Source organism: Acidipila sp. EB88, assembly GCF_003858395.1.
Classification (GTDB): domain Bacteria; phylum Acidobacteriota; class Terriglobia; order Terriglobales; family Acidobacteriaceae; genus EB88.
Genome location: NZ_QWEV01000005.1, coordinates 3,458,563 through 3,516,233, shown reverse-complemented (window position 1 = coordinate 3,516,233; position 57,671 = coordinate 3,458,563). Strand labels below are relative to the sequence as shown.

Sequence of the window (57,671 nt, the reverse complement as noted above, 5' to 3'; positions counted from 1 at the left end):
TCGCGTCGAAACCTCAGAGAAGATGCTCGCCGCCCTGGCCCAGCCCTGGGACTGCGTGCTTGCCGACTACACCCTGCCGCTGTTTTCCGCTCCGGAAGCCCTGGCCATGCTCAAGATGACCGACCAGGACATCCCCTTCATCATGATGTCCGGGGCGATCAGCGAGGCCACGGCGGTGGCCGCCATGCGGGCCGGTGCGCATGATTACGTCTCCAAGCAGAACCTCACCCGGCTTGGACCGGCCATCGAGCGCGAACTCGCCGAGGCCGCCAGCCGCCAGCACAAGCGCGTCACCGAGCGCGCACTCCGCTCCAGCGAGGAGCGGTTTCACCGCCTCGTTGAAGCCTCTCCGCTCGCACTCCTGATCGCAGATCTCGACGGCCGCATCACCTACTACAACGGTGGCAGTGAACGCCTGCTCGGGCTCTCCCGCAGCAACCCGGATCACGAGGTGTTGCTGCTCGACCGGGTTCTGGAATGTCAGCACAATGGCGATACCTTCAGCCCCGCCACCGAAGGCGTTTCGCCCAATCGCCAAGTCGCCGAGACCCTCTACGCGCGCGTCAGCAAGGAGCCCGGCGTGACCTGGGAGATGCAATGCTCGCATCTCGACGGCACCCCTCTGCCCGTCCTGCTCGGCGGCGCCATCCTGAACCAGGAAGAGACCGCTGACAAGGTGCAGCTTGCCATCTTCCTGATCGACCTCACCAAGCAGAAGCGAAGCGAGGAGCTTCTGCGCCGGACCGAGAAGCTGGCCGCCGCCGGCCGCCTCGCCGCTTCCATTGCGCACGAGATCAACAACCCACTCGAAGCCATCACCAACTGTCTCTACCTGCTGGAGCAGAGCACGCTCGAAAGCCAGCAGCGCACCTTCCTCCAGATGGCCCGGCAGGAGCTCGATCGCGTCACCCACATCACCACCCAGACCCTGCGCTTCTACCGCCAAAGCTCGCGCCCGGCGAAGACCGACATCGGCGACCTCATCGACTCCGTGCTCACTCTCTACGAGGGGCGCATCCGCGACCACAGCATCCAGGTCAACCGCGACTATCGCGACGTTCCATCGATCCTCGCGCTCGACGGCGAGATCCGCCAGGTGCTCGCCAACTTCATCGGCAACGCGGTGGATGCCATGTCGGTCTGCGAAGAGCCGCGCGTCCTGACCCTGCGCGCCCGCCCGCGCCGCCTGCGCGGTATCAAGGCAATCCGTGACGCCCAGCTTGCGCCGCCCGGGGCTTTGCCGGAAGCCTCTCTGCCGCGGAACGGCAACGGCGTGCCGGACGGTTTAGATGGCGTTGTGCTGCTGGTCTCCGACTCCGGCGGCGGCATGAATGCCGAAACGCTGCGGCGACTCTACGAGCCCTTCTTCTCCACCAAGGGCATCACCGGCACCGGCCTCGGCCTCTGGGTCTCGCAGGAGATCATCGCCAAGCATCACGGACGGGTACAGGTCCGCACCCGGCAGGGCCCCACCTCCGGCACCGTGTTCCGCCTCTTCTTCCCACTCGCTGCCGCCATGGATGAATCTGCCAACTCCGGCAATCTCCCGACGCTCAGCTGACCTGCGGGACCGCTGCTTTCTATCTCAGGCAGCAACTCCTACTAACATCTGCTATCTCGCACCTGTGCTGCCCCGTCACCCGCTTACCTGCCCGCGACTCTCCCGGTTTCGCGACCTGCGCCCCACATTCCCTTCATCCCTTAAACCATCGGCTACCCGCCGGCCAGCCCCTCCGACACCCTAGAATTTCCGCCTCACTACGGGCAAGTGCTCCGCTCTCCACAACCCGCCGGCGAGTTTCCGGTGCCAAGTTCCATTTCGGGACACTCGCGACGGACGCGGTTGTTTCCGCCCCGCCAAGTCAACCCCTGCAGAAGTTGCGAAACTCTGTGCACGCGGTACTTTGGTCATCGGCCACTGTATATGTATGCACCATCCTGCATAGATATGTATTTTGAATTTCGCTTCGCACGAAAACCACGCAATTGTCGCTCCAGAATGGCAGCAAAAAACACCCGAAAAGTGCTCAGAGCGCTCCTTAAGCAGCATTGCGCGAGGATCCGAAGGCATTACGCCACTCGTCCTTACCTGCCACTCAGACCCGGCGCCCGACATCTGAGTCGTCTCCACTCATCTTCCCTGCGCATCGTCGTTTTCCTAGCTTGACAGCCGCTCCATGCCCAAGCTACCTTAGCAATCGAAGGCTGACTCTGCTAGCAGCGCTTCACTCGGGCTGCCAGTCGAGACAAAGCCCCTGCTTCAGCATCACCATGTGGCGTTCAGCGCTGCATGTTTCTCAAGGAGAGAAGACCCATGGCAACCAGCACAGTCGCGACCACCTTTACCCCCCTGCATGACCGCATCCTGCTTCGCCGCGTTGAAGAAGGCGAGTCCATCCGTGGCGGCATCATCATCCCCGACACTGCCAAGGAAAAGCCCCAGGAAGGCGAAGTCATCTCCGTCGGCAAGGGTAAGTCCAACGACGAAGGCAAGACCTTCCCCCTCGACGTCAAGGCAGGCGACCGCGTTCTGTTCGGCAAGTACTCCGGCACCGAGATCAAGATCGATGGCGAAGAGTTCCTGATCATGCGTGAAGAAGAAGTTCTGGGCATCCTCAACAAGTAGTTTTTGCGTCGTCAACCGGCGACTGTTTTCTGTCGGCTCAACCGGCAAATGTTTCAAAATAAACCACTTTGATCCACACAGTTTTAGGAGATAAAGCATTATGGCAAAGCAGATTCTGCACGGAGAAGATTCACGCCAGGCGATCCTGCGCGGCGTCAACACCCTGGCTGACGCAGTCAAGGTGACGCTCGGCCCCAAGGGCCGCAACGTTGTGATCGAAAAGAAGTTCGGCTCGCCCACCATCACCAAGGACGGCGTTACCGTCGCCAAGGAAATCGAGCTGTCGAACTCGCTCGAGAACATGGGCGCGCAGATGGTGCGTGAAGTTGCCTCCAAGACCTCGGACGTCGCCGGCGACGGCACCACGACCGCAACCGTCCTGGCCCAGGCCATCTACCGTGAAGGCGTCAAGACCGTTGCCGCCGGCGCGAACCCCATGGCCCTCAAGCGCGGCATCGACAAGGCTGTGGAAGCCATCGTCGGCAAGCGTGACGAGCACGGCGTTGTCACCGGCGGCGCGCTCTCGAAGTTCTCCAAGCCCGTCACCGGCGAGATGATCGCCCAGGTCGGCACGATCTCTGCAAACTCGGATTCGACCATCGGCACGATCATCGCCGAGGCCATGAAGAAGGTTGGCAAGGACGGCGTCATCACCGTGGAAGAGTCCAAGACGCTTGAGACTCAGCTCGAAGTGGTCGAAGGCATGCAGTTCGATCGCGGCTACCTGAGCCCCTACTTCGTCACCGATCCGGACCGTATGGAAGCCGTCGTTGAGGATCCCTACATCCTGATCCACGAGAAGAAGATCTCGTCGATGAAGGACCTCCTGCCGCTGCTCGAGCAGGTCGCCCGCAACTCCAAGCCCCTCCTGATCATCGCGGAAGATGTTGACGGCGAAGCACTTGCGACCCTCGTGGTCAACAAGCTGCGTGGCACGCTCAACGTCGCAGCCGTCAAGGCTCCCGGCTTTGGCGATCGTCGCAAGGCCATGCTCGAGGACATCGCCAAGCTCACCGGCGGTCGCGCCATCACGGAAGATCTCGGCATCAAGCTTGAGAATGTCAAGATCGAAGACCTCGGCCGCGCCAAGCGCGTCACCATCGACAAGGACAACACCACCATCGTCGAAGGCAAGGGCGAAACCTCTGCCATCGAGGGTCGTGTCAAGGAGATTCGCAACCAGATCGAAAAGACCTCCTCTGACTACGATCGCGAGAAGCTTCAGGAGCGTCTGGCGAAGCTGGTTGGCGGCGTCGCCGTCATCAAGGTCGGTGCTGCTACCGAGACCGAGATGAAGGAAAAGAAGGCCCGCGTGGAAGACGCGATGCACGCAACCCGTGCAGCCGTCGAAGAAGGCATCGTCCCGGGCGGTGGTGTTGCCCTGGTTCGCTGCACACCCGACGTCGATGCCCTGATCCAGACCCTGCAGGGTGACGAGAAGATCGGCGCGCAGATCATCCGTCGCGCCATCGAAGAGCCCCTTCGCCAGATCGTCAGCAATGCCGGCGAAGAGGGTGCCGTGGTTGTCGGCAAGATCCACGATTCGAAGGAAGTGCATTTCGGCTACAACGCCGGAACCGGCGCCTTCGAGGACCTGGTTGCTGCCGGCGTCATCGATCCGACCAAGGTGACCCGTACCGCCCTTCAGAACGCTGCCTCGATCGCCGGCCTCATGCTGACGACCGAAGCGATGGTCGCCGACATTCCGGAGCCCAAGGCTGCCCCGGCCGGCGGACACTCGCACGGCGGTGGTATGGAAGGCATGTACTAAGACCCACCCCGCCACCGGGCTCATGGAGCCGCTGGCAACAGAAAGGTCCTGCTTCGGCAGGGCCTTTTCTGTTGTTACGCAATGCCTCTCTTTGGTCCCGCCTGAGCACCCGCTCTCCTCGCCAGATGCCCTATCGGTAACCTTGCATTGACCTGCTAGTTACTAACAATCGAAGTAATTTCGGTATGCTTGGCTTAGGAAATGCGCTGCCTGTGATCTCACTCTTCTCTGCTGCCTCCAGTCCTGTCGCATCCCTGCTCCGTCCAGCAATCGTATCGGCGATGGCGCTGGTAGCGACCTGTTCATACGCAGCAGGCACATCCATACCTGCCGAGCACGAAACATCCGCCCCTGCGACTGCAGTTGCCCCCGGTCAGCCAGTACCGGCCGCCAATCCTGCTACTCCAGCGATCCCGTCCTCGCCTGCCGCTGAGCCCGCGCTCGCCGTTGCCCTGGTTGATCACTCCCTTCCTGTCGATGCTTTGCCTGACGCCCCGCAACCGGTGCAGCAGTCGCAAACGTCACCGGCCCCGGATGCGCAGCCTTTCCACGTGCCGCGCAACTTCCGCATCACGCCCGCTGCCGGCCGCTCCAGGCTCCCCGGCAAGCTCTCGTACTACCTGCACAGCACCTACTCGGTCCGGAACCTGCTCGAAGCGCTCGCAGTCGCCGGGGTGCCGGAGATCCCGGACCCTCCGCTCTATCCTCACCCGGATGGCCTTTCCGGTGGCCAGTACGAGGAGGCGTTGCAGCTGTACAACGATGAAATCACGGACTGGGGCCATGACACCGAGGCGATCCTGCGCTACCGTGGCCGGCGCGCCGCCGTGGGGCTCGGCACTGCTGAAACCCGCGACCTGCTCAGCAACCTGGTGCTACCCGTCGCCCTGCATCAGGAGGCCCGCTACCTGCCTGCGCCGATCAACTCCGATCTCAGCCAGAGGATGTGGAATGCGTTGGAGTCCATTGTGGTCACGCGCAACGACCATGGCGACATGGCGCCCAACTACTCCAAGCTCGGTGGCACAGTCGGCGCCGCCTTTATCGGCAAGAGCGTCTTCGCAGATGCGTTCAGCGCTCCCGAGCTCAACTCCGGCCATTTTGTCATGCATTACGTGGGCTACAGCCTGCTGGGCGATCTCGCCACCAACACCGCGCACGAGTTGATCCGGGCTGCGCGCGAGCCGGATGCGTCCTACTTTGAGCTCCACGGCCGCGCCACCGAGGACTCTTACTACCCGCTCTCGGCCGGCGGCAAGGTTGTCTACTGGGCGCACAGCACCTACGGCCTGCGCAGCATCGTCACGGCCGGGCTGATCGCCGCCATTCCTCCCGTGTACGACCGGCCCAAGGAACCTACCGGCGACCCGTCCACCTGGGGAATCTACCCGACCTACCAAGAGGCCTATGACAACTGGGGCGAGGCCACGCTGCTCTGGAAGGACAACCTCGAAGACACACTCCGCTACCATGGGCGTCGCCTGATCGGCGGCTTCTCCGAGGTGGAAAGTCAGCTCATCCTGCAGAACCTGCTCGTTCCGGAGATCTTCGGCATGGATCCCCGCTACATCCCGCTCGGCTCGGACCACCCGGCGGGTCAGCGGCTGGCGCACGCCTTTACCAGCATCGTGATCGGCCATACCGATGCGGGCACGCGCACGCTCAACCTGCCGGTGCTGGGCGGCACCGTCGGGGCGGCGGTATTGGCGAAAGAGGTCTACTACCCGCAGCTCGGCGCGCCTGCCCTTGCTTCAGGCAGCATGTTCGCCCGCACCCTCAGCCTCAACTTCATCGCGGACGGCATCTACAACCTTGCGAGCGAGTTCCTGAGGCACCACGACTACTGAGGCTCGATAGCTTCAACCAGTGCGGGGGCAAACGGCAGAAGCGGCGCCCGGGCAGCTCCCGCGTCTGGCTGGGAGCCACGCTGAGAGCCGCCCATTGAGGCCGCTTCCCTTCTCAGCCGCTAGTCGCCCTTGACTACACGCCCCAGCGTGATGCGGACGCCGCCACGCGCGGTCATTGGCGTCGACAGGTAGCCAACGGGACTGATGTGCTGCTGGCTTAGCAGGTTATCGAGCTGCGTGTAGATGCCGATGCGCGTGCTCGCCTGGTACGTACCGCTCGCGTTCACGTTGGCATAGCCATAGTCCAGGTCTCGGTTCGGCAGCAGCAGCGAGTTGCCAAAGCTGGCATCCGCGCCACCGAGCGCTGTTGTGTCATCGGCCCGGCTGGCAAAGGTGGTGCTCGCCACGCCGCTCCACTTGCTGCCGCTATAGGTGAGCGACACAAATCCGGTATGCGGCGGCCGCCGGAACGGGCGCGCGCCTACCAGCGGTGAGTAGTTGCCGATTGCGACCGTCGGGAATGCGGGGTTGATCGAGGGCGCCAGCGCATCCGACGAGAACGAATGCTGCACCACTGCATCGAGGTAGGTGTAGCCACCGCGCACAAACAGGTTTTTCTGCGGTGAGTACGAAAGCTCCGACTCCACGCCCTGCGCACGGAACGAGAGCGAGTTCAGGTCGAGGCCATAAGCATTGTTTGCCTCGAGGTATGCCTCGAGTGCGAGCTGCTGGGCCGAGGTGAGGTTCGGGAGCAGCTGCGGCACCGCGGTCGCGCCCACGCTCTCCACCTGGTTGCCAAACTCGTTGTGGAAGTAGGAGACCTTGAGCAGCACCCGCTCGTTGGCCACACTCTGCTCGATGCCACCGTCGTAGGAACGGGTAAGCGCTGCCCCGATCGGCTGCACCTGGTACTGGTTCACCAGCGTGCTGCCGCCATTCTCCTGTAGAAAGGCCAGCAACGAGCCGGTCTGCTGACCCAGCGTCGGCTCCTTGTATCCCTTGCTGAAATTGAAGTTGACCCGCGTGCCATGGAGCAGTCCCGCACCCGGACGCACCAGGTAGTACGAGGCGCCGAGGTGCGGCGCACCCACCGTGCCAAACAGGCCATTTTTCTCCACGCCGCCGCCCAGCGTATAGAAGAGCCGGTTCTTGAAGTCGCCCTGCAGGGCCAGCGTGTAGTCGTAGTTCTGCCGCTCGATCGGCGTCTTCGAGAACGGGTACGCGGAAACATCGTCCGTCATGCCGCGCTCGTCTTCGTAGCGGAAGGCGGCTACACCCGTGAGGTGCGGTGTAAAGGTATAGCTGGTCTGCGCATGGAGGTTGTCGCGGTTCGACGCAAGATCAGTCCGATACTGCTCGGATCCAACGTAGCTGGTGATGGTCTGACCCGCCACCATGTAGCCGTTCGCGCCCGTGACCGAGACATTCTGCCCCAGGTAAATGCCGTCGTCGGCGTCCAGGGTGCCGGTCGCGCTGAACTGCTGAAATCGCTCACGCTTGCGTGCCAGTCCGTACGTGGCCGAGGCCTGCCAGGCGTCGGAGAACGTGTGCGCGAGCGTAGCGCTGATGAACAGGTTCTGGTCGCCCTGCTTCTCATCGGTCGGCGTGCGGGTAAATGCATATTGCCCGGCCGCGCCGGTGTTGGAGTCGCTGTTGCGGACGGTTCCCCGCAGGGTGGTCGCCGTCGTCAGCGCGTAGCCCAGGTTCGTCACCGAGGTGACATCGTGGTACGCGTTGTGCTCGATCGTATTTGCCGTGGCGTAGTCGCTGAATGCCCCGTAGTAGTCGAGCTTGTTGCGCGTGCCGCCGAGCTGCACCTCGTTGCGATACGTGCCGAAGTTGCCGCCATCGCCCTCGTAGAACAGCGACGGAAACGGCGTGGACCCGCGCGGGGTCGTGAACGCAACCACGCCGGCGCCGGCGTCCGTGCCGTAAACAACGCTGTCCGAGCCCCGGTACGCCTCGGCGCTGGCTATGCCGGTCGTCGCGACATTGGCGAAGTCAAACGTGCCGCCCACATCGTTCATCGGGACGCCATCGAGCAGGATCTTGTTGTCGTCGGAGTTGCCGCCGCGGATGAACAGCGAGGTCACGCCGCCCCGTTCTCCGCTGGTCGCTACGCTGAAACCCGGCACCTGCCGCAGGGCATCGGCCACGTTCAGAAAGCTCTGCAGGTCGGTGCGCTTCAGGTCCGTCACCGACGCGCTCAGCTGCGTCTGCGCCACCGGCGTCCCGGTCGCGCTCACCACGACCGACTGGCGCAGGGTGTCCGGCTGCAACGTCACGTTGCGCTCGACGCTCTCAAGGCTCCCGCCGTAAAAGCTCTCGGTCACCAACTGGCGAAAATTGTTCCCCGTCGCCAGCACGTAGAAGCGTCCGGAATTCGAGGTGGACAGCGTATACGTGCCGTCCGTCCGGGTCCGTGCCGAAATCACGATTTTGCCGTTGTCTACCAGCGAGACGACGGCGCCGGCGATAGGCCGGTTCAACAGGTCCACCACCACGCCGTGCACCTGGGCGGCCTGGAGCGGAACACTGCTCAACAAGGCTGTGGAGGCGACAAGCAGTAGGGTTCGACGGGTGCGACGAAGTCCGCACGCACCACCGGGGGCAGCGCGTAGGCTGCGGGTTGAGAGTTCTTCATGCATAGGAGGGCTTTGCTTTCCCTGTTCCCCTCGGAACAGCGGCTGGTGAGGTCATACACGTGCGGGCCGGTCTCCTGACTCGGCGCCTCCGCTTGCAGCCGTCTTCCCGCGATACTGGCTTCGCGGTGACGCAACTGTGCCACAAGGGTGGTGACGCGCCTTACAGTTGCGGGGCAGTGGCGGAGTCGCACCGCCTTCCCTGTTGCTCCCGCACACGCGAGGTGTTCTTCACTTAGTATGCACGCTCCCTGGCGTCAGTTCGTCCGAGGCGCCTCGTCGTGGGCCTGTCGGCGGAAGGCCAGGAACAGGGGCAAACCACACAGGATGACCCCGCTCCCGATCATGGAAGCACGCAGGTTGCTCTTGTACGAGTACACCAGCAACACCGCCGAAGCAGCGATGAACAGCGCTGGCAGCAAGGGATAGCCCCACATGCGAAACGGCCTTGCGCGCCCCGGCTCGCGGCTACGAAACACAAACAGCGTGCTGGTCGTGATCATGTAGAAGAGCCACTCCGAGAAGATCGCCAGCTCGAACAGCTGCTGAAACCGGCCCACCAGGAGGAGCAGCAGGGTGCTGAGCGCAGCCTGCACCACCAGCGAGGTTGCCGGACTCTGAAAACGCGGGTGGATGCGCGCCAGACGCGCCACAAACAGGCCTTCTCGCGCAGCCGCGAACGGCACCCGCGCGCCGGACATGATCGTGCCATTGAGCGTAACCAGGATGCTGAGAGCCATGCCAACTGTGACCAGCACCGCTCCGAGATGCCCGGAGACCCGGGCCATCGCTTCCGCAGCGGGCCGGGGTGCGGAAGCGATGCTCGCGGCAGGCAGCACGTATTGAACCGCGGCATTTACCCCGACATAGAGCACCCCGACGATCACCACCCCAAGCACCAGTGCCACCGGCACGTTGCGGCCAGGCTGCTTTACCTCTTCGGCGACCATGTTCAGGTCGTTCCAGCCGTCGTACGCCCAGAGCGCTGCAATCAACGCCACCATGAAGCCTGCAAACCCACCCTGCGCCCCAGCGAAGATCGTGTGAAAGTTAGCCGCACGGCCAACCGGGCTCACAAAGCATGCCACGACGATCGCCACCACCAGCAGCAACTTCAACCAGGTGAAGAACAGCTGAAAGTCCCCGGCCTTCTTGATGCCGATGTAGTTGAGCCCGGTAATTGCCCAGCACATGGCGATAGCGAACAACTGCGACCAGAGCACGGGCACAGGCGCATGCACAGCATAGCCGTCGAGCCAGCCCATGCTGGGGAAGATGGCGAGAGCGCGGGTAAGCCCGGTCGTGACGCTGGCGATCGACGCCGGCTTGGCCACGGCGAACCAGGTCCACATGTACAGAAAAGCCATTAGGTCGCCGTAGGCCCGGCGCAGGTACACGTACTCGCCGCCGGCAAACGGCATCATGGCTGCCAGCTCGGCATAGCCCATGGCTCCGAACAGGGTAAGCAGCCCGCCCGTGACCCATGCAAGGTAGACCATGGGCGTCGAACCCACCGCGCGCATCATCTCCTCGGGTACCAGGAAGATGCCGCTGCCGATGATGGTGCCGACCACGATGGCAGTGGCATGGGACACGCCCAGCACCCGTGGGAGCCGGTGCGTTTCCGCCGGGCCGACGCCTTCTCCGTGCTCGAGATTGCGCCCCGGAGCGGTGCCGAGGTCCACTCCTCGCTTTGGTTCTAGGCTTTGCGGGTGTTTGCTCAAGGTGCCATGATCTTCGCCCAGAACCCTGCGCGGGGCTACTGCTTTTCACGTGTCTGTTACTGGCAAATGGCAGCGAGGCGCACCTCAGGCTCCCGCTGCATCGGGGCGCTGCGCCCGCAGCACCCGGAGGAGGCGAACCGCGACCGCCACCGTTGCCGCCGCGACCGCCGCCCACACGCCATCCAGCACATGCACCGCCCACATGGGCGCGACCCCCACGTGCCCAAGCAGCGACGGAAGGAAGTTCCAGGTAGTGATGTGCGCAGCGTCCCAGGGGTCCTCAAACATGGCCGGCGTGCGGAGTCCCCACGCCGCTTGCAGGCCCAAGGCCTGCGCGGCGATGTTGCGGATACGCAGCGCGATCACAAACGTGGGGTGGCCGAATTGCTCCATCTGGTAGATCTCGAGCGGCACCCAGAACATCAGCGAAGCGCACTGCACCACGACACTGCCGGCAACAAGCACCGCGCCCAGCGCCCGCACGCCCCGCCCAAGAGAACTCCAGAAACGCACCAGCAGCGGTACGGCAAGCAGCGTGGCGAACTCCACCGCGCTTGCAACATAGCGATCACCCCAGGCAAAATCACCCGCCCACCACCGGTAGCGCGCATAAAACACGATGTACACCACCAGCAGGCTCAACGTTGCCAGCGCACATGCTTTCCAGGCGGCATCGAGCCGCTGCCAGAGCACCGGCAGCAACACCAGGGCAAGCAGCAGCAGTGGATCGAATAGAAACACCGACTTCTCCGGCGCAAACAGCGGACCCAGCAGTCCGGAGCCGAGGCCACCCTGCAGCCAGTGCCCGTCAAACGGGAAGGATGCCGGCAGGGACGAGTCCAGGCGTCGTTGCTCCTGGCCGAACAGCGCAACATAGGTGCTGGTCCATGAGCCGAAGCGCACATACTGGTACAAGCGGTCCAGCAGCGCGAAGACTGCGTAAATTGGCAGAACAGTGCGGAGGTAGACGCGCGCCAGTTCCCTGGGGCGACGCCCGGCCGAGACACGGCCAGAAGCATGCGCCTGCTGGTCTCCTCGCCGGGCCCACACCTCCAGCAGCACCAGGAACCAGGCCGCCGCGCAAAGGTCCAGTATCGTGGTCAGCCGCGTGAGCAGGTTGAGCCCGAGCGCAGCGGCGCCCCAGCCCAGCACACGCTTGTCTCCGCTTTGCCACCAACGAAATTGCAGCGCAAAGCCAGCCAGCGTCAACAGCAGGATGTAGTTATTCTCGGTCATGTTCTGCGCGTAATGCAGGTGGGTTGTCGCGCACAGCAAAGCGATGCTGCCGGCCGCTGCCTCCAATACCGAGAAACCAAGCAGCCCCAGGAACCAGTACGCGACACGCGCCGTCATCACGTTCACAAAAATGTTTGTGGCACACGAAACCAGGATCGAGCGAATGGCCGGGTCAGCCTGCGACGCTACGTAGTCGCGCCACGCCGGCAGGTGGCTCGCGGCCGAGCCAACAAGATCCATTGGCAGCAGCAGCAGAGACTGGCCAATGCCGTACCAGGCGTAGACCTGCCCGCCTCGCCCGTGGAGCCCGAACTCGGGATATTCGGCAGCAGCCACCTGCGGCTCGCCGGTCCATAAGGCATGCGCAACCTGCAGGCGGTGCGTGGTGTCGGATGTTCCGAGTTCCCCCGACTGGATCAGGAACGTGAACAGTGCGGTAAACAGCAGCAGCAGCGGCAGGGGGCGGCGAAGAAAGAAGAGCTTGGGGTGGTCCATTGCTAACCCATGGTGGCACACTGCGGACGCCTGCCGAAGCTGCCGCTCAACGCAGCTTCAGGTAGGTCGGCCGAATGCGCTTCATTGCGGAGCCTGAGTCCGCAATGAACCGCACCACCAGGTTTTCGCCATCCATCGCGACCACCTTGCCGTCTCCAAAGCGCACATGGCGCACCGCAACGCCCGGCTGAAAGGGTGACTCGGTGCGATCAGGCAGCGTCTCCGGCGCGGTCGTCACGATCGCTTCCCCGCTGGAGTCCAGGGTTACAACCTCCGCTACATCCTTGCGGGCGCTCCGCGGCACCTCGCGGACATTCTCCATCTCAGGATTCGCACAGTTGTCGCAGGTGCCGCAGCGCTCACCCTTGGGCTCATCGAAATAGCCGCGCAGATATTGCTTCCGACACTCGGTCGTCTCCGCAAAGTGCATCATGGCATCGAGCCGCTTGCGATCTTCCTGGCCGCACCGCTCGAACTCCGCCAGCACTTCTTCCAGCTTTTCATTGCTCACGACGTCTTTCGCGAGCCGGTAACCGGCTCCCGAGCGCCGCACAAGGCCGGCATCTTTGAGGATGTACAGGATGCCTTGGGTGCGCTTGCGCGACATCTCCACGCGCTCGGCGACCTGCTCGGTGGTGCCCGGCTTACTCAGCACTCCCAGTACTTTGCTCAACTCATCCGGCCGCGGATAGCGCCCCAGCAGGAAGAAGCGCTGAATGCGCCGGTCTTCCAACTGGTAGAGCAGCACCGCCTCGGCAGGCTTACCGTCCCGGCCGGCGCGGCCGGCCTCCTGGTAGTAGCTTTCGACTGAGTCAGGGAATTCGTAGTGGCACACGAAGCGGATATCAGGCTTGTCAATGCCCATCCCGAAGGCCTTGGTAGCGACCAGCACCTTGTACTCGCCCGCCATGAACCGATCCTGCACGGCCTCGCGTTCCCGCGTTGGCATCTTGCCGTGGTAGCGACCCACCGCAACGCCGGCCTCGATCAGCCATTCGCAGAGCGAGACAGCGGTCTTCACGCTCGCGGAATATACGATTCCGGTTCCCTGCGCCTGCTCGATCAGGTTCAGCAGGCGCTGCTGCTTCGCCTCCTGGTTCACCGTCTGGTGCACGGAGAAGTGAAGGTTTTCCCGCTCGATGCCGGTGTTGATCATGACCGGCTTATTCGCCTTGATCTGCTCCAGGATGTCGGCAATGCACTCCTCGCTCGCCGTCGCGGTAAACAGCGCCACCGGCGGGTTTCCCATTTGTTCCCGGGCATAGCCCAGCCCGAGGTAGGCAGGGCGAAAGTCGTGCCCCCATTGCGAGATACAGTGCGCCTCGTCGATCGCGAGCAGGCTCACCCCGACCCGCTTCAGCAGCGCCAGCATGTCGGCATTTTCGAGTCGTTCTGGAGTCAGGTAGAGCAGCCGCGTCTCGCCGGCACCCAGCGCTCTTTCAGCTTCGGCAGTCTCGGCCGCCGTAAGGGTCGAGTCCAGGCGGGCCACTGCTAGGGCGGCAGCCTCGGCCTTCTGCTCCTGGTCCTGCATCAGGGCGATCAAGGGAGAGACAACCACTACCAGCTTCGGCAGAAAGACCGCCGGCAGTTGGTAGCAGAGGCTCTTGCCCGAGCCGGTGGGCATGAGCGCAAGCACGTCCTTGCCCGCGAAGACTGCCTCCAGCACCTCCCGCTGCCCCGGTCGCAGGGCTTCCACGTGGAAGCGCCGGAGCGCTTCCCTGCGGACCCTGTCCCAGGGAATAGCTGCTTCACTGCTGTTCAACGTGGACGCTGCCTTGCGGCGCCTTGCGTGGCTCCCCGCAGCAAGTTTCTCGGCAGCTTCTTCGCTGCTCCCTGACTGGGTCTGCCCGGTCATACCCTCATCACTCTTCTCTGCTTCCTGCAAGCCAGCTCGAACCATTCCGTCTGAGATGCGTGTGTTCTGCAAACTTCGCCCCGAACGGCATGGCGCCCCCCAGCGAATGCTATGACAATGTGAATACATCTTCATCGGATTGCGGATGCCGGGGTGGTCACTTCGAACGCCGCAGCCTTGCGGCACGCAACACGCATCCACCATCACAAGCACGCAGCATAATGCCATGGAGGCCTGCCTCGGATATGCCGGAACAAACACAAGCTGCCGCAACACCCCAGCAGCAGCTACACCGCGCACAGATTGAAGCGCTTGCCCCCTGGTTTCACAACATGTGGCTTGATGGAATTCGCACTGCGCCGGAGCACTTTCTCGGCGACTATCCCCACGTGAAATACATCCGCTTCCGCGACACGCTGCCCGCGGACATGCGCGGCAAAACTGTACTCGACATCGGCTGCAATGCAGGCTTTTACTCCATGGAAATGAAACGGCGCGGGGCTGACCGCGTGCTGGGCATCGACACCGATAATCGCTACCTTGCGCAGGCTCGCCTGGCGGCCGGCATCAATGGTCTCGATATCGAGTTCCGCCGCATGTCGATCTGGGACGTAGGTTCGCTCGGGGAGCGCTTCGATCTTGTAATTTTTATGGGCGTGCTCTACCACCTGCGGCACCCGCTGCTGGCGCTCGACCTGCTGCACGAGCATGTGTGCCGGGACATGTTTCTGTTTCAAAGCCTGCAGCGCGGGCAGGAGGTCATCGAGAAGGTCGAACCGGATTACGGTTTTGACGAGACTGCCGTCTTCGATCGGCCAGGATACCCGAAAATGCACTTCATCGAAGACCGCTACTGCGGCGACCCTACGAATTGGTGGCTGCCAAACCGCGCCTGCACCGAGGCGATGCTGCGCAGTGCAGGCTTCAACATCCTGGCGCATCCGGAGGAGGAGGTGTACCTGTGCGAACGGGCGCAGCTTTCCCCCGGGAGCGAGCACAGTGTGTATCCCTCGGCCGGTATTCGCCCGGGCGCCAGGTGACACAACCGCTGCTGGTTAAGACAGGTCTCGAGCATCACGTCGACAAACGTGAAGCAGCACTGACACGCGCTGAATCGCAGCTTGCCCTGCGTGCTGTGGAGCATGCACTGGAGGCATTCGATGCCGCTGAGCAATTGGGAGCCGACCCGGACCAGTGTGCCGGCGGCCGCTGGTTCTGCCATATGCTGCTGGGTGATTTCCAGAGTGCGTGGCGCGAAAGCGACGCCATCCGGCAGCGGGGCACCCCGGACCCAGCCAGGGTTTGGAACGGTGAGCCGGTGCACGGGCGGAGGGTCCTGATCCGCTCCGTCCATGGCTTCGGCGATGCCGTGCAATTCCTGCGGTACGCTCCGCTGCTGCGCGCCATGGCGACCCATGTCGCGGTGCAGGTCGCGCCTGCCCTTGCGGAGCTCGCACGGGGCGTCGCAGGCATCGACCAAGTTCTAGTGTGGGAGGAGGAAACAGCATTCGATAGGCAGCTTGAAATAACCGAGTTGCCTTACCTGTTTCGATCCACGGCAGACACACTGCCCTCTGCCTTTCCTTATCTTCAAGTGTCCGCGTCACAACGAGCCGCCGCGCGTCGTGTAGTGCCGCCGTCCCACCGGGTGCGCGTCGGCGTGGTGTGGACCGGGGGCACCTGGGACAGCACGCGCTCCCTGCCGCTCAGCGTTATGGAACCAATACTGTTGCATTTTCCCCAGGTAGAGTTCTGGAGCCTGCAGCAGCCGGCAGACAATGCTGACTGGTTTGTTTTGTGTGAGCGCATGGCCTGGGGCAATCGCGCCATCGATGCAGCATCCATCGCGGAGCTTGCTTCCTACGCAGCCGAGATGGACCTGGTGCTGACCATCGACTCTCTTGCCGCACACCTGGCCGGCGCGCTGGCCAGACCGGTGTGGGTTCTGCTCAAGCAGGAGGCGGACTGGCGCTGGATGCTGGACCGCAGTGACTCGCCCTGGTACCCGACGATGCGGCTCTTCCGGCAGCCATCCGCCGGCGACTGGGCCGGAGCGCTCGAGGCGGTGGGCACAGCGCTCTCGAGATGGCTCGAAGACTCTCGTCCCCGCTCTACAACGCCCGGACTGTAGATCGAGCCGGGCCAACCTCGTGCGATGGTTCCGCTTTGCTCCGTGACTCGCCGAGACGCTCCACGATCCGCTCGAACTCTGCCGCGCGATGCGTCGAGGTGTGGCTCGCGAGGATTCGCTCCCTGGCTCTCTGCCCCATGCGGAGCCGATCGGCTTCTGATATGCCATGGAGCGCTGCGAGTACGTCGTCGGCGTCGCCTACGGTGACAATCTCCTCCCCGGGAGTGAGAAAGGTTTCAAGGCCAGACCATGCATCGGAGAGGATCGCGGCCCCGCAGGCCGCGGCCTCGAACAGGCGTACCGAAGGCGAATAGCCGGCTTCGACCATGTCGTATCGCGTGAGATTCAGTGAGAAGCGCGCGCTCGAATAGAACGCCGGGTGCTCCGCCGGGGCAACATGCGACAACAAGCGCACATTGGGAGCCCATGAAACGTCCGTCGGATACATAGGGCCGGCGACCAGGAAAGCACGGTCTGCCAGCCGCTGCGCCGGCGCATCAACGAACTGCATGAGCTTCTCCTGCCGGTCGGCCGCATAGGTGCCGAGGTAGGACAACTCCGCGCGGTAAGCCGCCTGCGGCTCCTGTGGCTGGTACACGTCCGCGTCTACCGAGCAGTGCAGCGGCACCGCGAGAGGCGAGCCGAACCGCTGCTCGATCTCCTGCAGCATCGGACCGCTGGTGAAGCTCATGTACGCGGCATATGAGGGAATCAGCGCTGCATCGAGATAATCGGTGCGACCTTCGGTTCGTAGCTTCGCGATCGTGATCGGCGTGTCGATGTCGTAAAACGTGACCGGGCACCTTGCAGCATCCAGTAACGTACGCGTGGCCTCGATGGCATCCGGAAAGTAGGAGCCGATGACGATCACATCCGCATCGGCGGCGAGCTGCAGAGCCCGCACGCGACCGTCCACGTTCCAATCTTCGTACAAATGAATGCGGCAGTACGATGCTTCGGGCAGGTCGCGATGACTGCGATACCACTCCACATCCTTCTCGATGAAGTCGATGGAGTGGCCGCGAGCATGGACCGCACGGCACAAGGCTCGAAACGTCGTGGCATGCCCGTTGCCCCAGGATGAAGTGATCGTAAGTCCAAGGATGAGGATCTTCATGCGACGGGTTGCTGCTGCCGCTCCAGCAGTGTTCGGAACGTACTGGATGCGTGCGCGGCGCGTTGCGCGTAGGTGTGATCCCGCAGTGCCCGAGCCAGAAAGCGGTCGCCGATCGCCTGCTGCTGCGCAGGCGTGTACGCCGTGATGGCGGCGACTACGTCTTCGGCGGAACGAACCACCAGTATCTCGCTGCCGGGTTCGAACACATCGTCGATCCCTGGCCAGTCATCGCACAGCAACGGCGTACCAGTGCCCGAGACCTCGAAAATTCTCGTTGGCGGCGAGAAGCCCGAGTTCGCCATGGAGCTGCGATTGATATTCATCACGAACGATGCGGAGCAGTTGACACGGTTATGTTCGGCAGTCGGCACGTGACCGATCCAACGTACATTTGCAGGCAACTGCTTGTCGCCCCAGCCCTCTCCGCCCAGCAGAAAGCGCTTTCCAGGTGCCAGCTCGGCAGCCCGCAGAAAGAGTTCTTCCACACGCGCTTCGCGGTCAGGCAGCCGGTTGCCAAGAAACGCCACGTCAGCCGCAAGCGCAGCCACGGCAGTTACAGGGTGGTGCGTCTCAGGGTCAAGACCGTTGTAGATCGAGGTGTAGTTGCGTGCGCCAAACTCTTCGTACTGCCGCTGTGTTTCTGCCCCGCCACCGTAGGTAAGGACCGCGTCGTACCGGGGGATGGCCCGCGCAAACGCGTCCGTGGGGTCGGCGTGCATGCGCGCGATAGTCGCAGGTGCATCCACATCCCAAAAGCACACTATGGCTGCCGGCTGGCACTCCAGCACGCGCAGCTCAAGGACCTCGTCATCCACACCAATGCCCGAGTGCTTCACTACCACATCTGCCTGCGCGGCCAGTGCGAGCACTCGGTCGATGTCGACAGCTGGCTGGTAGACGATCGACTCGACATAGCTGAAGTCGTCGGCGTCGCGATGCTGCTGACGGCTATATGCATCGGGCTCGGCAAACGTGATGCTGTGTCCTTCGCGCGCAAGATACTTGTAGATGCCACGGTAGTACGTAGCGGCTCCATTCCAGTATGACGAGGTGATGGAGGAACCTATGGCGAAAATCTTCATCGGGCAAGAACCTCTTCGAAAATGCTGCTGAGCTGTTGAGCCCGGTGGGCGCAGGTGTGTCGCTTGCGAATGGCCTCCACGCCCCGCTGCGCCTGCTGCTCGGCTGCGGCAGGATTGGCAAGCAGAAACATCATCGCCTCGACCATCTCCCCGATATCTCGCACCAGCAAGAACTCTCCCGGTTCGAACAGCGCTTCACTGTCAATCCATGGCGCTGAGATCAACGGAATGCCGGACGCCAGCGCCTCGAACACGCGAATGGTCGGAATGCCTGTCATCGCTGCCGCGTAGTACTGCCTTGGGATATGCACGGTGAGGCGCGCTGCTGCGTACTGCGCCGGCGCATCGAGGTTGGGCAGGTAGCCTCCGAACGATACTCCCGCTTCGTCCAGTTCGCGCAGGGCATCTTCAGGGTAGCGAACGCCGTAGATACAGAAGCGTCTGTCGGCAAGTGCCGCCGCTGGCTGCACCAGGAAGCTGCGTATCTCGGCCGAGCGCTCGTCATCGCCCCAATTGCCTACCCACACCACATCCTGCTCGGCATTGGCTTTTCGCGGAAAAAAGACTGTTGTGTCCGCCGCCTCGTGCAGCGTCCAAACGTGGGCGATGCCGAAGCGCTCCTGGTAAATCTGGCGCAGGGCCTCACCGAATGCAAGGACGCCATCAAACCGCTCCACCTGCAGCAGGCGGATCTGCTCCGGTGTGGAACTTGCGCGATGGTGCGTATCGTGAAATAACGCGCGGAAGCCGAGCTCGTCGCGAAGCTCCAGCAACTCTGCGATCAACTCCGGGGGGTTCCACTCGTGCACAACCACAACGTCAAACCCTGCAAGCGATGCGCGCAGGGCCGATCCGTTCGCAACACCCGGCGCGTACCGCTCGACGTGGATATCCGGGTACACGGCATGGAACTGTGCGAGGGAGTAAGTACCCTTCGACTCGGTCAGCAGGTTTTCGCTTGACCAGTTCTGCTCCGGCTCAAACACCGTGACGTCATGACCCTGTGGAGCGACGGCTTCCGGGTCCACGACCGATGCGTCCGCAGTATGCCCACTGCCAAGCGCGCGTACAAGGCCGCGCAGGTAGTGAGCGTTGCCGTTGTTCCAGTCCGAGCAGATCGAGTGCACAAAGAAGGCAACGCGCAGTCCACTAATCAAGGACGGCTCCGTCGACCAGGCATGCCCCGTGTAGGCGCAGAGACTCGCAACGTGCGTTCGCCGAAATCAGCACGTCGCCTCCAGCTCCTGCATGGATACGGGCTGTTGTTCCTGGATATCGCTAAAGCCTTTGTCCTCGAACATGCCGAGATAGAACGCGTGTGCACGCTCCCAGGCCTGCTCGTCCGGTTGAGCGCCAAACGTTTCCACGTACTGCGGAGAGCCCGGGAACGGGAACATCGGAACCGGCTCCGAAACCCAGACACCATGCGCCTTGAGCTGCTCCTGGAACTCGCGCACAGCCACCGGATTGTCGTGCTCAGTCTTGATCAGATTGGCCTGCACCCAGGGGATCCGTTGCCGCGCGTAGATCAGGAGTTCCGCTATGCGCTCATTGGCAAAGCGGCAGTTCTTGTTCATCTCGTCGCGACCTTCCTGCGTGATGGACTCGATGCCGCACTCGAAGGAGATGCAGTGCGCGCGGCCGAGAAGATCCAGCGACTCCTCATTCCACAAGTCGATGCGCGACTGAAAGCCGATCGAGATCGGGCGCGCTGCGATCCCTTCCAGCAGCTCACGCACATGCTTGCCTACCCCAAAGATCTCGTCGATGAAGTAGATGTAGGTAACGCCACGCTCGATCAGCGCGTCAATCTCTGCGAGAACGTGGGTGACGTCGCGCTCGCGATACTTGTTGCGAAACAAGGTCTTGTTGCAAAAGGTGCAGGCATACGGACAGCCTCGTGCAAACTCCACTTCAGCACCGAGCCCGGTGACTTCGGTAAACACGTGGTGCTTGTGCCCGTGGCGCTCCACCGGATAGTCAGAGTAGTCCAATGGGCCAAGTGCACGCATATCCGTGACGCCGAGATTTTCAGATGCGGAGCACACGCGGCCGTTGTCCATCCAGACGCAGCCAGGGATGTACTCCCGCGGGTGCGTTGCCAGCATGGCAAGGGTCTGGTCGGGCTCGCCTCGCAGCACCACGTTGGCTCCTGTTTTCCGCAGCGTGGCCGCCGGGGTCGCCGATCCATGAGGGCCGATTACTACCGTTGTGGAGCGGCGATCGAGCGAGCGCAGCCATTGCGCCGGCACCCGCAACTCTGGTTGCGGGCAACGCCAGAACAGGTAGGAGTTCGCAGTCGGAATCACGAGAAAGTCCTCGCCGAAATCATCAAGGCGCTCTATGACGTCAGCCGGCGAGAGCTCCTCGATAAAGGCATCCACCAGCAGGACGTCGTGACCGGCTGCCCGCAGAAACTCACGCGCTGACAGGAGTTCGATGGGCATCACCGGCTGCCGCGAGCCGAAATAGGTGGACCCTTCGAAACTCCAATGCGGATTGACCAGGGCGTACTTCACGACGCCACCTCGTTGGCAAGCACATCTGCAGTGGGCTGGGTCGGTGGCGCGGCCTGTCCAAATGGAGCATGCACGGTGCCGATCAGCTCGCGATTGTGATCCCAGAAGGCTTCGATATCCGACAGAATCTCCGTGAGGTTCTTGCGTGGGGACCAGCCAGTGGCGGCCTTTATCTTCTCGATGTCGGAAATGTAAAGCGGCTGATCGCCAGGCCTGGCCTCGTCATAGTTACAGAGAGGCGCGATGCCCGTCTGCTGCTCAATCGATGCAAGCATCTGCGCTACCGACGCTGCCTGCTGCATACCGCCGCCCAGGTTGTAAATCTCGCCAGCGGTCACGTCGAGGTTGAGCCGCGCCAGGTCAATAGCGTCCACAAGATCGTCGACGTGAAGAATGTCCCGCACCTGTCGGCCATTGCCGTAGATCGTGATGGGCCGGCCGGCAAGCACCGAGTAGAGAAAGTGCGCTACCCAGCCCTGGTCTTCGTTGCCGAATTGCCGGGGTCCGGCAATGCAAGACATGCGGAATACGATCGTTTTTAGCCTGTAGATCCGCGCGTAGTCGCGCACGTACTGGTCTGCAGCGCCCTTGCTGCAGCCATATGGAGAATGGAAGTCGAGCGGCGTATCTTCGCGCGCGCCACGAAACTCCACATCGTCTGCCTGGTAGGCAGAGCCTTCCACGTGCACTGGAACCGTTTCGAGCCCGCCATACACTTTGTTTGTGGACGTAAAGAAAACCAGAGGGTGCCGCTGGCTCAACCGGGCAGCTTCAAGCACGTTGAATGTGCCAAGCGCGTTTACCTCGAAATCGGTGCGCGGTTCCACCACTGAGGAGGTCACCGCGACCTGCGCTGCCAGATGGTAAATCTCCGTGGCATCCGTGGCTGCCTCGGCGACCTGTACTGCATCGCGAATATCGCCCTGCAGGAAGCGGAACGCTTGCCCGGCAGGCAGCGAACGCAGCCAGGCCAGGTTGTGCTCGACGCCTCGCCGCGAGAGGTCGTCGAAGATCGTGACATGTGCATCCGCCTGCTGCATAAACCGCGCAGCCAGATTGGAGCCGATAAACCCCGCCCCGCCCGTGATGAGGACGCGGCGGGGGCTTCCCTGTGTATGTGCTGCCATTCGTATCCTTCTATCGATCAGGCTGTCAGCCCGTAAGTCGTAAGATGCTGCAGCATGGTCTCGGCTTTGTCCTCTGCCTCCTGCGACTGAAGCCAGGTTGCAAGCTCCGCGAACCCTTCTTCGTGCGTCACCTGTGGCTCATAGCCGAGGCAGGCGCGCGCCAGCGTGAGATCGGCATAGCAGTGGCGAATGTCGCCCGCCCTGTACTTATGCGTAATCACAGGTTCGAAGTCGACGCCAAGCGAACGCGCAAGGATGGAGGCTACATCGCGGATGCTGATGGGCCGACCGCTGCCGATATTGATGACCCTGCCGTTCGACTCGGGTCGCTCCAGTGCAAGCATGTTCGCGCGCACGATGTCGTGCACACTTACGAAGTCCCGCATCTGCTCGCCATCTTCAAACACCATCGGCGCCTGCCCGTTCAGCATGCGCGATGCGAAGATGGCAGCCACTCCGGTGTATGGATTCGAGAGCGCCTGCCGAGTGCCGTAGATGTTGAAGAACCGAAGCGCGGTGACCGGCAACCCGTAGGTGCGGCCGTAGATCATGCACAGCTCTTCCTGGTCGCGCTTCGACAAGGCATACATCGAGTTGATCTCCGATGGCTTGTCTTCGCGCGTGGGCGCCGGTTGCAGGGCGGACCCGCAAGGCTCGCAGTGAACCTCCCACCGCGACTCCTTGAGTTGCTGCAAGCCCCGCACAGGGGGATTCATCGCGCACTCGCACTGCGGACAACGGTACTGCCCTTCTCCGTAAATCGACATGGAGGAGGCGACCACGAGTTTTTCCGGAGCGAGTTTCAGGTCCAGGATCGCTTGCAGCAGCTCAGCTGTTCCCTGCGTGTTGACGCTCATGTACCGGCTGATCTCGTACATGGACTGCCCCACACCCACCGTGGCGGCGAAGTGGTAGACCACGTCTACGCCAGGCAGCACCTTGCGCAGGAGCTCGCCGTCACGCACATCGCCAACCACGAGTTCAACGTCGGGCGACAGGTATTCAGGTCGTTTGCCCTCCGGGTGCACCTGCGGGGTCAGGTCATCGAGGATGCGGACCTTGTGCCCGGCGCGAAGCAGGCCGTCGGCAAGATGCGATCCCACAAAGCCGGCCCCTCCTGTAATCAATATCTGTTTACTCATCGGCTCTGCGCTACCTCCAAATGGCTCTGCTCTGTGGTGGTTGCGGCTGGGGCATAGTTACAAACCGCCCACTCTGCAAACTTAGCAAATTCATCGTTATCCGCCGGGGGGCTGGTGTGGTGGGGCTCCAGGCCAAGGTGCTGCGGGGTAAAGCAAAGTGTCAACGACACCTCGAAATCAGCAAGCGCCGTCATCATCGTGTCGAACCAGGCTTTCGCGTTGGGTCGATAGCTATCGGCCCAACTCAGCCCGGTGCGGATACGGCGAATGTTGTGGTCGCGCATCCACTGCACACCCTGCTCCAGGCGCGGGTCTTCAAAGTGGAACCACTGGCACAGGCCCACCTCGCCATCCGAGGGAAAGCTCTCGGCAAAGAGCTTGGGCGTTCCATCATGCCGCAGAAGGCCCATGTAGTAATGCCGGTAGTAAGACGAGCCTTCCGCTTCTTTGTGCCGGGTTTCCGCAGGCCAGGTCGGGGGCAAGTCAAACAGCGAGTACCAGTGAACACGCTCGGCGCAGCCGCGCAGCAGGCTCAGCGTACGCTCCAGTCCAAACGCCGCAACCTCCTCTGCGCCAAATGAAGACGCGCCCACCTCCGTCACCCAGACCGGCAGGCCGGACACTTCGCGCGCTTCCGCGATCCGCATGGGCCACTCGTTGATGGACCAGTGATTCCAGTCGAGTGGGAATCCATGCACCCCGACTGCGTCCACAGCTTCCATCACGCCCTGTCGACGCATCGTTCGCAGGAAGTCGCAATCGCAGGACGAAACACCGCCCAGCACCACAGGAATTTCGGGATTTTGCTTGCGAATCGCAGCTGAAGCCCGCTTCACCATGTCGGCGAATCGCTCCCAATGCGGGTCCAGATGAAAGTTCCAGTGCGAGAGGTTGTTTGGTTCGTTCCAGAGGACAAAAGCCTCAACCATAAATGTGCTGTCCTGACGGCAAGGCATAGCCTGGCACCGTTTTGATGTATGTTGCCTGTCGCCGCAGAAGACCTGTCACTGAGAGCGATCCAGACGGTGGCCGGTCAATCCAGGCCCAGGGTCGCTCTTAGCCGACAATGCCTATTGGCCGTAGCTTAGTAGATGCAGCTTACTACCTGCGTGCTGGATCGAGCAGTCGTGAAATGGGGCGGCGCCGGGAAAAAGGTGGGGACTTGAAGGTTGTTGGTGTGACTATTCCCAAGTTGCGGAGAAAAAGCTCATCGTTGTGCACCGAACAGAATTCTCACCTTGGCCACGGTAAAGTATCCCGCCCTTAGACTGCCGTTCCACTCAGGGCGTACCGACTCGCCGATGTGCTGGTTCGCCAAATGGCCGACGCTGTCGGCCATGCTGCTCAATCACACTACCGGCAGTGCCGAGATCGCTCCACGCAGCCTTGTCGACAATCCTTTGAGCGACAGGTCCGCACGTCTTTCCGGGCGTCCGGAATGCTAACTGACCTGCGAACACGACTTATGTGTGCCTTGATTTTGCGTGTAGCGGACGCTAGTCACCAGCACACTAGCCCAGTCGAAGCACCGCACCCGTTCGATCCGAAACCCGCTCGAACAGCGCTGGATCGGCATGCAGGGATCGTCCGTAGCTCTGCACGATGCCCTGCAGCGTACCCTCCATGCACTCCTGCTCACGCAGCACCGGCATGCCGGCCGAGATCAACTGCAACATGATCGCGACGGCGGTGGAAGCACCAGGCGACGCGCCCAGCAGTGCAGCAAGCGAGCCGTCTGCCGTGCGGATCACCTTGGTGCCGAACTCGAGCACGCCGCCTCTAGCCGGGTCAGGCTTGATAATCTGCACCCGCTGCCCGGCGACCTCGAGCCGCCAGTCCTCGGCCTGCGCCAACGGCACGAAGTCGCGCAGGGCGCCAACCCTGTCGTTCTGTGACTGCATGACCTGCCCGATCAGGTACCGGGTGAGCTCCACATTGTGGATACCCGCACCCAGCATGGCGCGCAGGTTGCCGGCGCCTATCGAGCGGATCAGGTCCGTGTACGAGCCACTCTTCAGGAACTTTGTGGAGAAGCCTGCGAAGGGTCCAAACAGGAGCTCCTTACGGCCGTCGATCATGCGGGTATCTAGGTGGGGTACCGACATCGGCGGCGCACCCAGTGCGGGCTTCCCGTACACCTTGGCCGCGTGGCGCTCGATCAGTTCGCGATTGGTGCAGCGAAGCCACTGCCCGCTCACCGGGAACCCTCCATAGCCGCGACCCTCGGGCACGCCTGATTTCTGCAGCAGCAGCAGCGCTCCCCCGCCCGCTCCCAGAAAGAGAAAGCGTGTCAGGATACGCGATCGCCGCCCGGTGGCGAGGTCCTCCACTTCGATCTGCCAGCGATGATCCGACTGCTGCCGCAGGTCCACTACCTTGTGGCGAAAGTGCACGGTACTTCCCTGCTTCTCCATCGCGAGGAGCAGCAGGCGCGTCAGCCTTCCGAAATCCAGGTCGGTGCCGTCATCCGCGCGGGTCGCGGCAGCGGGAGTCGCCTCGTCGCGCCCCTCCATCATCAGGGGCACCCAGGCTTCCAGCGTCTCCCGATCCTCGGTGAACCGCATCTTTGCGAATAGCGGGCTGGTCTGCATCGCGGCGAAACGGCGGCGCAGGAAGTCCACCGACTCCGTGCCGGAAACAAAACTCAGGTGAGGGAACGCATGGATAAACTCGGAAGGGTCGCCCAGCACACCGCGCTCAACCAGGGTCGCCCAGAACTGGCGTGACTGCTGAAACTGCTCGTTGATGTCGATAGCGCGATCAATCGCGATGGTGCCGTCCGGCCGCTCGGGGGTGTAGTTCAGCTCGCACAGTGCTGCGTGGCCTGTACCCGCATTGTTCCAGGCGTCTGAGCTTTCGCTCGATGCCTCGCCCAGCGTGTCCACCAGCGTGATCTGCAGATGGGGAGCCACAAACTGCAGCAGCGTGCCCAGCGTTGCGGACATGATGCCGGCACCGATCAGCAGCACATCTGTTTCAGACGGGAGCGAACTGCGAACGTGTTCCGTCATCAAGAAAGAAGCCCGCGCCAATGCATGGTCATGAGCTCCCATTCTAGTCGACCAATCCTGCAAATGGCCGCTGGCTCATAGGGGCCAGCCTGATCGCCGCGGCGAATCCCGGACGCACGCCAGGCTTCGCCGAGGTGCACCCGCACCAGGAAGCTAGCGGGTCGCCGCTTCGGCCCTGAGGCGCGTGCGCAATTGTGCCAACGCCTCCGGGGACAAGTAGCGGCCATCCGTGACTACCCCCGCGATCGTGCGCGTGTTTCGAATGTCAAGCAGCGGGTTCTTCCGGAGCAATACCAGATCAGCAACGCGACCAGCCTGCACCGTGCCGAAGTCACCCTCTCGCTCTAGGAACCTCCCCGGGTTGAGGGTCGCGGTCTGCAGCGCCTGGAGCGGCGAAAAGCCGGCAGCCACAAAGCGCTCGAGTTCGCGATGCAGACTCACGCCCGGGATCACATCCACCCCGGCCGGCGTGTCAGTGCCAGCGAGAAACGGCACCCCGGCGTCATGGAGCCGGCGCACCAGCTCCAGTTCGTGCACCACAAAGCGCTCCCGCACCGGCAGCGGGTCCGTGTCGAGGGACTTGAGGATGGCGGTACGCGAAGCCGGCCACTGCTGCGTAACCCAGCGATGCCCGGCGTACGCGAGATCAGGGTCGCGCGTGTAGTCCACCGCGTCGACCAGCCATTGCCCCCGTTCCCAGAAGAGCGTGGGGCACTGCCATACGTGGTGGGCTGCCAGCAGCTTCACCATGGCGGCCTCGCGCGCCGGGTCGTAGGTGTCCAGGAACATACCGACTGTTTTCGTGCCGGTGAGGTAACGGTCCTCGTCAGGGGAGCTCGCCTCGAAGATGCCGATCAGGTGCTCAAAGGTGCGCTGCCCGCTGGCCACAGCCTCACGCGCGCGGATGCTGTCGGGCACATGTCCTTCAAACGCGATCCCGTCTTTTTTTGCCTCATCGACGATGGCGAAGTACGCCGCGCGTGGCACCCCGGACTGGACCTTAATGAAGTCGACGCCGCGGTCGTGCAGCATGCGCACCGCTTTGCGTCCGTCCTCTTCCGTGCGGATCGGGATGGCCGCCGTGTACTGGGACTTTGGCCCGTCCAGCATGGGACCGGAGACCACCATGCGCGGGCCCAGGATGTGGTGCGCCGCGACATCGGCGCGTGCCTTGAGCACGGCATCGAGATTGCTGCCCATGTCGCGCACACCGGTTACACCATTTGCAAGCAGCAGCGGCAGGATCAGCGCGGTGCCATCCGCGGCCGTCTGCCCGAAGTAGACATGAGTGTGCATGTCCCACAATCCCGGGATCAGGAACTGCCCGGTACCGTCCACAACCTGGCCAGCCGTGGGTGCGTGCGAACCGGTTGGGGCAACGCTGACGATGCGATTGCTGCGAATCTGCACCGTCCGGTCGGGCTGGGTAGCCCCGCTAGCCGTGTCGATTACAGTAATGTGCGTGATGGTCAGGAACTGCGCCCGCACCCCTGTTGAAACGAGAAGCGCAGCGAGGACGAAGACTCTACCGAGGATGAACACGCAGCTATGCTACGGCCTTTCTCCGAATCGTAGTGGGTTAGGAGCTGTGCGCAGGGCGGAAGATTGGCATGTGGCGTGGACCTGATTTCCGGGCAAAGAGAAAGGCGGGGAACTGATCCCCCGCCCTGTTCTGTGCGTATGCCTGAGGTTTCAGTCAAGCGCAGTTTCTAGAACTCGAACCGGATCGAACCGCGTCCGTAGAAGGCACGCTGGAATCCGAGTGGCTTCAGGTAGTCCTGGTTCGGCACTCCATACGCCTGAGCACTGTCCTGATCCACAGCGGTCAGTGAGCGCGAGTTGGTCACGTTGAAGGTGTCGAACGTCAGCTTGATCGCGCGATTTTCACCAAGGGCCACGGGATAATCCGTGTGCAGGTCGAGTTGGTAGTTGGAGGCATTGCGACCCAGCGAGCCACGAACTCCAAGAGGAATCTCTCCCGGATCGGTGTAGACGGGGTGAGCGCCAAAGTTGGTGATCGGCTGGCCGGAGCTCGCCCGGAACGCAGCACCTGCAGTCAGCTTCTTCGCAAAGCCACTCGGTACCACGTACGACCCGAACAGGTTACCCACCTGGCGGCGATCCGTGTTCAGGTAGCCGGGCGTGTACTGGTCACCCAGCATACCGAGCGCGCCCTGCGTGAAGTCGAACAGCGAGCTGATGCTGGGATCGGACTGGCCATTGTCGTTCCGATAGGCACCTTCGTAGTTGCCGAACAGCTTGGCCCAGCGATAGTTCACACGCAGCAGGAAGTTGTGGCTGAAGTTCTTGTTCACTTCCAGCTCAACTGCCTGGTAGTGACGGCGTGGGTTAGGCTCGCCGTCAGGCTTGCCATCCGGGGTAGGCAGGGCTACGGTCGCGGGGTTATTGCCGCAAACACCGCCTGGGCCTGCCACCTGGCCAGCGCTGTTCATGAAAGGCTTATTGCCATAGCCGGTGTTGTAGTTTTGTGGGCAGTTCGCCGGCGCCCCATTGTTCGGAAGTGCTGCATTGAACGTGTAGGGCGTCTCCACTTCGTTGACAAAGTAGTCGGAGGTGGCGCTGGGATTGCCAAGGGCAAAGTACTGCGGCACAAAGCCACTCAGAGCCCCTTCCGGGGAGGCACCAGCCTGATCTTCAATCACGCGCAGGAGCCGACGGTCAGTGTAGCGGGCGCTCAACACGAAGCCGTTGAACTGCTTCTCGATGCCACCCACATACTCTTCTTCAAAGTTGAGCTTGGTTCCGGGCTGGATCAGCTCTGGCGTGGCAGCACTGCTGATCGAGATGTTGGAGCCTTCCGCACCTGCAGCAGCGATGCCGCTGATCAGATGCGCGGCATCCACAATGGGATTGGCGGTACCGTTTGCATTGAGCAGGACGTTGCCATTGCCATCTGTCTGGGGCGTGAAGTGTGCGTGGTAGATATCCTCTTCCTGGCCAAGCGCCCGGATTGCCGAGTCCTGTGTCAGAGATTGCGTGTAGCGTCCCCAGTTGAAGAAGACCTTGGACTTGCGGTCACCCTTGGGATCGAAGTTGATGCCGAGCCGGGGCGACCAGTTGTCGTTGAAGATATACGTCTGCGCGATACCGCTGAGCTGCTCCTGCTCCCAGCGGATGCCGGCATTGACAGTCACGCGATGTCCGATGGACCAGTTGTCATTGCCGTAGACGACGTTGTAGTTCATCCCGGAGGGAACGACCGGGTTGCTGAAGAGACCGCGATCCATGTCAAGGTAGACCTGCGTGCCATTCAGAAGCGGGCAGTACTGGACCGGGCAATTGTCTCCCGCAGCAACGGCGTACAGGTCAAAGCCGCCGCTCGCAGTTGAGCCCGCGAGCGGGGCCAGGACTGCACCGCCGGCCGCGTTTGCGGTAGGGAAGGTGAAGCTGCCACCGCTGTAAGCCTTGGTCAGGTCGTAGATGTTGTGGACAAAGTTGTAGCCGACGGACAGGCTATGCTGCTGCCCGAAGAAGCCGACGGTCTTCTCAGAATCAATGCTGAAGCTCAAGGCCCGCGTGTTCGGGTTCTGGGTAAAACCAAGCCCTTGGGCCGTGTAGGTCGAGGTCTGCACAGCCCCTGAGTAATCCGTCACCTGGAACACGTTCTCAAGCCCGGTCTCGGTAAAGTGGCTGTTCTTTCTGGACGCGGCGATATCGAAATCCCACGTCGCAGTAGGCGTTCCCGTGATGTGTACCGATTCGCTGCGGCTTCCATAATTCCACCGGCTGAAGCCAGTGTCGTTGGTAAGGTTCACGTTCGGGTAGTAGGGCGAGGTGTCTTGGTCGACCGGGCCGTATCCTGCGTTGGTACGCGAAGGATCGCCGAAAGCAGAAGCATCGATCGTCAGGTTGTCGCTCGGCCGGAAGGATACCTTGCCCGCCCAGCTGTTCACGGTCGTGTTGTTTGTGTACGGACCGTGTACCGACAGCGTTGGCGGATCACCGGGCACAGCCGTTGGCGCAATCCAGTTGAACTGGTTCAGTGCCGGATTATATGCACCGTAGAAGAACAGCTTGTCATGCAGGTAGTGTCCGGGGACGTACCCGCCGAACTCAGCCGAGGCATCGTACTGGGGCTGCGAGAAGACCCTGCCACGTACATTGACGCGGTTGAAGTAGTTGTCAGCGTAGCGCTGCGTCGCGCTCATGCCCGCGGGCGCAAAGAACGAAGCAACGGCCCCGTGATAGGTCGTTCCGCCGGACTTGGTCACGATCTGAATGACGCCACCATCACCCAGGCCATACCTCGGCTCAAACGCGCCGGTCTTCACCTGTACTTCCTGGATAAAGGTAAGGTTGATGCCGGTGCCGAGCGAGCCGTAGGTCGGGCTGTAGGTGCCGAGTCCACCGTAGCCGGCATCGCCGATGTTCACGCCGTCGGCGAAGTACTCGTTCTCGAGACCGCTGGCGCCACCAATCGAAGGGTTGGACGTACCCGCGCCGCCGCTGTTCACCACGCCGGGAGCCGTTGAAAACAGGCTGCCGACGTTCCGGGCCATGGGCACCTGCTGGTAGAACTGCTCTGTCAGGTTGGTGCTGATGGCAGTCGAGCCGGTGTCGATCTGGGTGCTGGTCGCATCCACCTGCACGGTTTCCGCAACAGCGCCCGGCTTGAGCTGCAGGCTCACATTGGAGGAGCGGTTGATCACTACTTCAAGGTTCTTAGCCTCTTCAGACTGGAACCCTTCCTTCTGCACGCTCACGGTGTAAAGCCCGGGCGTCAGGCTGCCGATAGACCAGTGGCCGGCCCCGTCGGCCGTTACGGTGCGCGAACCTTCGCCACCCTTGATGGTGATGGTTGCGCCGGGAATCGACGCTCCGCTCGAGTCCGTGACCTCACCGGCGAGGCCACCCTTGGTGCTTGAAATCTCCTGCCCGGAGATGGCCGAGGACATAAGTGCGGTAGCGATAGTGACAGCGCAGCAGGAGTACTGGAGAGAACGCTTCATGCAATGGCTCCAGAAAGCTAGGGATAGGTCAGGCGTGTACGGCAAGCAAATCGGTGCAGCAGGGTACGCGGGGGAGGGATACAACTTTGTGCCTTGCACGTGTCGGACCAAAGCCGCGGCTTAGGGGAATCCCCGCGAAAACGCGGCAACGCACAAGCTTTCATGCTGCGCGGGCCCTACCCGCCACCGGCACAATTCCAATTCATGCAGGAAGGTTACGGGAAACTGTATAACTGGGGCAGCACCCAGCCTGCGTTCCGAACTGCTTACAATCAGGCGTACAGGCGCTGGCGGTTTGCTGCCGGTGCCTCCACTTTGCCTGACTAGTCCGCGAGGTCCCTACGCTTAAACGCATTGCTTCATCCTGTCTCCTGGTTTCGATCCTGCTGCTGTGCGGCCTGCGCACCACCACAGGGTACTGCGCGGCCACGTTGCCGCCTGTGTACGCTCACTGGCTGAACGAAGAGGTGAACTACCTCATCACGGATGATGAGCGGCAGCTGTTTCAAGGACTGAAAACAGATGATGACCGGGACAGGTTCATCGAGAACTTCTGGCGGGTGCGCAACCCGGATCCGAACGCGCCGACCAATGAGGCCAAGGATACGCACTACCAGCGCCTTTCCTATGCCAATGTGCATTTCGGGTATGGCAACGTGCAGGAAGGCTGGCGCAGCGACCGCGGCATGGCCTACATCACGCTGGGTCCACCCCAGCAGATCCAGAAGTATCTGGAAACGCGCGAGCTCAAGCCCATTCAAATCTGGTTCTACCAGAACCTCACCGGCGCGGTTCCGGTGCATTTCTACCTGCTTTTCTACAAGCCGAGTCCGGCGGAAGACTACGAACTGTACTCGCCCTACGGCGACCGCCCGCAGAAGCTTATCAACTCCACGAATGCAATCAACAATGATCCGGTCGCAATCAAGCTGATCCAGCGCGATATCGACGACGAGGCAGCGCACGTTGCGCTTTCGCTGATACCCGGCGAGCCGGTCGACCTCAAGAGCCCGTCGCCCTCCCTGCAGTCCGACGTATTGCTCAACAACATTCGCAACTACCGGAACCTGCCGCAGATCCGAGAGATGGTGGTGGCACGACACCAGGCGCTGGAGGGGGTGACGCACCGCATTGTGCTGGGTGAGCAGTTCAGCAGTCTCTCCATCATGGCCACCCGGGACGGGGCAAACCAGGCAAGTATCCACTACCTGCTGCGGCTGCTGCACCCCAAAGACTTCGCCCTCGGTGAACAGACCGGTGGGCGACACTACTACTCGGTCCGGGTAGACAGCAGCCTGTCGGATACCAGCGGCAAGGTCATTGCCCACCATGCCCAGCAATTGACTGACTTTGTGCCGTCGGATCAGTTTGACACGCTCCGCAAGGAATGCTTCGGGGTGGAAGGTCGCATGGACGCGCCTGCAGGCAAATATCAACTCAACCTCACGCTGACCAACCTCGACACCAAGCAGGCCTTTCACCAGGTGCGCGAGGTGCTGGTGCCCGGCGCCGAGGACCGGCTGGGCATGAGCCAGGTCTTTTTTGCCGACACGGCACCCCCCAGCAACAGCACCCATGCGCATGACCCTTTCAGCTTTTCCGGGGCACGCCTCCGTCCCATTGGCTCAGACAACGCGATCGTGATGCAGGGCAAGCCACTGCGAGCGATCTTTCAACTGTGGGAGGCCCCCGGAACGCCGGCTGCGCTCAGAGGCAAGCCGCTACACCTGCACTACCTCATCGGGAAGCTCAACGCACCGGCACGCCAGGAAGAAGATCAGACGGTGGATCGCGGCAGCTTCAGTCCGGACGGCAACCTGCTCATGGGCAAGGATCTGCCTACGCAGGACCTTGCGCCCGGCCTGTACCGGCTCGTCATCAAAGCATCGGACCCCGACACAGGGGCCACTGCGTACCAGTCACTCGCCTTTGAACTGCAGGACCAGGAGCACCCCACAGAAGCCCTGTGGACGGTCGACGCCCCGAACGACTGATCCCCACGGGATGTCAAGCGACGCGTCACCGGTGGCAGGGCGGCGCGTTCCTGATACACAGCAGCAACCTTGCACGTGTAGCGTAAAGACATGTCAACTGCCAAAGCTTACGCCGCTACCAGTGCCACCACGCCGCTTGCCTCCACCACCATCCAGCGCCGCGAACCCGGCGAGCGCGACGTACAGATCGAAATCCTGTTCTGCGGGGTTTGCCACTCCGACCTTCACTACGCCCGCAATGAGTGGAGCGGCATGCCGCCCGTGTTCCCTGCCGTGCCCGGCCACGAGATCGTCGGACGCGTCACCCAGGTCGGTTCGGCCGTGACCAAACACAAGGTTGGCGACACCGTCGGCGTTGGCTGCATGGTCGGCGCGGACCTTTCCTGTCCCATGTGCAAGAAGGATCTTGAGCAGTTTTGCCCCAACATGGTGCTGACTTATGGCTCGCCTGAAAAGGCTACCGGCAAGGTCACCTACGGCGGCTACTCCGACAGTGTCGTGGTGGATGAGCACTTTGTCCTGAAGGTCCCGGCCAATCTCGACCTCGCTGGCACCGCGCCCCTGCTTTGCGCCGGCATCACCACGTACTCGCCGCTTCGCCACTGGGGTGTGACCAAGGGCAAGAAGGTCGGCGTCGTCGGCCTTGGCGGTCTTGGTCACATGGGGGTCAAGTTTGCCCACGCCCTGGGCGCGCACACGGTTGTCTTTACGACCTCGCCCAAGAAGAAGGAAGACGCGTTGCGGCTCGGCGCTGACGGAGTGATCATCTCGACCGACTCTGCGGAGATGAGCAAGCACGCCGGCACCTTTGACTTCATCCTGGACTGCGTCGCCGCCGAGCATGACCTCAACGCTTACGTCCAGTTGCTCGCTGCAGATGGCACCCTTTGCCTGGTAGGTGCGCCCGACACTCCGCTGCCCATCGGTGTCTTCGGATTGATCTTCGGCCGCAAGAGCATTTCCGGCTCGCTCATCGGCGGTATCGCGGAGACCCAGGAGATGCTGGACTTCTGCGGCGAGCACAACATCACTGCCGACGTGGAGATCATCCCGATCCAGAAGATCAACGACGCGTGGGATCGCATGGTGAAGTCGGACGTCAAGTACCGTTTCTCCATCGACATGAGCTCGCTTAAGAGCGAGTAGCACCTCCTAACGCCTGCGACCGTGTGCGGACCACCCGGACCGCACACCCCTGCAGGGCTTCCGGCCACAATGCTCCCCCTCCGCCGCGACGTCATGGTTAGCTGAGGATTGACGCAGGTGCGCCCGGCGCGGATACTTGCTGCGTTCAAAGATCAGCCTCGCTTGTATGCGCGAAGGAGTCCTGCTTTGGCCCCCAGCACGCCGCGTCTCTGTGTTCTGCTTATTCTTTTGCTTGGTTCGCTTCTGCAATTGCCGGCAAGTCAGCCGGGCCTCGCGCAGACCCGCCCGGTTGCCAACTCTGCCCAGCCCTGGGTCGACGTTTCCCTGCCCCTGGAGCAACGCGTCGACGCGCTAATTGGCCAGATGACCCTGGAGGAGAAGGTCGAGCAGATGCGCGATCATGCGCCTGCGATCCCCAGGCTTGGCGTGCCCAGGTATGACTGGTGGAACGAAAGCCTGCATGGCGTGGCTTTCGCAGGCTATGCCACGAACTTTCCGCAGGTGATCGGCATGGCAGCCACATGGGATACGGCCCTGGTGCACCGGATGGGCGAAACGATCTCTACCGAGGCGCGCGCCAAGTACAACCAGGCCATGCGCGACAACGATCATGAGGCGTTTTTCGGCCTTACCTTCTGGGCGCCCAACATCAATATCTTTCGTGATCCCCGCTGGGGTCGCGGGCAGGAGACGTACGGGGAGGATCCGTTCCTCACAGCACGCATGGGCGTTGCTTTTGTGACCGGCATGCAGGGAGACGATCCAAAGTATCTCAAGCTGGTGTCAACGCCCAAGCACTATGCCGTGCACAGTGGTCCTGAGTCGACGCGTCATCGTGCCAACGTGGATGTCTCCGCCCACGACCTCGAGGACACGTACCTGCCGGCGTTCCGGGCCGCCGTCACCGAGGGCCACGCGCAATCTGTGATGTGCGCCTACAACTCCATTGACGGCGCACCGGCATGTGCCAATGCCATGCTGCTGCAGGAGCACCTTCGCAACGATTGGCACTTCGAAGGCTATGTCACCAGCGACTGCGCTGCGGTGGCAGACGTCAACACTGGCCACCACTACGCCCCGGACATGGCACATGCCGCGGCGGCCTCGGTGAAAGCCGGGACGGATCTCGAGTGCGGCTTCGCGAAGGGACAGGCGTTCCCGGCACTGGTCGACGCAGTACACCAGAACCTCATTACGGAAGCGGAGTTGGACATATCGCTGAAGCGCCTGTTCCGCGCACGCTTCCGGTTGGGCATGTTCGACCCGCCGGCAAGCTATGCGTATGGGCGCATCCCGTTTAATGAAAACAACTCGGACGCGCACCGCCAGATCTCGCTCCAGGCGGCGCGCGAAGCCATGACGCTGTTGAAGAACGATGGCGTGCTACCGCTCAAGCAAACGATCGGCAACATCGCCGTCGTGGGTCCCACGGCTGAACTGGTGCAGTCGCTGCAGGGCAACTACAACGGTCCACCGCCCAGCCCGGTGTATCCATTCGATGGCATCAGCAGGCACTTCTCGACAGCCCAGGTCCGCTACGCTATGGGCTCCAGCCTCGCAGAAGGCTTCGCCATGCCGATCGAACACAACGCATTGCACCCAGCGGCGGGCAGCGCGGAGTTCGGGTTGAAAGGCGAGTACTTCAACGCCAAGGATTTCAGCGGTCAGCCTGTGTTGGTGCGCACGGATCGGAATATCAACTTCAACTGGGACAAGGTGGTGCCTGTCGCAGGTCTCCAGCGCAACGATTACTCTGTACGCTGGAGCGGCGTGTTTGTGCCGCCCGCCGCGGGCGATTACAGGCTCGGTGTCCGCATTAACTATTGCTATGCCTGTGAGAACGCGGAGAACTTCCGCCTATATCTCGACGACAAGCTGCTGCTGCAGAGCAGCGCGGGAAAGACAGGCGAACGTGGAGCGGTGCTGGATGCCGCGGTCCACCTCGATGGGGTACAGCCGCACACGATTCGCCTGGAGTACCTGCACGGCAGCGGGAGCGCCGGGATCGATCTAACTTGGCAGGCGCCTGCACAGGTGCTGCGGGAGGAAGCAGTGGCCGCGGCTCGCAAGGCCAATGTCATCGTTGCCTGCCTTGGACTCTCGCCCTCGCTCGAGGGCGAAGAGATGCCCATCAAGCTGAGTGGCTTTGCCGGCGGTGACCGCACCGCCATCGACTTGCCTGACACGCAGGAGGACTTGCTGAAAGCACTGGTCGCTACGGGCAAGCCGGTCGTGGTGGTGCTCGAAAACGGCTCCGCGCTTGCCGTGAACTTCGCTGCGGAGCATGCCGCGGCCATCCTGGAGGCGTGGTACCCCGGGGAAGAAGGCGGCAATGCGATTGCCGAAACCCTGTCTGGAGCCAACAATCCCGCCGGTCGATTGCCGGTGACGTTTTACCATTCGCTTGCTCAACTCCCGGCATTCGAGGATTACTCCATGTCGGGACGAACGTATCGCTATCTCACAAGCAGTCCCCTGTTTCCTTTCGGCTTCGGGCTAAGCTACAGCAGCTTCACCTATAGTGGGCTCAGGATAAAGGCGGAAAAAGTGAGCGCCGGCGAGCCAGTACAGGTGGAGGCGGTGGTGAAGAACACCAGCCGCGTAGATGGGGATGAAGTCGCCGAGCTTTACCTTGCGCAGCCCCGTACCTCGGTATCGCCGCGCCTGGTACTGGCAGGCTTTCGCCGCGTTCACCTCAAGGCCGGCGCCTCGGTTCAGCTTGCATTCACCGTAGACCCTCGCGCGATGAGCGAGGTGGATGCGCAGGGTGTCCGCTCCGTGATGGAAGGGCAGTACACCGTTAGCGTGGGTGGCGCGCTGCCGGGAGCTGGCAGCAACCAGGCAGCGACGTTTGCAGTGCAGGGGCATAAGGACCTGCCTCGGTGAACGAGGCCGCGATTGCACTGGCACGCCTACGCAGCCGGCGGGGTTGAGCATCAGGTCGCACCTGGGGAGTAGCGGCCTCATCCTTGCTGGCCGTGCTCGCGCGGCATCTCGATCTTGCCCAGCAGAAAGACATATCCAGCGATGCCAATGACGAGGTAGATCGCCGATAGTCGAAACGCCCACGCGAAAGAGTGCATCGCGTACACCAGATGACCAGTGATGATGGGGGCCGCGATGCCGGAGACCTGGTTCGAGAAATTCACAATCCCACCCACTTTGCCGACGTCCTCGGGGCGTGCAATGAGCGAGGGGATCGACCAGCCAATTGGCGAGGCCGCTGCCAGGCCACCGATTGAGATCGAGATCCACAGCAATGCGACAGGCGCGCTGTGCGTGTGCACGGCCCCAAGAATGCAGAGGCCGAAGGCGGTTCCACCCACAAGAATGGTTTTGCGTACACGGCTCGCGTTCCATCCACGCTGAATGAGGTGGTCGGCCAGAAGGCCGCCGATTAAAAGGTCCGTCGCAGTGGCAAAGAGCCAAGGCACGCCGGTGTAGAGGAACGAGTGCAGAAGGTCGATGTGCAGCGCGGACGACAGGTAGCTGGGTAGCCATGTCAGCAGCAGGTAGAACACGTAGTTGTAGGCGCCAAAGCCAAGCGCCAGGCCCAGAACCTTGCGTTGTTTCAACAGAGAGCCGAGAGAGTCTCCAGTGGCCGTAAAAGGCTCGGAGATTGCGCGGCTTGAGGCCGTCTCTTCACTGCTGTCATCTGCGTGCGCGTTCCGGACGGCGGCCGAGGGGTCGCGATACCCCTGGGCGAAAAGCCCCAGGAACAGGAGGCTCACCACGCCGGTCAGCGCGAAACTTAAGCGCCAGCCAATTTGCAGCAGCACAAAGCCAATGAGCGGAACGCCAATAGCCGAGGCGAACTTGGCAGCTGCGTCGAAGATCGCCGTTGCGAAGCTTCGCTCTTCCGGCGGAAACCAGAGGCCGATAGCTTTCGCGTAACCAGGGAAAGTAGGCGCCTCTCCGACGCCGAGGAGAAAGCGCGATGCGAAGAAGCCGCCCACACTTGGCGTCAGCGCAGAGGCGAAGGACGCAAGGCTCCAGAGAAACGTGGAGACGATGCCGACGCGGCGCACGCCGAACCGGTCCAGCAGGATACCGACCGGCAGCTGGCACATCGCATATGTCAGGCTGTAGGCGCTGGACAGGTAGCCGAAGATGACATCCGAGATACCAAACGTTGTGACCAGTGCCGCATGCGACACGGAAAGGTTCACGCGGTCGAAGTAATTGACGAGGACGCCGAATCCAAGAAGCAGCGCGATGCGCCATCGGCCTTGTAACGGCGCAGGTTGCAGAGTGTGCTCAGCATTGCTCAATGGCTTCCCCTTCGGTTACGATCCTGCGCGGCACATCGGTGAGTATTGCTGTGCTGACGATCCACTGGATTGAACTTCGCCGCAGAGCGTGGAGCGGTCGAGTGAAGTGTGTTTGCTAAGCAGCAGTCGACGGCGCAAGTGTAAGCTGATGCTCTCGTCAGTCGCCACTTGCTGTCACATGGACGAAGATTGCTGTGCTACCGAAGAGGGAAAGAAATGCGGCTTTGGAAATCAATGGCGCTTGGAGTGTTGGCAACGTTTGCCCTGTGCCTTCTGGCGGGCACTGCTGCAGTCGCGCAGCAACCGGTACTGCTCCTGTGGCCGGGTGGTGCGCCGGGCTCCGAGGGCAAAACGTCTGTCGAAAATGTCCGGCTCAGCCCAGAGGGAGACCACGTTGTCTCCGGGGTGCACCAGCCGTCGATCACCGCGTTTCTGCCAACCAGGGCCGCCGCGACCGGTGCCGGGGTGCTGGTGATTCCAGGCGGTGGCCATAGCGAAATATGGATCGATCACGAAGGCCGCAACGTAGCGGAGTGGCTGAGCGAGCGCGGCATCGCGGCGTTCGTTCTGAAGTATCGGCTTGCTCGTGAGCCCGGGTCCACGTACACGATCGATGGTACGGAGCTTGAGGACACGCGGCGCGCTATACGCCTGATACGCAGCCACGCAGCAAGCTGGGGCATCGACACGCAGCGGGTCGGCGTCATCGGCTTTTCGGCTGGCGGAGAGCTCGCAGCCCTGATCAGCACGCGGCCTGTGGTGGCAGACGTGGGCAGTGTCGATCCCGTCGATCGTGAAAACGCGCTGCCTGCATTCCAAGGCCTGATCTACCCTGGGATCGCTCGCGAACCCACCCTGTCGCTGTCGGCGCACACCCCACCCGCTTTCCTTGCCTGTGGTGCAGACGACCGGGCGGACATCTCCGAACGTCTGCCGGCACTCTACCTGCAGCTCAAACAAGTCGGCGTTCCAGTCGAGTTGCATATCTTCGCCAAGACTGGTCATGGGTTTGGACTGCGCAGCACGACAGTGGGCAACGCGGCACTGTGGCCGTCGCTCTTTCTTGGCTGGCTCAGCACCGAGGGCTTCCTCAAGCCACTGCCCTGACGAACCAAGTTCCTATCCAGCTTTGCCGCCAGGCTTTGTGGTGGTCGCACGCGTTGCACCGGTAGAGATACCGCCATCGATCAACAGCGTCTGCCCGGTTACATAGCGGCTCGATTCGGACGCGAGAAAAACCACCGCGCCATCCAAATCTCGTGGCTCGCCCGGGCGCTTCACCGGGATGCGGTCCACGAGGTAATCAACCCACTCCTGGTTCTCGTACAACACTTTGTTCTGCTCCGTGCGAAACCAGCCCGGCGCCAGGCAGTTCACCGTCACACCGTGCTGTCCCCAATCATCCGCGAGACTCATGGTGAGCTGGCGCACACCGCCGCGGCTTGCTCCATACGGGGCAAGCCCGGCGTAGCCAAACACGCTGGTAACGGAGCCGATGTTGATGATTCGACCATAGCCATGCTCGATCATGCTGCGTGCCATGGCCTGCGCCACGAAAAAGGTCCCGCGCAGATTGGTATCGAGCACCTTGTTCCAGTCATCCCAGGTGACGGCCAGTGCTGGCTTGCGCACATTGCAGCCCGCATTGTTGACGAGGATGTGGATCTGCGGGAAGGCAGCGTGTGCCGCGTGCGCCATGCGCTCGATGCTGCCAAAATCCTGCACATCGAGCTCGAGCGAAACTGCTCGACGACCCATGCTCCGGATTTCGGCTTCAAAGGGTGCAAGGCTGCTGCGATCCCTGCTGGTAAGAACTAGGTCTGCGCCTGCGCGTGCGAGCGCCCGGGCAAAATACTGTCCCAGGCCACGGCTCGTGCCGGTCACAAGTGCTACCTGCCCTGTGAGATCGAACGGTTCCTTTTCACGCATGTGTCGGACTCAGGATCACCTTCATCAGATTTGGTTCACGGGCATGCAGACGCTCAAACCAGCGCGGACCCTCTTCGAGTGCCGCCACCGAGGTGATCAGAGGATCTACCGTGATTTTGCCTTTCTCGATCAACTCAATCGCCTCGGCGTACTCGCCGGCAGACGCACAGGAACCCTGAAGCCGGATCTGGCGTGTCACCACCTTCTGCAGTGGCAACGTCACGGCTTTCGCGATGTTGCCGATCAGCGTGACAGTGCCACCCTTGCGGGTGCAATCGATGGCAGCAGAGACCGTTTCGTCATTGCCCACTGCTTCAAACACAACATCGACGCCCGTACCGCCGGTCAGGCGCAGCACTTCCGCCACCAGCTCCTGCCCCGACGCATGGATCAGGTCGTTGCCACCTACCGCGCGCGCCAGCTCCAGCCGAGTTGCATCCACATCCGCGATGAATACGCGGGAACACCCGGCCACATGCGCTGCCTGGAGGGTCAACAATCCAATCATCCCCGCACCGAGGACCAGCGCTGTTTCTCCTCCGGAAAGCGCTGAAACACGCACAGCATGTAGGGCTACGGAGACGGCCTCCAGCATGGCGGCCTGCGGGAAAGTGATTGCGTCGGGCAGATGGTGAAGAATATGGCGCGGCACAGCGACATATTCCGCGAATGCCCCGTTGCGCCTGTACTCACCGCAGGAAACGCCCACGACCTGCCGTGACTCACACAGGTTCACGTCGCCGTTCGCGCAGTACTCGCACCGTCCACAGAACACGGTCGAATCAAAGGTGACGCGATCGCCCTCCTGCAGGTCATGGACCGCGGCACCGAAAGCGGCCACTGTGCCGGCAGCTTCGTGCCCCATGATGATAGGCGGAATGCGACGGCCAGAAGATCCATCGTAGCCATGCACATCGCTGCCGCAGATGCCGCAGGCTTCCACACGGATCAGCACGTCGGTCGGGCCGACCGGGGGTGTCGGCTGTTCTGCAATTTCCAACTGGTTGTACGCGCTAAGCAGGAGCGATTTCATCGATGGGTGTGCTCCTTCACAAGGAGAAGTCTATCGCTGGCCGCCGTAACAAGCGGGCGATCATTCGAGTGGATGGTACCTGTTCCCGCAGTGAGTTGGGAACTTTCAAACAGCGTACGTTCCGAGCGCAGACGTGCATGTATGCGAGGTGGGACAGCAGATACATTCGTGCTGTTTTTTGCTCGGCTCCTCGACTTTTGTCGGATGTGCGTTGTGGCACTTGTCTTCTAAGCTTCTTGTCTTCGTCACAGCGGTGCTCTTCAAAAGCTCGAGCATCGCAGGGTGCTGGCCCCACGCAACGAACGGATCTCAGGGCGTTACGGGTTTGCGTTAGGTGGCGGCATGTGCGAGGCTGCTGGCAGATATCGACCACGTCCGCTGAACGCCGTAAAGCTGCTACTGCGTGTGCGCGCGACGCTTGACCATACTCTTCCCGGGAGCGCGCATCAGAATCAGAATATGGAAATTCTCAATCATGGCCGCCGTCTTGTAGCCTTTGGCCTGCTCGCCGGAGCACTTGGCGGCGTTGCGGGCGGCGTCAGCAAGCTTGTGGGCGAGCTCATCTATCCTCCGCGCACGCAGGGCCAGAAGCCACCCCCCGCGATCCTGGCCGAGAAGGTTGCAGGTCATTCCTTGAGCAAGCCTCTGCAGACTCTCGCCACCCAAGCGTTTCACTGGACGTTCAGCGTTGGCATCGGTGCCGTGTACGGAGCAGCCGCCGAATTCGCGCCCATTGTTACGGCAGGATACGGCATCGTTTTTGGCGAAGTAGTCCTTTTGAGCACGCACGAATCGATCCTGCCCTTGCTCGGACTCAACGAGCCGCCCTTGCAGCAACCCGCACGCGAGCAGAAGAGCGAGATCCTTACGCATGCGATGTATGGCATGTCGGTTGAGGCGGTTCGACGATTGCTCATGAGGCGATGGAAGAGGCGCTCCGCCATAGCAGCGAGTTAGTTCGGATTCGCACGCCGTAGCTTTGCGATGAGCGGGACACTCAAAGCAGTGCCTTTCTAGGTAAACCTGTCGACAGAGTGCAGCGTTTCATCACGCAGCATGAGAGTGTCAAAGCGAAGGGCAGCTTTGTCTTTAAAAAAGGTGAGCGGCGTTCAGTCTCCCTTCGGGAACATCCACTTCCCGGCTCGCATGCAGAGGAGCCACCGCGAACGCTGTCTTGCTCGCTGCCAAAGCACGCTCAGCACGCAAATCGTGTCTCTCCGGCTGGGTGCCTGCCAAGACGGCTTTCGATCCAGGAGCCGCTTCCGGATCAACAAAGCCAGGCGTCTTCTGGAAGCTTGAGCCCACCAGGTCCGCGTTCCTTGCCACCGTACGGCAGCAATCTCTCGTAGTTACAGGCGCAGCGAGGGGACTTCTTCGAAGGGTATCTTCGTGTTACTTTTCATGCCGTTTGTCTGACGAGAAACAGTTCGTGCCTCTGGAGCTGTGTATACCACTCATACGCATTTAGACAGTTCTTCTTCATACAAAGGAAAAGGATTGAGCTAAGGAGTACAGTGACGAGCTCTCCACGGCGACCGAGCACCTCAGGGATTAAAGTCCGCTCTTCCAGCACTGCGAAGAGAAACTTTACGCTGGTTGCGGCAGCGACCTTCGTTGCTTTGTACATCGGGCGCAACTACGACATATTTCGCAGGACCGACAACTGGCTGGTGCGATCCACTTCGCTTGAAGTGGACGAGTTGTTCGGTGTCATCGCCGTCCTGGTGGTTGGACTTACCTGGGCCATCCAGCGACTGTTGCGCGACAAACTGGAAGCAGGGCTTCGCCAGGCGGCCGAGCGCGAGATACGTTCGCTCGCCTACCAGGACACACTCACTGGACTTTCCAACAGACGCCAGTTTGAAGATGCATTGAAGATGGCCGGCGAGACGGCGCCGCGGCTAGGCGCATGCCATGCCTTGTTTCTGCTGGACCTGAACAGCTTCAAGCATGTGAATGACACGGCCGGCCACGCCGCAGGTGACCAACTCCTAATCCAGGTGGCAGCACGCTTCTCAGCCGCCCTGAGAGAGGGCGATCTTCTCGCCCGCTTAGGCGGCGACGAGTTCGGCGTGCTTGGAACCCACCTGAATGGCCCGGAAGCCGCGACGAGCCTCGGGCTGCGTCTCATCGAGCAACTCGAGCAACCGATTCGTGTGAACGGTCGCGATCACAAGGTGGGTGTCTCTATCGGCATCGCGCTTTGCCCCCTGAATGGCGTGAGTGCCGAGCACCTCCTTCGGAGAGCAGACATAGCCCTCTACCGGGCGAAGGAGGAAGGCCGCTCCACGTTGTGTTTCTTTGAAGCAGAGATGGATGCGCGTATTCGCGAGCGCGACATTCTGGAGCAGGAGCTGCGTGTAGCCGTCGCCACGCATGCCATTCGCCCTATCTATCAGCCGCTCGTGGATCTTGCCACCGGCAGGATTCGCGCGTTCGAGGCCCTGGCCCGTTGGACGAGCCCGACTCTCGGCCCCATCGAACCCGGACGCTTCATACCCATCGCTGAGGCGGTCGACCTGATCGGGCCACTTACCGAATCTCTCCTGCGCTGTGCCTGCATGGACGCGCTTGGATGGCCCGAGGATGTGCGACTGGCGTTCAACCTTTCACCGACCATCCTTAACGACGAACGAGTGGTTGGGCGCATACTCGGCATTCTCGCGGCAGCGGGGTTTCCACCGTCGCGCCTTGAACTTGAGATCACGGAAAGTGCGCTGGTGCGCAACATGGCGTCGGCGCAGAAGATCCTGGGCGCACTTCGGCAGAGTGGCATGCGCATCGCGCTCGACGACTTTGGAACTGGGTACTCCAGCTTGTACCACTTGCGCAACTTCAAGGTGGACACGATCAAGATCGATCGCAGCTTCATCGAGTGGCTCGTCAGCGATCGCGACAGCAAGGAAATAGTGCAGGCGCTAATAGGGCTCGGCGCCGGCCTCGGGCTCGAGGTAACGGCGGAAGGGGTCGAAAGCGAGGAGCAGCGAAAGATTCTGCTCGGCTACGGCTGTGACCAGGCACAAGGCTATCTTTACAGCCGCGGACTTTCAGCTCTTGAGTCTGTGCTTTTCCTGCGGCACGGGCAGGTCGATCGCATAGAAGATACGGCGCAGCTACCTAACCCGCAAGCGCGCCGAGACTGAACAGTGCCGCCCGGGCGACTGCGCGCATAACGGCGTGTTGCGTGACCTCTTCAGGCTTCAGCGATTTCGCGCTGATGCAATGCCTTGCAGAATGAGGTCAATGCCGGCGAGAAAGTCCATGCGATCGTCATGAGTCCGTAAGGGCGCGGCCATGCTGCGCACAAACGGGTAGAGCTCAGCATCAAGCTGCGACCAGGCAGCGGACGTAGCTTCCAGAAACTCGGCCCTGTCTAAACCTTCGACGCGCGCGATGCGCCCGTTGGCCGCGTTGCGTCCGCCGACGCCAAGAATAAAGCTCAGCAGTGCGGATGTCGTCATCCAGTGCTCCTCCTCCGGCACACCGAGAGCCTTGATCTGCCGGCCGAGGCCCTCGACGATACGCACCACAGGCAGTTGCCCGGCAGCCCGTGTCAATGCCGAGCCCACCCAGGGATGCGCGTCCATAGCGTCGAACGTTGCCAATGATAAGCGCCGAATCGCCTCCTGCGGCTCCATGCCCTCTGCCGCGGAGGCTTCGCACGCTTCAACGGTGCGGGCGATGATAGCGTCGCATGCGGCGACGAGCAGATCATCGCCGCTATGAATATGCCAGTAAAGCGCACCCGGGCCAGTAGCGAGCCGCGTGGCCAGGCTGCGAAACGTTAAGCCGTCTGCGCCGCCCTCATCCAGGATTTCAACGGCTGCCTCGACGATGCGCTCCTTTGAAAGCGAATACCCGCGTCGTTTGATGTTCACAGCCTTGCCGCTTCCCTGTGGATGCATATTCCATCTTGACATAAGTGGAACGCCGTTCCATAGTTGTGGAACAGTGTTCCATGGGCTTCTGCTTCTTCTAGGCAGGCTCGGAACCAGGAAGGGTCGACTATGCATGCTCCGATCACGATCATTGGTGCGGGCCTCGGCGGCCTGACACTTGCGCGCGTTCTTCACGTGCACGGCATTGCCGCAACAGTCTACGAAGCGGAAGCCTCCGCGAACGATCGGGCGCAGGGCGGGCTGCTTGACATACACGAACACAACGGTCAACTTGCACTGAAAGCAGCCGGCCTGTTTGAGGAGTTTCGCAAGCTCGTTCAGCCAGAGGCTGAATCGCAGTGCGTTCTCGACAAAGATGGAAATGTCCTCCTCCACCAACCCGACAAGGGCAATGGAGGCCGCCCGGAGGTGCCGCGCGGCGAGTTGCGGCGCATCCTGTTGCAGTCACTGCCTGCCGGTACGGTCTGCTGGGGGTCCAAGGTCAAAGCCGTGTGTGCTCTTGGCGATGGGAAACATGAGGTGCAGTTCGCAAACGGCTCCAATGTGCAAACGAGTCTGCTAATAGGGGCAGACGGAGCGTGGTCTAAAGTGCGTCCGCTCCTCTCCGACGAGGAGCCAGCATATGTGGGTACATCCTTTATCGAGACGTTCCTGTTCGAGTGCGACACGCGTCACCGGGCAAGTGCAGAGGCAGTGGGCAGCGGCACGATGATGGCGCTTGCTCCGGGCAGAGGGATCATGGCCCATCGAGAGGCCCCGGCGACGCTGCACGCGTACGTGGCGCTGAACAAACCGAAAGAATGGATTGGGCAGATCGACTTTTCCGATGCCGCGTCCACCCTCGCGCATGTCGTTGCCGAGTTCAATGGATGGGCTCCGGAACTTACAGCGCTGCTGACTGCAACGGAGACTGTGCCCGTGCTTCGTCCTGTGTATGCGCTCCCGATCAGGCACCGATGGGATCGCGTTTCTGGCGTCACGCTGCTTGGCGACGCGGCGCACCTGATGTCGCCTTTCTCAGGCGAAGGCGCGAACCTCGCGATGCACGATGGCGCGGAACTGGCGAAAGCCATCGTCGCGCATACGGGCGATGCAGAAGCGGCCTTGTCGGCTTATGAACAGGAACTGTTTCCCCGCAGCGCCGCAGCCGCCGCCGAGGCTGATCGCAACTTGAGGCTGTTCTTCAACAACGACACGCCGCATAGTGTGGTTGACCTGTTCACACACCAGTTGCCGGTGACCTAATCAGGAAGCAGGCACAGTCGAGATACTGCGTTCTCTCAGCGACTCACTTGTCGCGCGTGAGTACCACTTGCAGGCCGCCGACCAACGCACGGCCCGGCATCCGTACGCCGATCACTTCGTCATAGCCGGTGTTGGACAGGTTTCGCAGCTGCAGGTAGGGCCGCACGCGGCCGCGCTCGCGCACCAGCGACTCGTCCCAGACGGCGTAGGGAGACTGCTGGTAGCGCTCGACGACGGCCACCCGTGTCTGCAGCACTGCCTGCCTGCTTACATCCCACGTCCATTCCGCGCGACCGTTATTTACCGGGTAGTTGAATACGTACTCTGACTGAAGCCCATGCAACGCGCTTTGCGCGCCGGCAAGGAGTGCCCAGCTAAGCTTAATGGCCTGGGTAGGGCGCGCATGCCAATCGAGGGCAGCCTCTACGCCCGCGAAGTGGAGGCCGGGAAGATTGCTGGCCTGCCACGGATCAGCGCTGGAAACGCGCGTGTAATCGATCGTATTCTTCTGCCGGGAGTAGAAACCGGTAAGCGTTGCAGCAACGCGGGTTGTGGCATACCAGTCAACCCCGCCCTCGTAGTTCCATGCAGACTCCGGCTTTAATCCTGCATTGCCGAGTGTAGTCGGATCGCTGTAGTAGAGATCAAGATACGTGGGGATCCGAAATCCATAACCTATCGACGAGCGCAATTTGACGGAGTGCGGCAACCACAGCGTAGCCGAGGCAGTGGGGCTTGAGACCGCGCGGCCTCCGCTGTAGATCTCCTCACGAAAGCCTGCGGAGATGGATCCACGCCCGGGAACGCGCCACTCGAGGTCGCCATAGCCGGCACCGCGGTTCCTTCCGTGGTCGCCAAGGTTGGTGCTTTTGATCTGGTCAGTAAGCACTTCCAGTCCGGTGAGCAGGGTCACGTCTTTGAACGGTGCGCGCTGGTCGCGCACAGAACCCTCGTAGCCCCAGTCCACATGCTGGTTTTTGTACAACGAGGGATCATCCCGCTCGAGAACGTAGATGTCAGAATGGCGACGGAACGCTGCGGCCGCATCTGTATGCGCGGCAAGCGGCTGTTCAAGCGTGGCGAACCAACCCTTGGTGCGCTCCCAGGATGGATAGTTGCCATAGAACTGTGCCGCGCCGAAGGCACGGTCATCGCCTGCAAGAAGCACATTCGAGGTCCCAAGCTTCGTCGTGAGCCAGGACTCCGCGCTCGCCTGCTCGCTGCGGTAATCGCGATCGCTGATAAAGCCGCTCGAGAAGTCCCGGCTTCCCGCAACGGTCCCTGCCCATTGCCGGCCGAGGGCCGCGATCAGCAGCGCCTGCTCATTCTCGCCAAAGCTTCCGCCCCCTGCACGCGTCCTTACGGTGTCGTGTTGGGGTTTCCATGTATCTACGGCGACCACTCCGCCGATGGCGTCCGACCCGTACAGCGTTGAGCCTGCACCATGCAGGACGTCGATATCGCCGATCGCTTCCAGCGGCACCGGGAGGTCGAGATTGAAGTGCGATGTTTCTGCATCATCCATGCGCATGCCACGCAGAAGCACAAGCGTCTGCTCAAACGAGGCCCCGCGCACAGAGATATCCGACATAACGCCGGGCGCGCGTTGTTCTATGTCAACAGCCGCATCGGTACGCAGGTACTCTTCCACAGTCTGGTAAGCAAGCGGATACTGCTGTGCGTCGAGCGCGGTTACAGTACGGGCGGCTTCGCCCTCACTGACCGGTGCAGGATTTCCGAGTACCACGAGTGACTCGCGCACGGGAGTCGGCGGCGCATCCTGAGCATACATGCGCGCGGTACAGGAAACGCACAGCACAAGCAAGGCGAAACCATGCGATGGACGAGGACTCATCGGGTGGTGTGGCGCCTGCGCAGAAGGCACACGTGCGCCGCTGATGGCAGCCCATCGTCATCAGTACTGCGGATGCCCCACTTCACACTTGCGTCGGCACGCCGCGCATTTACCCTGACCACTGTTGCTGGCTCGCTGCGATGCACTTCGCTTCCACCCACACCTGGTCCAAACTCCAATGCCTCACTTTACCAGTTTGCCGGTATGCCCATCTGCAACAGTCGCATGCAGACTCTTCAGCGGAAAGCGCGAGCGCACTGCCACGGGAAGCAACCATGGAAAAGGGCGCCGATCGAGCCGGCGCCCTTTGCAAAGCATGTACTTTCTGGTGCAATTGTTGACGCCGGCTGCCGGTAAGGATGCCTGCGCTTTGCCCGGGTGTTCCCTGCTCTAGCCCGCTACGTTGCGCACGTACACGGAGTAGCGCTCATCGGTGATGTGGCTCAGCGGCACCAGCGTGTGCGCGATGCCGGGACCGGAGCTGCGGAATCGCAGCGGATATTCGTTCGTTGCTTCCGCCTGCTCCAACCAGACACCGCCCTGTCGGACCTCTGGTAGCGGCATGCCGTGGCCGCCATCGAACGGACCGCTGTCGCCGTAGATCATGGCAGTGCTCAGGCCCTCACGTCCCATCAACACTGCCAGCGCCAGTGGGCCGTACATGGCTCCCTGCACCGCTGGATCGTCTGCCGCAGACGCCATGTGCAGCGACATGGGCAGCGTAAGCTCCACCACGTCTCCCACCTGCCAGGCATGCTCGAGCCGCGCGTAGCTGGTCGGTGTGGCAGGCACGGTCTGCTCCGCACCGTTGATGCGGATCGTCGCGCCCTTAGTCGCCCAGTAAGGGATGCGCAGCTTGAGCGCAGTCGCCTGCTTTGGAGCCGAGGTGACACGCAACGTGATCTTTTCGGCCGCTGGGTACTTGGTTGTCATCTCGATCCCCAGCCCACGGTCGACCCAGCTGAGCCGGGACGGAATGTAGAGGTTCACGAAGACGGAGTCGTCATCGTGAAAGTAAATCGAGTCGTTCAGCTTTGCGTACTCCTCGCTACCGGTCCCGGTGCAGCACCAGAAAGCGTCATACGGCGTGCCGAAGGTTTTGTACTTGCCCGGCTCGAGCGGCACGTAGTACATCAGCATGCCATTGCGATCCTGCGTGCCGTGGCGCACGTTCACCATCATGCGCTCGTAGTAGTCGAAGTGCGCCGCATCGGGTTCTTGTCCAAAGAGGTGGCGCGACAGCTTCATCATGTTGTAAGCGCAACAGCACTCCTGCGCGGCCGCACCCAGTTGCGTGGAGATCTCGTCTGGCTTCTGCCAGAACTCGCCGTTGCTGGTGCCACCGGTGTTGTAGCTGTGGTGCTCCACAATATCGCGATAGAAGTTGCGGCTGATCCGGTTGTACCGCTCGTCGCCGGTCAACTCGTAGCCGCGCGCCGCACCAATCACCTTTGGAATATTGGTGTTGGCATGGTTGCCGCCTAGCTTGTCTTCACCAGCGGCGAGTGGTTCAAAAATCTTCTTATGCTCGAAACGGTAGCCGAGGTCGCGGTACTTCGGCTTGCCGGTGATGGCGTAAAGGTTGAACGCGGCTTCGTTCATGCCGCCCTGCTCAACCAGCAGCACCTTCTGCCACTCGTCCGGAGTAAACGACGCGCTGTACGTGTCAGCCCAGTCGGCCATGCGCACGGCCATCGCCAATGCCTGGGCATTGCCGGTGTGCTCATACATGTCGAGCAAGCCGGCCATGATCTTGTGGTAGGTGTAAAACGGCGCCCACACCTTTTCATGTTTGCGCAGCTTGTCATAGGAGGCGGTCGAGTAGGCACCCAGGTAGCCATCTTTCGCCTGTGTCTCGGCCAGCATGGCCACCAGCGCGTTCGCCTTGTCGCGGAGGTCCGCATCGCCGGTGCTGGCGTGCATCAGGGCACAAGCCGAGAGATAGTGGCCCACATAGTGACCGCGAAGTTCGCAGTCGGGCGCCTCCCAACCACCGAGCGGCGTCGCGTCCGTGGCGATGCCTGCCGTCATGCGGAAGTTATGCGCGAGCCGGTCGTTGGGGATGGAGTAGAGAAAGCCGCGGTTCAGCTCCATCATATCTTTCCACTGGCTCGGCAGAAGGCGCACGTCTGTTAGAGGAAATGGCCTGGCCTTCCACGCTACCTTCTCTACCGAGGACGCGGTGAGGTCTTTGCCTGCTACATCCGCAGCGGGGCTGACTGCTTTTTGCGCACCAGCCAGGCGCGCCAGCAGCGTTGCGCTGCCGGCGGCTGTGGCGCTGGCCAGAAAACCTCTGCGTGTCAACGAACCTTGATGTGCCATAACGCTCTCTCCCGCTCTACTTAGCCTTCTCCGCCACGGTGGCGTTCCAGTTCACCGTGTTCTGGTTTCCAAGCGAGCGCACAAAAAAGTCCAGGAGTCGCCGCTCGCCATATTCGCCGCCGGCTCCATGCTCGCCGCCCGGCACATCCAGAAACTCGAAATCCTTGTTCGCCTTGATCAGCGCATTCGCCACCTGCAGCGTACTCGATGGGTCCACGTTGCTGTCCATCTCACCCATCACGAGCATCAGTCGGCCCTGCAAACGGGAGGCATTCACCACGTTGGAAGAAGCAGCATACTCAGGACCGATTGGCCAACCCATCCATTGTTCGTTCCACCACATCTTGTCCATGCGGTTGTCGTGGCACCCGCTGTTGGCGACCGCCGCCTTGTAAAACTCGGGGTGAAACAGCAGTGCTCCCATGGCATTCTGGCCGCCGGCGGAGGTTCCATAGATACCCACGCGGGTCGCGTCATACCAAGGGTACTTCTGCGCTGCCGCCTTGTGCCACAGGATGCGATCCGCAAAGCCGCCATCCTTGAGGTTTTTCCAGATCACGTCGTGAAAGGCCTTGGACCGGTTGTTAGTGCCCATCCCGTCGATCTGCACCACCACAAAGCCAAGCTCGGTAAGCGGATCGATGCGAGAGGAAAAGCTCTTGGGCACGAACGAACCCTGCGGGCCGGCGTAGATGTTTTCCACCACGGCATAGTGCTTCGCCGGGTCAAAGTGCGCGGGCTTGGAGATGATGCCCCAGATGTCCGTCCTGCCGTCGCGGCCCTTGGCCACGAAAACTTCGGGTGGCGTCCAGCCGGCAGCTTTCAGTGCAGCAAGGTCGCCCTTGGCCAAGGTTGTCACAACGCTGCCATCACTCACCCGGCGCAGGGCAAGCTCCGGTGCAAGGTCGATCCGCGACGCGCGGTCGATGTAGTACGTGCCGTCGGACGAGTAGGCCAGTTCATGATTTGCGGGCATTTCGGTCATCGGCACCATGCCAGTGCCGTCGAAGTTGATGCGGTAGCCCTGGGTGAAATACGGATCAAGCTTTGGATCGACGCCGCTGGCTTCGAAGTAGATCTGCCGCTTCGCGTCATCCACCCGGTCAACGCCACGCACCACCCAGTCGCCATGGGTGACCTGGTTCTTGAGTTGCCCCGTGTGCCCATCGAACAGGTAAAGATGAGCCCAGCCGTCGCGCTCAGACAGCCACAAGATCTCGCCGCCATCGTTCACGTCGTGCCGGTAGAACTTGCCGGTGCCGGTCGGCGTAGGGTCGAGCGGAGTGTACTCAATGTAGGTCCGACTGGTCTCATCGAGGATGCGACGCACAGCGCCCGTGTTTGCATCGACGGCCAACACAGCAAGGCGCTGGTGGCCGCGCTCATTGTCCACAAAGGTGAAAGCCGAGCTGTCCTTGCGCCATTCAAAGTCGCGGACTTCGTAAGGGTTGGGGAAGAGTTCGGTGGACAGGATGGTCTGCTTCTTCGTCGCGGGGTCAAACAGCACCGGCAACTCCCGGTCCACCACGTCCCCGGGCTTGGCGTAGAAGCGCGAGGAAGCAAGGGGCTGTAGCTGGCTTTCGGGCGAGCTCTCCACGTAGTGCACCTCGCGGCGCATGCCCTGTAGCACACGCCGCGCCAGCAGGTGTTTGGAGTCGGGCGACCACGCAAGGTCGCTGCGCTGGTAGTAGTCCCCGGCTGTGCCTTCTGTGCTCAATGCGACGGGCGGCTCGGTGCTTCCATTCGGACGCAGATACACGTTGTAGTTCTGAATGGTGGCGGCCCACTTGCCATCCGGTGAGACAACGGCACGCTGAGCGTCGTTGCCCTCAAAGCCGGGCAGCTCGGGCCATTCGTCCTCGTCGTGGTGGCTGGCCTCGAGTTTGCAATCGTAGGCCGGAAGTGTGCAGTTCCAGTGGCCGCCACCCTGCGCGGCAAAGACGAATCGATTTCCTGCGTCCTCAAACCTCAGGTTGCGTAACACCAGTTCTGCCGCAGCCGTGGGCTTCGCTGCGGGAGCACTCGCAGGTCGGGCATTCACAAAGCTCGCGATCTTTGCCTTGTCGAGAGTGGAGCGCTGCGATGCCTGGGCGTTATAGAGCACGTACTCGTGCGCGGTGCCATCGGTCTCTTCCCACCAGGCAATCGGGGCATTCTCGATCCAATGCGCGGTGGTCGGCAGCATGCCGGCCGCCTTACGGTACGCTGCATTCTTTTCAAGAGCATGCGCGAAATCATCATGCGACACGACCTGCGCCTGGGTAGCAACACAGGCGAGGACACCCAGGATCACAAGGGCAGGAACACGGCGGCGGAGAGAGGTTAGAGGAGGCAAGCTTCTTTCTCGTGATACGTATGGATACAATTTCGTGTGCGAACAGTTTGGAAGATCTCCGTCCGGCTGTCAATCAAATGTTCTCGCCCGATCGTGTCGCCCCACTAAGGGACCAGCTATGCAGCCGAAAACACCCAGACCGCTGCACCCGGATCGACGGGGCCGCAAGATCCTTCCGCCGTACCTCTAGCTTTCACCCGTGCAAATAAACGACTTGAAGAGGGGTTTTCAGCCGCGGCTGCATTCTTTCCAGGACGGGTGGGTGCTTCCACCACTCCTGCCTCCACGTCTAGCCTTGCGAAAACGTTTGACAATCCATTTACAGTGTCGCAACCTTCCTGTACGCAGAAATGTATTTTTGATCTGACTTCAAGCGTATGACCGCTGCGCCCCGCAGCCGTGACAGAACTCCACTCCAGCAAGACACAGTGAGGAAACGATGAGGCGAATGTACAAACGAGCACTCAGGGTGGTTCGCAGCCAGTCCACGCCAAAGTGCGCTGACGTCGGCATCCAGTTGCACCGCGGGAGCAGCGCCATGCCATCCCTGCTCTCGATCGCGCCGCTTGCCGTTTCCTGCCTCTTCGCCAGCGCCTCGGCCGGCCACGCGCAGGACCTCTCCACCGGTTCGATCAACATCACGGTGCAGGACGCAGCAGGGGCCGTGGTTGACGGTGCCCAGGTGGTGATCAAAAACCTCGGCACCAACGACGTGCACACCGTTCCCACCAAGGGCGCGGGCACAGCTACGGTTCCCTTTCTGAACCCGGCGCAATACAGCGTCACCGTGTCCCGGGAGGGTTTCGACACCGCCGTCTATCCGGTCGTCACGGTGCAGACCAACCAGGTCACCAACCTTAACGTCCAGCTAGCCGTGGGGCAATCCACACAAAGTGTGTCGGTTTCTGCGCAGAATAGCCCGCTCCTGCAGACGACTGACAACACCCTCTCCACCACGATCGACCTGAAGCAGGTCGAGGACCTCCCACTGCAGGGCCGTGACGTGTTCTCGCTCGCGTTTCTTGTTCCCGGTGCCCTTGCGCCCCAGGGCGGTCTTGCCGGCAACATCAACAACCTGCCCGGCGGCGCTGTCAACGTCAGCAGCAACGGCTTCTCCACCGTGGCAAACAGGAACAAGAGCGGCGGTTTTGATACAGCCGGCTCCTCCACCGTCAACCGGATCGAGGATGTGCAGGAAATGACGGTGCAGGCGGGCGAGCTCGATGCCAGCAAAGGCGGCACCTCGGTAATGGACATCGCCTTTGTCACCCGCTCCGGCACCAACCAGTTTCATGGGCGGCTGTTCGAGGATTATCGCAACGACGCCTTGAACTCCAACAGCTGGTACAACAACTTCGTCGGGCAGCGCCGCAGCAAAGAGATCATCAATGATTTCGGCGCGAGCATCGGCGGTCCCATCCTTAAGAACAAGGCTTTCTTCTTCGCCTCGCTCGCCAACTTCCGCGAGCCGCTCACCTACACGGGCACAGCCGTGGTGGCTACTCCCGCGGCGCTCGCTGGCAACTATACCTACGTGCCTACGGGCTCGACTGCCACCAAAACTGTGAACGTGCTGCAGGCGGGTGCCAGCGCGGTCGGTTGCGGTAACTGCTCCGGCACGGTCAACCCGATCATCGCCGGCGACCTGGCAAACATCGCCTCGACCTACTCAATGGCGGGGGTGACACAGAGCACGCTTGATCTGAATCACAACACTCTCGAGTTCCCCGTGCACGAGAGCATCGCACAGCGGTATCCCACCCTGCGCCTGGACTACAACGTCACTCCCGACTTTCGCCTGACCGGCTCGGTAAATGAGTCCAACGCCTACTACACCAATGCCGGTGCACCGCCATTTCCCGGCCCCCTCTACTCCAACCAGGCCTACAGCAATGCAGGACGGAACTACCAGGCGGTCGCCGGCTTTGACTGGAACATCCGCCCTACTCTGGTGAATGCTTTCCGCGTCGGGTATCTGTACACCGGCTTCCTCTACAACACGCAGGGTGTGGATACACCCACCGCAGCCATGACGGAACAGGGCCAGCTCGCCTTCGGATTCGGCCTGACCAGCGGCGTCAACGGCTTCAATTCCCTGCGCGGTGGCTCACTGTACCCCGTGCTGAGCGTCAAGGACGACAGCACCTGGGTGCATGGCCGCCACAACATTTCGTTCGGCGTTTCGTCTGCCACCGAGATCGATCATTACTACAACAACCAGTTTGTTCCCTATATCGGAGTGGATGGCATCTCGACCGGTGACCCGGTCACCGACGCACTCACCACACCGGTCGCTGATGGACCGACCTCGGCTGTGAGCGACGTCGAAGGCCTGTATGCCACGCTCACCGGCCGCATGACGTACTACAGCCTTGGCCAGTTCGTGAATGCGCAGACCAAGCAGTTCAGCCCGGGCGTGTCTTTCAACCTGCATGAGCGTTTGAACCAGACCGCGCTGTTTGTGGAGGATGCTTGGCGCGCCACACCTTCGCTCACCATCAACGTCGGCCTGCGGTGGGACTTCACCGGCGCGTCCAAGGATGAGACCGGCTTTTACACCCATCCAACAGTTGCCGCGCTGTGGGGCCCCTCGGGTGTCGGCAACATCTTCAAGCCCGGAACCCTCAGCGGCGAGCAGAACCCTGTCGAGGGCCCCGGCTCTGAAGCCTATGCCCCCACCTACGTTCACCCGGAACCGAACTTCGGCATCGCCTGGAACCCGCACGGCTCCGACGGGCCGCTTGGCCGCATCTTGGGCGACGGCAAGAGCGTGATCCGCGCCAGCTACACGTTCAAGAACTACACGGAAGGCGCGCAGAACTTCTGGAACTTCGGCTCCAACAGCGGTGCCAACTTCAACACCTACTTCTACGCCGACCCCACGGCGCCGGTCGCCGGTGTCACTCCAAGTGCGGGGCTGTTCAACGCGGGTTCCGTCATTCTCGGCGGTCCACTGCCAGCTCTCGCCTCTACGTCGCCTTCGCCTTTCCAAAGCACCATTACCGAGGCTTCGCAGGCTTTCAGCGGCACCTCGTTCCTTACGTTTGATCCGCACATTCAGCAGCCGTATGTCGAGAGCTGGTCCCTGGGTGTGCAGCGCGAGCTCAATGCCAGCGACGTGCTTGAGGTTCGTTACGTCGGCAACGTGGCGCGCAAACAATGGCTGCCGCAGAACTACAACGAGGTGAACATCTTTGAGAATGGCTTCCTTGGTGACTTCAAGAATGCACAGGCCAACCTTGCCGCCTCGGGTGGCACCACGTTCCAGGGCACTTTGCCGACGCCTATCCTGAACCAGGCCTTCGCAAACGCCGGCGGTGCTTCCAACTACACCAACGGCCAGTTCATCACTTACCTGCAGCAGGGGCAGGCGGGCGCGTTTGCCACAGCGCTGGCTGGCAACGCGGCGTACCTGTGCTCGCTGGTGGGCGCCGGCTTTGCCCCGTGCGCCACGGCGGGTTACATCGGCGGCGGCTCCGCCCCGAGCAACTTCTTCCAGGAAAACCCATTCGCCACGGGACAGAGCACTCTGGAGATGACCAATGCTGGCTTCTCCAACTACAACTCACTGCAGCTCGACTTCCGCCAGCGGCCCATGCATGGCGCGCAGTTCGACGCAAACTACACGCTCTCGAAGTCGCTGGGCACCAGCGTGCAGGGCAGCACTGCTCCGGGCCTCTACGGTGGTCGATCGGGCAGCGCCCCTGGTTTCTTCACGCTACGCAACAAGGCATTGAATTACTTCCCCAGCACCTTCGACGTGCGCAACGTGTTCCACCTGAGCGGCACCTATGACCTGCCGTTCGGCCAGGGCCGCACGTTCCTGCACGACAGCAAGCTGGCGAACAGTACGATCGGCGGCTGGACGCTGGGCGCCATCGTGACGTACCAGAGCGGCTATCCGTTCCTGTTCAGCGGCGGCACCTCTACCTTCAACCAGAACGACTCGGGCATCGCGCTTACCGGCGTGACCGTGGCCCAGTTGCAGAAACAGGTACGCGTGCGCCACGTAGCTGGCTCGCCATGGGTCAGCTACTTCGATCCCAAGTACATCGGGGCGAATGGGCAGGCCAATCCCGCATATATCAGCCCCCAGCAGACTCCGGGTCAGATCGGCACGCTGATGTGGCTGCATGCTCCCAAGTGGACCAACACCGATCTCTCCGTCAGCAAGACGGTGCCCATTCATCACGAGATCAACTTGAAGCTCCAGGGCGAATTCCTGAACGCCTTCAACCACACTGCCTGGACGGGCATGACAACAAACGGTACGGCCACAAACAGCGTGCAGGCCACCACCTTCGGCACGACCAACACCACGGCGAACAGCCCGCGCAACGTTGAGCT

Annotated in this window: 35 protein-coding genes and 1 riboswitch (2 of these 36 only partly in view); of the genes, 14 read left to right on the top strand and 21 right to left on the bottom strand. The window is 61.8% G+C overall.

What is annotated here, in order from left to right; genetic code table 11:
* The 4 genes from D1Y84_RS14825 to D1Y84_RS14810 form a co-directional block, all read left to right on the top strand.
* On the top strand, positions 1–1,561 hold the 3' portion of the coding sequence (locus D1Y84_RS14825) for a hybrid sensor histidine kinase/response regulator (protein WP_124849381.1). 107 nt of this gene lie to the left of the window's left edge; 1,561 of the gene's 1,668 nt are visible here — the last part of the coding sequence; its start codon lies off the left edge, out of view; the stop codon is at positions 1,559–1,561.
* Between the two features lie 753 nt (positions 1,562–2,314).
* Positions 2,315–2,626, top strand: a complete 312-nt coding sequence (groES, locus tag D1Y84_RS14820) for a co-chaperone GroES (protein WP_124849380.1) — start codon at positions 2,315–2,317, stop codon at positions 2,624–2,626.
* A gap of 97 nt (positions 2,627–2,723) precedes the next feature.
* Positions 2,724–4,397 (top strand): chaperonin GroEL, encoded by a 1,674-nt coding sequence (groL, locus tag D1Y84_RS14815; protein ID WP_233581586.1) that lies wholly within the window; start codon positions 2,724–2,726, stop codon positions 4,395–4,397.
* A gap of 212 nt (positions 4,398–4,609) precedes the next feature.
* On the top strand, positions 4,610–6,244 hold the full coding sequence (locus D1Y84_RS14810; protein WP_124849378.1) for a hypothetical protein: 1,635 nt from the start codon (positions 4,610–4,612) through the stop codon (positions 6,242–6,244).
* A gap of 119 nt (positions 6,245–6,363) precedes the next feature.
* Here D1Y84_RS14810 and D1Y84_RS14805 read toward each other — a convergent pair whose 3' ends face one another.
* The 4 genes from D1Y84_RS14805 to D1Y84_RS14790 form a co-directional block, all read right to left on the bottom strand.
* The gene (locus tag D1Y84_RS14805; RefSeq protein WP_124849377.1) at positions 6,364–8,892 is read right to left on the bottom strand and encodes a TonB-dependent receptor domain-containing protein; all 2,529 of its coding nucleotides are present in this window, start codon (positions 8,890–8,892) and stop codon (positions 6,364–6,366) included.
* A gap of 43 nt (positions 8,893–8,935) precedes the next feature.
* A riboswitch (cobalamin riboswitch) is annotated at positions 8,936–9,122 on the bottom strand.
* A gap of 21 nt (positions 9,123–9,143) precedes the next feature.
* On the bottom strand, positions 9,144–10,571 hold the full coding sequence (locus D1Y84_RS14800; protein WP_199726421.1) for an APC family permease: 1,428 nt from the start codon (positions 10,569–10,571) through the stop codon (positions 9,144–9,146).
* A 123-nt stretch (positions 10,572–10,694) separates the two neighbouring features.
* A complete protein-coding gene (locus D1Y84_RS14795) occupies positions 10,695–12,341 on the bottom strand; it encodes a hypothetical protein (RefSeq protein ID WP_124849376.1) in 1,647 nt (548 codons plus the stop codon).
* A gap of 46 nt (positions 12,342–12,387) precedes the next feature.
* On the bottom strand, positions 12,388–14,226 hold the full coding sequence (locus D1Y84_RS14790; protein WP_233581445.1) for an ATP-dependent DNA helicase RecQ: 1,839 nt from the start codon (positions 14,224–14,226) through the stop codon (positions 12,388–12,390).
* 215 nt (positions 14,227–14,441) lie between these two features.
* On the opposite strand from D1Y84_RS14790, the gene D1Y84_RS14785 reads away from it, so the two are divergent.
* Entirely contained in the window at positions 14,442–15,236 is a 795-nt protein-coding gene (locus D1Y84_RS14785; protein ID WP_124849375.1) for a TIGR04290 family methyltransferase, read from the top strand.
* A complete protein-coding gene (locus D1Y84_RS14780) occupies positions 15,233–16,327 on the top strand; it encodes an ADP-heptose--LPS heptosyltransferase (RefSeq protein ID WP_124849374.1) in 1,095 nt (364 codons plus the stop codon). The genes D1Y84_RS14785 and D1Y84_RS14780 overlap by 4 nt, the downstream gene beginning before the upstream one ends.
* Here the strand turns inward: D1Y84_RS14780 and D1Y84_RS14775 are convergent.
* The 10 genes from D1Y84_RS14775 to D1Y84_RS14730 form a co-directional block, all read right to left on the bottom strand.
* Entirely contained in the window at positions 16,308–17,444 is a 1,137-nt protein-coding gene (locus D1Y84_RS14775; RefSeq protein WP_124849373.1) for a glycosyltransferase, read from the bottom strand. The genes D1Y84_RS14780 and D1Y84_RS14775 overlap by 20 nt on opposite strands.
* Positions 17,441–18,526 carry a glycosyltransferase gene (locus D1Y84_RS14770; protein WP_124849372.1) on the bottom strand — a complete coding sequence of 362 codons (1,086 nt, stop codon included), beginning with the start codon at positions 18,524–18,526 and terminating at the stop codon, positions 17,441–17,443. The genes D1Y84_RS14775 and D1Y84_RS14770 overlap by 4 nt, the downstream gene beginning before the upstream one ends.
* The gene (locus tag D1Y84_RS14765; protein ID WP_124849371.1) at positions 18,523–19,683 is read right to left on the bottom strand and encodes a glycosyltransferase; all 1,161 of its coding nucleotides are present in this window, start codon (positions 19,681–19,683) and stop codon (positions 18,523–18,525) included. Before D1Y84_RS14765 ends, D1Y84_RS14770 begins: the two co-directional genes overlap by 4 nt.
* Positions 19,684–19,749: 66 nt before the next feature.
* Positions 19,750–21,045, bottom strand: a complete 1,296-nt coding sequence (locus tag D1Y84_RS14760; protein WP_124849370.1) for a TIGR04295 family B12-binding domain-containing radical SAM protein — start codon at positions 21,043–21,045, stop codon at positions 19,750–19,752.
* Positions 21,042–22,172 (bottom strand): GDP-mannose 4,6-dehydratase, encoded by a 1,131-nt coding sequence (locus tag D1Y84_RS14755; protein WP_124849369.1) that lies wholly within the window; start codon positions 22,170–22,172, stop codon positions 21,042–21,044. The genes D1Y84_RS14760 and D1Y84_RS14755 overlap by 4 nt, the downstream gene beginning before the upstream one ends.
* Before the next feature lie 17 nt (positions 22,173–22,189).
* On the bottom strand, positions 22,190–23,314 hold the full coding sequence (locus D1Y84_RS14750) for an NAD(P)-dependent oxidoreductase (protein WP_124849368.1): 1,125 nt from the start codon (positions 23,312–23,314) through the stop codon (positions 22,190–22,192).
* The gene (locus tag D1Y84_RS14745) at positions 23,311–24,243 is read right to left on the bottom strand and encodes a beta-xylosidase (RefSeq protein ID WP_124849367.1); all 933 of its coding nucleotides are present in this window, start codon (positions 24,241–24,243) and stop codon (positions 23,311–23,313) included. The genes D1Y84_RS14750 and D1Y84_RS14745 overlap by 4 nt, the downstream gene beginning before the upstream one ends.
* A 582-nt stretch (positions 24,244–24,825) precedes the next feature.
* Positions 24,826–26,325 carry a malate dehydrogenase (quinone) gene (gene mqo, locus D1Y84_RS14740; protein ID WP_124849366.1) on the bottom strand — a complete coding sequence of 500 codons (1,500 nt, stop codon included), beginning with the start codon at positions 26,323–26,325 and terminating at the stop codon, positions 24,826–24,828.
* A gap of 153 nt (positions 26,326–26,478) precedes the next feature.
* Complete coding sequence (locus D1Y84_RS14735; protein WP_233581444.1) at positions 26,479–27,867, bottom strand: amidohydrolase family protein; 1,389 nt, start codon at positions 27,865–27,867, stop codon at positions 26,479–26,481.
* Between the two features lie 167 nt (positions 27,868–28,034).
* Positions 28,035–31,295 (bottom strand): carboxypeptidase regulatory-like domain-containing protein, encoded by a 3,261-nt coding sequence (locus tag D1Y84_RS14730; RefSeq protein ID WP_124849365.1) that lies wholly within the window; start codon positions 31,293–31,295, stop codon positions 28,035–28,037.
* A 440-nt stretch (positions 31,296–31,735) separates the two neighbouring features.
* Between D1Y84_RS14730 and D1Y84_RS14725 the strand changes: the two genes are divergently transcribed.
* From D1Y84_RS14725 to D1Y84_RS14715, 3 genes are all read left to right on the top strand, one after another.
* Positions 31,736–33,289, top strand: a complete 1,554-nt coding sequence (locus D1Y84_RS14725; RefSeq protein ID WP_233581585.1) for a GWxTD domain-containing protein — start codon at positions 31,736–31,738, stop codon at positions 33,287–33,289.
* Between the two features lie 90 nt (positions 33,290–33,379).
* Positions 33,380–34,435 (top strand): NAD(P)-dependent alcohol dehydrogenase, encoded by a 1,056-nt coding sequence (locus tag D1Y84_RS14720; RefSeq protein WP_124849363.1) that lies wholly within the window; start codon positions 33,380–33,382, stop codon positions 34,433–34,435.
* Between the two features lie 186 nt (positions 34,436–34,621).
* Positions 34,622–37,321 carry a glycoside hydrolase family 3 C-terminal domain-containing protein gene (locus D1Y84_RS14715; protein WP_233581443.1) on the top strand — a complete coding sequence of 900 codons (2,700 nt, stop codon included), beginning with the start codon at positions 34,622–34,624 and terminating at the stop codon, positions 37,319–37,321.
* 77 nt (positions 37,322–37,398) lie between these two features.
* Here the strand turns inward: D1Y84_RS14715 and D1Y84_RS14710 are convergent, their stop codons facing one another.
* A complete protein-coding gene (locus D1Y84_RS14710; protein ID WP_124849362.1) occupies positions 37,399–38,706 on the bottom strand; it encodes an MFS transporter in 1,308 nt (435 codons plus the stop codon).
* A gap of 234 nt (positions 38,707–38,940) precedes the next feature.
* On the opposite strand from D1Y84_RS14710, the gene D1Y84_RS14705 reads away from it, so the two are divergent.
* Positions 38,941–39,813, top strand: coding sequence for an alpha/beta hydrolase (locus tag D1Y84_RS14705; protein ID WP_233581442.1), 873 nt, complete (start codon positions 38,941–38,943; stop codon positions 39,811–39,813).
* Positions 39,814–39,825: 12 nt separating this feature from the next.
* Here the strand turns inward: D1Y84_RS14705 and D1Y84_RS14700 are convergent, their stop codons facing one another.
* Together D1Y84_RS14700 and D1Y84_RS14695 are read right to left on the bottom strand one after the other, a co-directional pair.
* Positions 39,826–40,635, bottom strand: coding sequence for an SDR family NAD(P)-dependent oxidoreductase (locus D1Y84_RS14700; RefSeq protein WP_124849360.1), 810 nt, complete (start codon positions 40,633–40,635; stop codon positions 39,826–39,828).
* The gene (locus tag D1Y84_RS14695) at positions 40,628–41,668 is read right to left on the bottom strand and encodes a zinc-binding dehydrogenase (RefSeq protein ID WP_124849359.1); all 1,041 of its coding nucleotides are present in this window, start codon (positions 41,666–41,668) and stop codon (positions 40,628–40,630) included. Before D1Y84_RS14695 ends, D1Y84_RS14700 begins: the two co-directional genes overlap by 8 nt.
* A 342-nt stretch (positions 41,669–42,010) precedes the next feature.
* Here D1Y84_RS14695 and D1Y84_RS19010 point away from each other — a divergent pair, with 342 nt between their 5' ends.
* Positions 42,011–42,625: a DUF1440 domain-containing protein gene (locus tag D1Y84_RS19010; RefSeq protein WP_124849358.1), complete on the top strand. Its 615-nt coding sequence runs from the start codon at positions 42,011–42,013 to the stop codon at positions 42,623–42,625.
* Positions 42,626–43,182: 557 nt separating this feature from the next.
* Complete coding sequence (locus tag D1Y84_RS14685; protein ID WP_124849357.1) at positions 43,183–44,811, top strand: bifunctional diguanylate cyclase/phosphodiesterase; 1,629 nt, start codon at positions 43,183–43,185, stop codon at positions 44,809–44,811.
* A gap of 57 nt (positions 44,812–44,868) precedes the next feature.
* Here D1Y84_RS14685 and D1Y84_RS14680 read toward each other — a convergent pair whose 3' ends face one another.
* Complete coding sequence (locus tag D1Y84_RS14680) at positions 44,869–45,573, bottom strand: TetR/AcrR family transcriptional regulator (RefSeq protein WP_124849356.1); 705 nt, start codon at positions 45,571–45,573, stop codon at positions 44,869–44,871.
* 102 nt (positions 45,574–45,675) lie between these two features.
* On the opposite strand from D1Y84_RS14680, the gene D1Y84_RS14675 reads away from it, so the two are divergent.
* Positions 45,676–46,812 (top strand): NAD(P)/FAD-dependent oxidoreductase, encoded by a 1,137-nt coding sequence (locus D1Y84_RS14675; RefSeq protein WP_124849355.1) that lies wholly within the window; start codon positions 45,676–45,678, stop codon positions 46,810–46,812.
* Between the two features lie 43 nt (positions 46,813–46,855).
* On the opposite strand, the gene D1Y84_RS14670 is transcribed toward D1Y84_RS14675, so the two are convergent.
* The 3 genes from D1Y84_RS14670 to D1Y84_RS14660 form a co-directional block, all read right to left on the bottom strand.
* Positions 46,856–48,667: a TonB-dependent siderophore receptor gene (locus D1Y84_RS14670; RefSeq protein ID WP_124849354.1), complete on the bottom strand. Its 1,812-nt coding sequence runs from the start codon at positions 48,665–48,667 to the stop codon at positions 46,856–46,858.
* Positions 48,668–49,057: 390 nt separating this feature from the next.
* Positions 49,058–50,989: a glycoside hydrolase family 127 protein gene (locus tag D1Y84_RS14665; RefSeq protein ID WP_124849353.1), complete on the bottom strand. Its 1,932-nt coding sequence runs from the start codon at positions 50,987–50,989 to the stop codon at positions 49,058–49,060.
* Between the two features lie 16 nt (positions 50,990–51,005).
* The gene (locus tag D1Y84_RS14660; protein ID WP_233581440.1) at positions 51,006–53,324 is read right to left on the bottom strand and encodes a S9 family peptidase; all 2,319 of its coding nucleotides are present in this window, start codon (positions 53,322–53,324) and stop codon (positions 51,006–51,008) included.
* Positions 53,325–53,862: 538 nt separating this feature from the next.
* On the opposite strand from D1Y84_RS14660, the gene D1Y84_RS14655 reads away from it, so the two are divergent.
* A protein-coding gene (locus tag D1Y84_RS14655; protein WP_124849352.1) for a TonB-dependent receptor crosses the window boundary here: on the top strand, positions 53,863–57,671 show its 5' portion. The gene runs 22 nt beyond the window's last position; only the first 3,809 of its 3,831 coding nucleotides appear in the window; its start codon is at positions 53,863–53,865; its stop codon lies off the right edge, out of view.

What these genes read in the sequence shown, in the direction of transcription:
- D1Y84_RS14770 (WP_124849372.1), bottom strand. Translation starts at nt 18,526, where the DNA reads ATGAAGATTTTCGCCATAGGTTCCTCCATCACCTCGTCATACTGGAAT.
- groES (WP_124849380.1), top strand. Translation starts at nt 2,315, where the DNA reads ATGGCAACCAGCACAGTCGCGACCACCTTTACCCCCCTGCATGACCGC.
- D1Y84_RS19010 (WP_124849358.1), top strand. Translation starts at nt 42,011, where the DNA reads ATGTGCGAGGCTGCTGGCAGATATCGACCACGTCCGCTGAACGCCGTA.
- D1Y84_RS14695 (WP_124849359.1), bottom strand. Translation starts at nt 41,668, where the DNA reads ATGAAATCGCTCCTGCTTAGCGCGTACAACCAGTTGGAAATTGCAGAA.
- D1Y84_RS14730 (WP_124849365.1), bottom strand. Translation starts at nt 31,295, where the DNA reads ATGAAGCGTTCTCTCCAGTACTCCTGCTGCGCTGTCACTATCGCTACC.
- D1Y84_RS14775 (WP_124849373.1), bottom strand. Translation starts at nt 17,444, where the DNA reads ATGAAGATCCTCATCCTTGGACTTACGATCACTTCATCCTGGGGCAAC.
- D1Y84_RS14720 (WP_124849363.1), top strand. Translation starts at nt 33,380, where the DNA reads ATGTCAACTGCCAAAGCTTACGCCGCTACCAGTGCCACCACGCCGCTT.
- D1Y84_RS14805 (WP_124849377.1), bottom strand. Translation starts at nt 8,892, where the DNA reads ATGCATGAAGAACTCTCAACCCGCAGCCTACGCGCTGCCCCCGGTGGT.
- D1Y84_RS14670 (WP_124849354.1), bottom strand. Translation starts at nt 48,667, where the DNA reads ATGAGTCCTCGTCCATCGCATGGTTTCGCCTTGCTTGTGCTGTGCGTT.
- D1Y84_RS14755 (WP_124849369.1), bottom strand. Translation starts at nt 22,172, where the DNA reads ATGGCAGCACATACACAGGGAAGCCCCCGCCGCGTCCTCATCACGGGC.
- D1Y84_RS14665 (WP_124849353.1), bottom strand. Translation starts at nt 50,989, where the DNA reads ATGGCACATCAAGGTTCGTTGACACGCAGAGGTTTTCTGGCCAGCGCC.
- D1Y84_RS14705 (WP_233581442.1), top strand. Translation starts at nt 38,941, where the DNA reads ATGGCGCTTGGAGTGTTGGCAACGTTTGCCCTGTGCCTTCTGGCGGGC.
- D1Y84_RS14745 (WP_124849367.1), bottom strand. Translation starts at nt 24,243, where the DNA reads ATGGTTGAGGCTTTTGTCCTCTGGAACGAACCAAACAACCTCTCGCAC.
- D1Y84_RS14795 (WP_124849376.1), bottom strand. Translation starts at nt 12,341, where the DNA reads ATGGACCACCCCAAGCTCTTCTTTCTTCGCCGCCCCCTGCCGCTGCTG.
- D1Y84_RS14750 (WP_124849368.1), bottom strand. Translation starts at nt 23,314, where the DNA reads ATGAGTAAACAGATATTGATTACAGGAGGGGCCGGCTTTGTGGGATCG.
- D1Y84_RS14700 (WP_124849360.1), bottom strand. Translation starts at nt 40,635, where the DNA reads ATGCGTGAAAAGGAACCGTTCGATCTCACAGGGCAGGTAGCACTTGTG.
- D1Y84_RS14680 (WP_124849356.1), bottom strand. Translation starts at nt 45,573, where the DNA reads ATGCATCCACAGGGAAGCGGCAAGGCTGTGAACATCAAACGACGCGGG.
- D1Y84_RS14675 (WP_124849355.1), top strand. Translation starts at nt 45,676, where the DNA reads ATGCATGCTCCGATCACGATCATTGGTGCGGGCCTCGGCGGCCTGACA.
- mqo (WP_124849366.1), bottom strand. Translation starts at nt 26,325, where the DNA reads ATGACGGAACACGTTCGCAGTTCGCTCCCGTCTGAAACAGATGTGCTG.
- D1Y84_RS14785 (WP_124849375.1), top strand. Translation starts at nt 14,442, where the DNA reads ATGCCGGAACAAACACAAGCTGCCGCAACACCCCAGCAGCAGCTACAC.